Source organism: Ruegeria sp. HKCCA5426, from assembly GCF_013034585.1.
Classification (GTDB): Bacteria; Pseudomonadota; Alphaproteobacteria; order Rhodobacterales; family Rhodobacteraceae; genus Ruegeria.
This window is the reverse complement of sequence record NZ_WQGH01000010.1, coordinates 1-57,671: the sequence shown is the minus strand read 5'-3', so window position 1 is coordinate 57,671 and position 57,671 is coordinate 1. Positions and strand designations below refer to the sequence as shown.

At 58.8% G+C, this 57,671-nt stretch carries 44 protein-coding genes (1 of these 44 running past the window's edge); 10 read left to right on the top strand and 34 right to left on the bottom strand.

What is annotated here, in order from left to right; translation table 11 throughout:
- Positions 1–1,440 carry the 5' portion of a transglycosylase domain-containing protein gene (locus GOV87_RS16090; protein WP_171212454.1) on the bottom strand. It extends 747 nt beyond the left edge of the window, so only the first 1,440 of its 2,187 coding nucleotides appear in the window; it begins with the start codon at positions 1,438–1,440; the stop codon falls past the left edge of the window.
- Between the two features lie 258 nt (positions 1,441–1,698).
- Here GOV87_RS16090 and GOV87_RS16080 point away from each other — a divergent pair, with 258 nt between their 5' ends.
- A complete protein-coding gene (locus GOV87_RS16080; RefSeq protein WP_171125856.1) occupies positions 1,699–2,037 on the top strand; it encodes a P-II family nitrogen regulator in 339 nt (112 codons plus the stop codon).
- A gap of 33 nt (positions 2,038–2,070) precedes the next feature.
- Entirely contained in the window at positions 2,071–3,381 is a 1,311-nt protein-coding gene (locus GOV87_RS16075) for an ammonium transporter (protein ID WP_171212453.1), read from the top strand.
- Between the two features lie 116 nt (positions 3,382–3,497).
- On the opposite strand, the gene GOV87_RS16070 is transcribed toward GOV87_RS16075, so the two are convergent.
- The 3 genes from GOV87_RS16070 to GOV87_RS16060 all read right to left on the bottom strand — a co-directional run bounded on the left by GOV87_RS16070 (position 3,498) and on the right by GOV87_RS16060 (position 6,164).
- Positions 3,498–4,682 (bottom strand): amino acid aminotransferase, encoded by a 1,185-nt coding sequence (locus GOV87_RS16070; RefSeq protein WP_171212452.1) that lies wholly within the window; start codon positions 4,680–4,682, stop codon positions 3,498–3,500.
- Positions 4,682–5,536 carry a 3-mercaptopyruvate sulfurtransferase gene (gene sseA, locus GOV87_RS16065; protein ID WP_171212451.1) on the bottom strand — a complete coding sequence of 285 codons (855 nt, stop codon included), beginning with the start codon at positions 5,534–5,536 and terminating at the stop codon, positions 4,682–4,684. Before sseA ends, GOV87_RS16070 begins: the two co-directional genes overlap by 1 nt.
- 82 nt (positions 5,537–5,618) lie before the next feature.
- A complete protein-coding gene (locus tag GOV87_RS16060; protein WP_171125850.1) occupies positions 5,619–6,164 on the bottom strand; it encodes a helix-turn-helix domain-containing protein in 546 nt (181 codons plus the stop codon).
- 106 nt (positions 6,165–6,270) lie between these two features.
- Here GOV87_RS16060 and ilvD point away from each other — a divergent pair, with 106 nt between their 5' ends.
- Positions 6,271–8,103: a dihydroxy-acid dehydratase gene (gene ilvD / locus GOV87_RS16055; RefSeq protein ID WP_171126640.1), complete on the top strand. Its 1,833-nt coding sequence runs from the start codon at positions 6,271–6,273 to the stop codon at positions 8,101–8,103.
- Between the two features lie 199 nt (positions 8,104–8,302).
- Here ilvD and GOV87_RS16050 read toward each other — a convergent pair whose 3' ends face one another.
- Positions 8,303–9,121 (bottom strand): sulfotransferase family protein, encoded by an 819-nt coding sequence (locus tag GOV87_RS16050; protein WP_171125846.1) that lies wholly within the window; start codon positions 9,119–9,121, stop codon positions 8,303–8,305.
- Positions 9,122–9,263: 142 nt separating this feature from the next.
- On the opposite strand from GOV87_RS16050, the gene GOV87_RS16045 reads away from it, so the two are divergent.
- Entirely contained in the window at positions 9,264–10,841 is a 1,578-nt protein-coding gene (locus tag GOV87_RS16045; RefSeq protein WP_171212450.1) for a DUF5928 domain-containing protein, read from the top strand.
- A 38-nt stretch (positions 10,842–10,879) separates the two neighbouring features.
- On the opposite strand, the gene GOV87_RS16040 is transcribed toward GOV87_RS16045, so the two are convergent.
- Both GOV87_RS16040 and GOV87_RS16035 read right to left on the bottom strand, forming a co-directional pair.
- Complete coding sequence (locus tag GOV87_RS16040) at positions 10,880–12,376, bottom strand: aldehyde dehydrogenase family protein (RefSeq protein WP_171212449.1); 1,497 nt, start codon at positions 12,374–12,376, stop codon at positions 10,880–10,882.
- Positions 12,377–12,394: 18 nt separating this feature from the next.
- A complete protein-coding gene (locus tag GOV87_RS16035; protein ID WP_171212448.1) occupies positions 12,395–13,501 on the bottom strand; it encodes a saccharopine dehydrogenase family protein in 1,107 nt (368 codons plus the stop codon).
- A gap of 430 nt (positions 13,502–13,931) precedes the next feature.
- On the opposite strand from GOV87_RS16035, the gene GOV87_RS16030 reads away from it, so the two are divergent.
- On the top strand, positions 13,932–17,561 hold the full coding sequence (locus tag GOV87_RS16030; RefSeq protein ID WP_171212447.1) for a flavoprotein: 3,630 nt from the start codon (positions 13,932–13,934) through the stop codon (positions 17,559–17,561).
- On the opposite strand, the gene GOV87_RS16025 is transcribed toward GOV87_RS16030, so the two are convergent.
- The 8 genes from GOV87_RS16025 to GOV87_RS15990 form a co-directional block, all read right to left on the bottom strand.
- Positions 17,558–18,721, bottom strand: a complete 1,164-nt coding sequence (locus tag GOV87_RS16025) for a hypothetical protein (protein ID WP_171126634.1) — start codon at positions 18,719–18,721, stop codon at positions 17,558–17,560. The two genes, GOV87_RS16030 and GOV87_RS16025, sit on opposite strands and share 4 nt — an antisense overlap.
- Before the next feature lie 10 nt (positions 18,722–18,731).
- On the bottom strand, positions 18,732–22,001 hold the full coding sequence (locus GOV87_RS16020) for an adenylate/guanylate cyclase domain-containing protein (protein ID WP_171212446.1): 3,270 nt from the start codon (positions 21,999–22,001) through the stop codon (positions 18,732–18,734).
- A gap of 123 nt (positions 22,002–22,124) precedes the next feature.
- On the bottom strand, positions 22,125–23,834 hold the full coding sequence (locus GOV87_RS16015) for an ABC transporter ATP-binding protein (RefSeq protein ID WP_171126632.1): 1,710 nt from the start codon (positions 23,832–23,834) through the stop codon (positions 22,125–22,127).
- A 4-nt stretch (positions 23,835–23,838) separates the two neighbouring features.
- Positions 23,839–24,789 carry an ABC transporter permease gene (locus GOV87_RS16010; RefSeq protein ID WP_171125819.1) on the bottom strand — a complete coding sequence of 317 codons (951 nt, stop codon included), beginning with the start codon at positions 24,787–24,789 and terminating at the stop codon, positions 23,839–23,841.
- Positions 24,786–25,766 (bottom strand): ABC transporter permease, encoded by a 981-nt coding sequence (locus GOV87_RS16005; RefSeq protein ID WP_171125816.1) that lies wholly within the window; start codon positions 25,764–25,766, stop codon positions 24,786–24,788. Before GOV87_RS16005 ends, GOV87_RS16010 begins: the two co-directional genes overlap by 4 nt.
- Positions 25,767–25,814: 48 nt before the next feature.
- Positions 25,815–26,762: a glutathione S-transferase family protein gene (locus GOV87_RS16000; protein WP_171212445.1), complete on the bottom strand. Its 948-nt coding sequence runs from the start codon at positions 26,760–26,762 to the stop codon at positions 25,815–25,817.
- A 4-nt stretch (positions 26,763–26,766) separates the two neighbouring features.
- Positions 26,767–28,332, bottom strand: coding sequence for an ABC transporter substrate-binding protein (locus tag GOV87_RS15995; protein ID WP_171212444.1), 1,566 nt, complete (start codon positions 28,330–28,332; stop codon positions 26,767–26,769).
- A gap of 128 nt (positions 28,333–28,460) precedes the next feature.
- Entirely contained in the window at positions 28,461–30,041 is a 1,581-nt protein-coding gene (locus GOV87_RS15990) for an ABC transporter substrate-binding protein (protein WP_171126629.1), read from the bottom strand.
- A 354-nt stretch (positions 30,042–30,395) separates the two neighbouring features.
- Here GOV87_RS15990 and GOV87_RS15985 point away from each other — a divergent pair, with 354 nt between their 5' ends.
- From GOV87_RS15985 to GOV87_RS15965, 5 genes are read left to right on the top strand one after another with little or no spacing between them, the layout of a single operon-like run.
- Positions 30,396–31,388: an alpha/beta fold hydrolase gene (locus GOV87_RS15985; RefSeq protein WP_171212443.1), complete on the top strand. Its 993-nt coding sequence runs from the start codon at positions 30,396–30,398 to the stop codon at positions 31,386–31,388.
- Entirely contained in the window at positions 31,385–32,872 is a 1,488-nt protein-coding gene (locus tag GOV87_RS15980) for an FAD-binding oxidoreductase (protein ID WP_171212442.1), read from the top strand. The genes GOV87_RS15985 and GOV87_RS15980 overlap by 4 nt, the downstream gene beginning before the upstream one ends.
- Positions 32,869–33,279: a DUF4383 domain-containing protein gene (locus GOV87_RS15975; RefSeq protein ID WP_170567454.1), complete on the top strand. Its 411-nt coding sequence runs from the start codon at positions 32,869–32,871 to the stop codon at positions 33,277–33,279. The genes GOV87_RS15980 and GOV87_RS15975 overlap by 4 nt, the downstream gene beginning before the upstream one ends.
- Complete coding sequence (locus GOV87_RS15970; protein ID WP_171212441.1) at positions 33,276–34,322, top strand: hypothetical protein; 1,047 nt, start codon at positions 33,276–33,278, stop codon at positions 34,320–34,322. Before GOV87_RS15975 ends, GOV87_RS15970 begins: the two co-directional genes overlap by 4 nt.
- The gene (locus tag GOV87_RS15965; protein WP_171212440.1) at positions 34,312–34,602 is read left to right on the top strand and encodes a hypothetical protein; all 291 of its coding nucleotides are present in this window, start codon (positions 34,312–34,314) and stop codon (positions 34,600–34,602) included. Before GOV87_RS15970 ends, GOV87_RS15965 begins: the two co-directional genes overlap by 11 nt.
- A 3-nt stretch (positions 34,603–34,605) precedes the next feature.
- On the opposite strand, the gene GOV87_RS15960 is transcribed toward GOV87_RS15965, so the two are convergent.
- From GOV87_RS15960 to GOV87_RS15870, 19 genes are all read right to left on the bottom strand, one after another.
- Positions 34,606–35,892, bottom strand: coding sequence for an amidohydrolase family protein (locus tag GOV87_RS15960; RefSeq protein ID WP_171212439.1), 1,287 nt, complete (start codon positions 35,890–35,892; stop codon positions 34,606–34,608).
- A 1-nt stretch (position 35,893) separates the two neighbouring features.
- Complete coding sequence (locus GOV87_RS15955; RefSeq protein WP_171125998.1) at positions 35,894–36,835, bottom strand: ABC transporter permease; 942 nt, start codon at positions 36,833–36,835, stop codon at positions 35,894–35,896.
- Complete coding sequence (locus GOV87_RS15950; protein ID WP_371813529.1) at positions 36,835–37,905, bottom strand: ABC transporter permease; 1,071 nt, start codon at positions 37,903–37,905, stop codon at positions 36,835–36,837. The genes GOV87_RS15955 and GOV87_RS15950 overlap by 1 nt, the downstream gene beginning before the upstream one ends.
- Entirely contained in the window at positions 37,905–39,422 is a 1,518-nt protein-coding gene (locus GOV87_RS15945; protein WP_171212437.1) for an ABC transporter ATP-binding protein, read from the bottom strand. The genes GOV87_RS15950 and GOV87_RS15945 overlap by 1 nt, the downstream gene beginning before the upstream one ends.
- A gap of 39 nt (positions 39,423–39,461) precedes the next feature.
- Positions 39,462–40,451, bottom strand: a complete 990-nt coding sequence (locus tag GOV87_RS15940; protein WP_171212436.1) for a BMP family protein — start codon at positions 40,449–40,451, stop codon at positions 39,462–39,464.
- A gap of 191 nt (positions 40,452–40,642) precedes the next feature.
- Positions 40,643–41,575 carry a sugar kinase gene (locus GOV87_RS15935; protein WP_254447398.1) on the bottom strand — a complete coding sequence of 311 codons (933 nt, stop codon included), beginning with the start codon at positions 41,573–41,575 and terminating at the stop codon, positions 40,643–40,645.
- The gene (locus GOV87_RS15930) at positions 41,569–43,653 is read right to left on the bottom strand and encodes an FAD-binding protein (protein WP_171212435.1); all 2,085 of its coding nucleotides are present in this window, start codon (positions 43,651–43,653) and stop codon (positions 41,569–41,571) included. Before GOV87_RS15930 ends, GOV87_RS15935 begins: the two co-directional genes overlap by 7 nt.
- Before the next feature lie 22 nt (positions 43,654–43,675).
- The gene (locus tag GOV87_RS15925; protein ID WP_171212434.1) at positions 43,676–44,839 is read right to left on the bottom strand and encodes a Gfo/Idh/MocA family protein; all 1,164 of its coding nucleotides are present in this window, start codon (positions 44,837–44,839) and stop codon (positions 43,676–43,678) included.
- 35 nt (positions 44,840–44,874) lie between these two features.
- Positions 44,875–45,852 (bottom strand): LacI family DNA-binding transcriptional regulator, encoded by a 978-nt coding sequence (locus GOV87_RS15920; protein WP_371813526.1) that lies wholly within the window; start codon positions 45,850–45,852, stop codon positions 44,875–44,877.
- A gap of 66 nt (positions 45,853–45,918) precedes the next feature.
- Positions 45,919–46,227: a Dabb family protein gene (locus tag GOV87_RS15915; RefSeq protein WP_171126618.1), complete on the bottom strand. Its 309-nt coding sequence runs from the start codon at positions 46,225–46,227 to the stop codon at positions 45,919–45,921.
- Positions 46,224–47,825 (bottom strand): GMC family oxidoreductase, encoded by a 1,602-nt coding sequence (locus tag GOV87_RS15910; protein ID WP_254447397.1) that lies wholly within the window; start codon positions 47,823–47,825, stop codon positions 46,224–46,226. Before GOV87_RS15910 ends, GOV87_RS15915 begins: the two co-directional genes overlap by 4 nt.
- The gene (locus tag GOV87_RS15905) at positions 47,813–49,309 is read right to left on the bottom strand and encodes an FAD-dependent oxidoreductase (protein ID WP_171212432.1); all 1,497 of its coding nucleotides are present in this window, start codon (positions 49,307–49,309) and stop codon (positions 47,813–47,815) included. Before GOV87_RS15905 ends, GOV87_RS15910 begins: the two co-directional genes overlap by 13 nt.
- Complete coding sequence (locus GOV87_RS15900; protein WP_171125778.1) at positions 49,309–50,421, bottom strand: ABC transporter ATP-binding protein; 1,113 nt, start codon at positions 50,419–50,421, stop codon at positions 49,309–49,311. The genes GOV87_RS15905 and GOV87_RS15900 overlap by 1 nt, the downstream gene beginning before the upstream one ends.
- A gap of 6 nt (positions 50,422–50,427) precedes the next feature.
- Complete coding sequence (locus tag GOV87_RS15895; protein WP_171125776.1) at positions 50,428–51,309, bottom strand: carbohydrate ABC transporter permease; 882 nt, start codon at positions 51,307–51,309, stop codon at positions 50,428–50,430.
- A complete protein-coding gene (locus tag GOV87_RS15890) occupies positions 51,309–52,202 on the bottom strand; it encodes a carbohydrate ABC transporter permease (protein ID WP_171125774.1) in 894 nt (297 codons plus the stop codon). The genes GOV87_RS15895 and GOV87_RS15890 overlap by 1 nt, the downstream gene beginning before the upstream one ends.
- A 91-nt stretch (positions 52,203–52,293) precedes the next feature.
- The gene (locus tag GOV87_RS15885; RefSeq protein WP_171125772.1) at positions 52,294–53,544 is read right to left on the bottom strand and encodes an ABC transporter substrate-binding protein; all 1,251 of its coding nucleotides are present in this window, start codon (positions 53,542–53,544) and stop codon (positions 52,294–52,296) included.
- Positions 53,545–53,603: 59 nt separating this feature from the next.
- Positions 53,604–55,175 (bottom strand): aldehyde dehydrogenase family protein, encoded by a 1,572-nt coding sequence (locus tag GOV87_RS15880; RefSeq protein ID WP_254447396.1) that lies wholly within the window; start codon positions 55,173–55,175, stop codon positions 53,604–53,606.
- A complete protein-coding gene (locus tag GOV87_RS15875) occupies positions 55,132–55,899 on the bottom strand; it encodes an enoyl-CoA hydratase/isomerase family protein (RefSeq protein ID WP_171212431.1) in 768 nt (255 codons plus the stop codon). Before GOV87_RS15875 ends, GOV87_RS15880 begins: the two co-directional genes overlap by 44 nt.
- Complete coding sequence (locus tag GOV87_RS15870) at positions 55,896–57,467, bottom strand: acyl CoA:acetate/3-ketoacid CoA transferase (RefSeq protein ID WP_171212430.1); 1,572 nt, start codon at positions 57,465–57,467, stop codon at positions 55,896–55,898. The genes GOV87_RS15875 and GOV87_RS15870 overlap by 4 nt, the downstream gene beginning before the upstream one ends.
- Positions 57,468–57,671 lie beyond the last annotated feature (204 nt).

The window sequence follows — 57,671 nt, the reverse complement described above, 5'->3', positions numbered from 1 at the left end:
CCACTGACCCGAACCGGGAATATTGATGCAATAGGGCTCGTCCACCACCGTATCCAGCGGGGAATACCCAAGCTCCAACGCTGTCGCGTAGACGAAGGGTTTGAAGGATGATCCGGTCTGGCGCAACGCCTGTGTCGCGCGATTGAACGCACCTGATACACGCGTCTTGCGACCGCCGACCATGGCGCGCACAGCCCCATCTGCGGACATCACGACAATCGCGGCCTGCGCCTTGGACCCTTCGCGAACCTTTTCTTGAAAGATATATTGCAGCGCCTCTTCAGCCGATTTTTGCAGGCGCTGATCCAGAGTCGTCCGGATCACCACATCCTCGGTCGTGTTGCGGGTGAAGAACTCGGGCCCGCTGGCCATGACCCAATCGGCGAAATATCCGCCTGCACGCGCGGCGGCGGCTTCGGACAATTCTGCGGGGCGGGTGCGGGCTTCGCTGGCCTGCGCAGGGGAAAGATATCCCTGATCCTCCATCAAACCGACCACCATACGCGCCCGATCCTGCGAGCGTTGTAGGTTGTTCGTCGGCGCATACCGGGTCGGCGCGACCAGAAGACCCGCCAGCATCGCGGCCTCGGACGGAGATACTTCGGCGGCTGAAATCCCGAAATACCGCTGGCTGGCCGCCTCGAACCCTCGCGCGCCTGCGCCAAGGAACGCCCTGTTCAGATAGATGGTAAGGATTTCGTCCTTGGAGTATTTGACCTCCATCGCCATCGCGTAAACGGCTTCCTTGGCCTTGCGCCACAACGACCCCTTACGGCAATCAGCTTCATAGGCCGCCTCGGACTCCCATTCAGCCGGATCGTATGGAACGCCCAGACATAGCAACTTGGCCGTCTGCTGCGTGATGGTCGAACCGCCATGGCCCGACAGCGGCCCTCGGCCTTCGCTCAGGTTGATGCGCACGGCGCTGGCAACCCCGCGCGGGCTGACACCGAAATGGCGATAGAACCGCTTGTCCTCGGTCGCGATGACCGCGTGTTTAAGGTGCGGGGACACCGTATCAGCCGTAATGACACCGCCAAACTGATCACCGCGCCATGCAAACACCTTACCGTCGCGGTCCAGCATCGTGACCGACCCGCGCGCGCGGCCGTCCAAAAGCGAATCGACATCGGGCAGCGAGTTGTAGACAACGCCAATCGCCAGCGCCAGCAACAGCGCGCAAACGGCCCCCACGCGCCATGTCACACCCCAGATCATCCGCCACAGCCAGCGGAACATCCGGCGGAATATCCCTCCGCCGCCACCGGCCGATTTCTTGCGTGTTTTCTTGCGGGTGGGCTTTCGTGTGGTGGTTTTACGTGCGACAGCCTTCTTTCCCGCAGGTTTCGCGGTGCGTTTGGTCGCCTTGGGTTTACGGCCCTTGGACGGGTATCTTTTATCCGCCACCAAAGGAGTTTTGCGGCGCTTGGAATCTGTCATTTCCGAACTCTGCCCGGTTATCGTTTTGAGGCACCATACCCTGCAACACCTGTGAAGTTGAGGTCCGAATTTCCGGTAAATCCCTTCCTCACTTTGCACATTTTTTGGGCATTTATCTCAATCTGTGCAAAAATTGTGCACCTAGCTGCAAATTTCCCCAGCGTTCGGTCGCACTCAGCGTTCCTTAAAACCGTCAGCCGCGCTTTTTTGCTGCGAGTGCAAACAAGCCGGACAGACCGGGAAGCAGAGGGGATCAACGTGAAACTGATCATTGCGACAATCAAGCCGTTCAAGCTGGAGGAGGTGCGCGAGGCACTGACCGAAGCTGGCGTGCGCGGCATGATGGTGACCGAAATCAAGGGCTTCGGCTCGCAATCGGGTCACACAGAAATCTATCGCGGTGCGGAATATGCCGTGAACTTCGTACCCAAGATCAAGCTGGAAATCGTGGTGCCCGCTGCGATGGCCGACCAGATCGTCGAGACCATCACCAAAACCGCCAAGACCGGCAAGATCGGTGACGGCAAGATTTTCGTCCTCGATGTCGAGCAGGCCCTGCGCGTGCGGACCGGGGAAACCAACGAAGAGGCGCTGTAAGCGCCCCCACTCACAATCATTCGAGGACTGACAATGAACCTGATGAAATCTCTCATCCCTGCTGCCGCGATCGTCGCGCTGCCGCAGATGGGTCTGGCGCAAGAGGCCGCCGACGGCGAAGCCGCGCTCCATACCCAGTATATCTTCACCACGCTGCTGTTCCTGATGGCAGGGTTCCTGGTCTTCTTCATGGCGGCAGGTTTTGCCATGCTTGAAGGCGGTCTGGTGCGCTCCAAGAACGTGGCCATGCAGATGATCAAGAACGTGGCGCTGTTTTCCATTGCCGCGATCATGTACTGGCTGGTTGGCTTCAAAACGATGTATCCGGGCGACTTCAATGGTTTCTTTGCCATTGGCGGCCCAACCGTGCTTGACCCGGTCGGCGTCGACCCTGCCGAGGCTGCTTTGGACTATGCCTCGATCGGATCGGACTTCTTCTTCCAGTTGGTCTTTGTGGCTGCAACCGCCTCCATCGTGTCAGGTGCCGTTGCCGAACGGATCAAGCTGTTCCCCTTCCTGATCTTCGTCGTTGTACTGACCGGTATCATGTACCCGATCTCAGGTTCCTGGCAGTGGGGCGGCGGCTGGCTGTCTGAAGCTGGCTTCTCGGATTTCGCTGGCTCGACCGTCGTACACTCGGTCGGTGGCTGGGCAGCGCTGGCAGGCGCGATCATCCTTGGTCCGCGGATCGGCAAATACAAGGACGGCAAGGTCCACCCGATGCCCGGTTCGAACCTGGCACTGGCAACCCTGGGTACGTTCATCCTGTGGCTGGGTTGGTTCGGCTTCAACGGCGGCTCGCAGCTTGCGATGGGCACTGTGGGCGACGTAACAGACGTCTCGCGTATCTTCGCCAACACCAACATGGCCGCCGCTTCAGGCGCTGTTACAGCCCTGATCCTGACACAACTGCTGTACAAAAAGCCTGACCTGACCATGGTGCTGAACGGTGCGCTGGCCGGTCTGGTTTCGATCACAGCCGAACCTCTGGCCCCGACCCTGTTCGGCGCGCTGTGGATCGGTGCCGTCGGTGGTATCATCGTGGTCTTCGCGGTTCCGATGCTGGACAAGTTCAAGATCGACGACGTTGTCGGCGCGATCCCGGTTCACCTGTTCGCAGGCATCTGGGGCACCATCGCCGTGATCTTCTACGGCGAAGCATCCTTGGGCACCCAGCTTCTCGGTATCGCAGCCTACGGCGTGTTCACCTTTGTCGGCGCGCTGATCCTGTGGAGCATCCTGAAAGCCGTTGTCGGCATTCGCGTCAGCGAAGAGGACGAGATCAACGGCCTCGACATGGCAGAGCTGGGGATGGAAGCATACCCCGAATTCTCCAAAGGCTAAGACCTGAGTTCACCACTCAAAGGCCGGGCGTTCGCGCCCGGCCTTTTCTTTTGGAATTGGCCAAAAACAAAAAAGCCGCGCAATCCTGCGCGGCTTTAACGGTTGTGATGGATAACTCAAACGCCGACGTCGACAATCGCCTGTGCCAGAATCGGCACCGTGTTGGCGTTCAGACCCGCAATGTTCAAACGGCTGTCGCCGACCATATAGATGCCGTGATCAGCACGCAGCTTCTCGACCAGTTCCGGGGCTGCGCCAAGGCGCGAGAACATGCCGCGATGCTGGGCGACAAAGCCAAACCGGTCGGACCCGCTCAGTCTTTGCAGCTCGTCGGCCAGTTGTTGGCGCAGACCCAGCATAGACAGGCGAACCTCTTCCAGCTCGGCCGCCCAATCCGCGCGCAAGGCGTCGTCATTCAGGATCGTCGTCACAACCCGCGCCCCGTGATCGGGCGGGAAGGAATAGTTCTGGCGGTTCAGAAAGGCCAGCGTCGACTGGTTCAGCGCCGTCTGCGCCGCATCATCGCTGATTGCCATCAACAGCCCGGTGCGTTCGCGATATACGCCGAAGTTCTTGGAACAAGACGCCGCGATCAGGCAACGCTTGACCGACGAGGCAACAAGGCGGGTAGCCTGCGCATCTTCCTCAAGACCATCACCAAAGCCCTGATAGGCGATGTCGATCATCGCGACGAGGCCAAGCTCGTTGATGATGTTAACGACCTCTTGCCACTGAACCATGTTCAGATTGGCTCCGGTCGGGTTGTGGCAGCAGCCATGCAGCAGAACCACGTCGCCCGCCTTGGCCGTTTTCAGGTCTTCGACCATGCCATCGAAATCAACGCCTCGGGTCTCACCATCGAAATAGCGGTACGGGACGGTCTCCATCCCCAGATAGTTCAGGATCGACAGGTGGTTCGGCCATGTTGGATTCGACACAAAGACGCGCGCCGAAGGGTTGGCCATGCGGATCATCTCGAACGCTTGCCGACACGCGCCAGTGCCGCCAGGCGTCGCCACAGCCGCGATGTTGCCACGCGGAACCGAGGTGCCAAGGATCAGGCCGATCATCGCATCCGCAAAAGCCGGATCGCCCGCCAGACCGGTATAGGCCTTGCTCTCCTGCTCTTCCAGAATGCGCTTTTCAGCCGCTTTCACCGCGCGCATGACCGGGGTCACGCCTTCAGCATTCTTGTAGACGCCAACACCTAGGTCGATCTTTTGATCGCGCGGGTCTTCGCGGTACATCTGCATCAGCGCCAGGATCTTATCGGCGGGCTGCGGTTTGAGGTTTTCGAACATCAGGTCTCTCCGGTTGCGACGGGCAGGGTGGGGAACGCACCCCATTCAGCCCAGGAGCCGTCATAAAGCGAATGGTCTTTTTTGCCCAAGCGTTCCAACGCAAGGCTGAGGATCGCGGCAGTTACACCCGACCCGCATGAGGTAATGGCGGGTTTCGACAGGTCCACGCCAGCGGCCTCGAACACGGTGCGGCATTCATCGGGCGACTTCATCGTGCCGTTCTTGTTCAGCAGCGTATCAAACGGCACATTGCGCGAGCCTGGAATATGACCCGAACGCAAGCCTTCACGCGGCTCGGCGCTTGTCCCTGCAAATCGGGCGGCAGAGCGTGCATCAATGATCTCGTGATCGGCCAACTTCGCCGCAGCAGACACTTGGGTAACATCTCGCACCAAATGGTTTTGCACGCGCACCGTCATGTGGCGGTCACGAATGACCGGAGGAAGGTCTTCGATCTCGCGCCCTTCAGCCTGCCATTTGGGGAAACCGCCATCCAGAACAGCGATGTTTTCCTGACCCATCAGACGGAACAGCCACCAGACCCGCGCGGCGGACATCAACCCGGCGCCATCATAGACCACCACCTGATGACCATCCCCAACCCCCATCGCCCGCAGGCGCGACATGAACTTTTCAACCGGGGGCGCCATGTGCGGCAGATCCGAGCGACGATCCGAGATCTCGTCAATGTCAAAGAACCGCGCGCCGGGAATATGGGCCGCGTCGTACTCGGCCTTTGCATCCCGCCCTTGCTGCGGCAAATACCATGAACCGTCCAGAACCCGCAGGTCCGGGTCCTTGAGATGGGCTGCAAGCCATTCGGTTGAAACGAGGGTTTTCGGATCGTCCTGCATCAAAGCCTCCCCAAAGCGAGCTTGGGTTTTCCCTATACGCGCAGGGTTGCGGGTTCAAGGCTGGATAAGGTCGCGGGTCCGCTTATCCGGCCTGACCATAGTGGTGCATGTTCAGAAATGCGGCACCCTCATCACCCGCCCGATAACCATGGGGAATGTCTGCAGCAAAGCGCAGGCCCTGTCCGGCTTGCAACGGCACCCATTCCGCGTCGCGCAAGATTTCCAATGCACCTTTCAGCACGAACACTTCCTCGGTCACGCCGGCGGCATGGGCGGCGGATTCGTGGCTCTGGTTCGGTGCAAGATCGACATGGAAGGTTTCCGCGCCAAGTGCGGGGTCATAGGGGAAGACGATCTTGACCTCGATGCTGCCAGGAAAGGTCACTGTGCGGAACAGGCTGGAATCGGCAGGGTCGCGCAGCGCCGACGACCCGATCAAAGCACTAAGTGGCAGTTGGAATCCTTTGGCGATCTTCCACAGGGTCGCGATGGTCGGGCTGGATTCGCCCCGCTCGATCTGGCCCAGCATGGCCTTGCTGACGCCTGTCATCTCGGCCACCTTGGACAGGCTCAGCCCCGAGGCCGCGCGCACATCCCGCAGTTTCAGCGTTATATCATCCGGTGCCATATCGTTCGTCTTTCGAATCCTCTTGTGCGTTATAGCGCACATGTGTTACGTGCGCTATAACGCACACACCCCGCCATCGCAACCGGGGCATAAGGGAAACAGCATCATGCCAATGTACCGATCCAGAACCTCTACCCATGGCCGCAACATGGCCGGTGCCCGCGGTCTGTGGCGCGCCACCGGGATGCAGGATGACGATTTCGGCAAGCCGATCATCGCAATCGTCAACTCGTTCACGCAGTTTGTGCCGGGCCACGTTCACCTGAAGGACCTCGGCCAGATGGTTGCCCGCGAGGTCGAGGCCGCCGGTGGTGTCGCCAAAGAGTTCAACACCATCGCCGTGGATGACGGGATCGCCATGGGCCATGACGGCATGCTGTATTCGCTTCCCTCACGAGAGGTGATCGCAGATTCGGTCGAATACATGGTCAACGCGCATTGTGCCGATGCGATGGTATGCATCTCGAATTGCGACAAGATCACGCCGGGTATGCTGATGGCTGCCATGCGCCTGAACATCCCCGCGATCTTTGTCTCGGGCGGGCCGATGGAGGCCGGAAAGATCGACATCGCCGATCTGGATGTGAAAAAGATCGACCTTGTGGACGCGATGGTCGCCGCGGCCGACGACAAGTACACCGACGAACAGGTCCAGCATATCGAGGAAAACGCCTGCCCGACCTGTGGGTCGTGCTCGGGCATGTTCACCGCGAACTCGATGAACTGTCTGGCCGAGGCGCTGGGTCTGGCCCTGCCGGGCAATGGGTCCACGCTGGCCACGCACTCAGACCGCAAAGAGCTGTTCCTTGAGGCCGGTCGCCGCATCGTCGAGATCACCAAGCGCCACTATGATCTGGATGAAAAGGGCTTCCTGCCCCGCGAAATCGCCACATTTGATGCGTTCGAGAACGCCATGTCGCTGGACATCGCCATGGGCGGGTCCACCAACACCGTGCTGCACCTGCTGGCCATCGCGCATGAGGGCGAGGTGCACTTCACCATGTCCGATATGGACCGACTCAGCCGCGAAGTACCCTGTTTGTGCAAGGTCGCGCCGAACACAGAGAACGTGCATATGGAAGACGTTCACCGCGCGGGCGGCATCTTCTCGATCCTCGGCGAACTCAGCCGCGCCGGTCTGCTGCACGATGATTGTAGCACCGTGCATTCGGCAACGATGGGTGAAGCAATTGCCAATTGGGATATTAAGGTCGCCAACAACCCCAAGGCGCAGGATTTGTTCAAGGCCGCGCCGGGTGGCGTCCGCACCACGCAGGCGTTCAGCCAGTCGAACCGCTACAAAGAGCTGGACACCGACCGCGAAGGCGGCGTGATCCGGTCCAAGGAACACGCGTTCAGTCAGGATGGAGGTCTGGCGGTGCTGTTCGGCAACATCGCGCGCGACGGCTGTATCGTGAAAACCGCCGGTGTGGACCCTGCCAGCCTGACCTTCACCGGCTCGGCCTATGTCTGCGAAAGCCAGGATCAGGCGGTGAACGACATCCTGACCGGCAAAGTGAAAGAGGGCGACGTGGTCGTTATCCGGTACGAAGGCCCGCGCGGTGGCCCGGGGATGCAGGAAATGCTGTACCCGACCTCGTATCTGAAATCCAAGGGGCTGGGCAAAGCTTGCGCGCTGCTGACCGACGGGCGGTTTTCGGGTGGCACCTCGGGCCTTTCGATCGGCCACGTCTCGCCCGAAGCGGCCGAAGGTGGCGTCATCGGTCTGGTGCATCAGGGCGACAAGATCGAGATCGACATCCCCAACCGCTCGATCCATCTGGCGGTGTCCGACGAAGAACTGGCCGCGCGCCGGGAAGAACAGGACGAAAAAGGCTGGGAACCTGCCGCCGCACGCAAACGCAAGGTGTCCACGGCACTGAAGGCCTATGCCAAACTGACGACAAGTGCGGCTAAGGGAGCTGTGCGCCAGTTGTGACTGTGTTAACCCGGCGCGCGATTATGACGGGCCGGGTTTTCCAACCACCCAAACCCTCCCGCGCCCGAACTACGCCATCGGCTGCGCCGATACCCCGTTCAGTCTTGGGCCCGGCGCCGCGCGGTGCGCGGCGCCGGGCCCAACCAGAGGAGATGTCTTGTCAGAGACATTGATGATGGGCGGGAGAACCTGCCCTTACTCAGTCGCCAAGTTTGGCATGAACCTCATCCAGATCAATTTCACCAATTGGCATCTTGTTAGCCGGGTTCTCAAAATCATACCGGAACAGCTCGAAATCCTGCTTGTAGATTTCGTAGACCAAGTGCATCGAGAGGTCGTCAAAATAGTCTGCAACCGGATGCGCGCGCTTTGGGCCATGCCCCTCAGATTCGTTGAAGCGCGGGATTGTGGACAGCTCCACATTATGCGGCGTATCCAGATGGTTCAGGACATCCTGCATTCCGTCGTTGAACGCTTCGGTCCAGAAAATCTTGTCATACCGTCCGCCATTCACGATGAAGGTTGAGACATGGCCCGACATGGCGGACCAATGAATGTCGGGGTCCATCGGCCTGCGCCACCGGATCGTGTCGCGCGCGAACAAAAGAAACCGACGGAAGCTGGCGATCTGATCGAACTCACCCTTGCCGTCATCGCCGCCAACCTCGATCCCGTAATTGTAGATCAGCGTCGGCACCAGATTGCCCCGGTACCGTTTGCCGTTTCGCTGAATGCCGCAGATCTTGTCAAAAAAGGAGCTGAGGATACGCGTGTAAGGATTGCGGACACAGGTGAAGGTATAAGACGAGTGGTTTCGGATATTTTGGGAAATCACATCCTGACTGTTCTCGAACGCCCATTTGTGCATTCCGTCATCTGCGTCGTGAATATCACCATCAAAGAACCGACCATGATCCGAATAATACATGATCTGTCCAATGGTTGAGCAGGCGCATTTCGGCACAACCCGATACACCATGCTTTCGCTCTCGGTCATCCATGTGCCGGGAAAACCCATCTGCTTTGCCTCCTCCGCGTGTCAGAACCTAAAATTTCTGCCCGCTTTTGAGATCAAAAAACCAAAAATATTATGTTTATTCAATCGCTCATCCTCAGTATCACGGTTGGAAACGGGCAGAAACGGAATTCACAGAACTGAAATGGCCAGGATTGCCTATATATTGCTGTGCCACAAAGACCCCGAGGCCATCATTGCACAAGCCGAGCAATTGACCGCCGCTGGGGATTGCATGGCCATTCACTTCGACGCACGCGCCAGCGCCGCGGCCTATGCCCAAATTCGGGACGCTCTTGCGCACAACGCAAACGTCACTTTCGCAACCAAGCGGATCAGATGTGGCTGGGGAGAGTGGTCTTTGGTTCAGGCCACCCTGCACGCCATCGAAGCGGCGGTGGATGCATTTCCTCGTGCAACGCATTTCTACATGCTGTCGGGCGACTGCATGGCAATCAAGACGGCGGAATACGCACATCGTTTTCTGGACGAGCGCGACATGGATTTCATCGAAAGCCATGACTTCTTTGAAAGCAAGTGGATCAAGACCGGGATGAAAGAAGACCGGCTGATCTATCGGCATTACTTCAACGAAAGAACACAAAGCCGGTGGTTCTATGCCGCTTACGAACTGCAAAAGCGGTTTGGTTTGACACGCGACGTTCCCGACGACATTCAGGTCATGATCGGCAGCCAGTGGTGGTGCCTGCGCCGCCGGACGATCGAGATGATTCTGGAATTCCTGAAGAAGCGCCCGGATGTGATCCGCTTTTTCTCAACCACCTGGATTCCGGATGAGACTTTCTTTCAGACCCTGGTTCGCCATCTTGTTTCGAAAGAAGAAATCGAGAACCGCACGCCCACATTCCTGATGTTCTCGGACTATGGAATGCCGGTTACGTTTTACAACGACCATTATGATATGTTGCTGGGGCAGGATTATCTGTTTGCCCGCAAGATCAGCTCTGAAGCTCATGATCTGAAAGACAGGTTGGGCAAACTCTATGCCACCGAAGGCGTCACGTTCCGGATAACGGATGAAGGGCGAAACCTGCACAGGTTCCTGACCGGGCGCGGCCGCGTTGGACGCCGGTATGGTCAACGGTTCTGGGAGGCGGGCAATACCCTTGGACCAAACCGCGAAGTTTATCTGATCGTCTGTAAGAAATGGCATGTCGCCAAACGGCTCGTCGATCAGATCATGTCCGAGACAGACATCCCCTGTATCGAATACCTGTTTAATGAAGAAGACACGGCCCTGCCCGATCTGGGCGGCATAGAAACCACGCTGGGAAAACGGTCTCGGCACCGGCGCGCGGTCGTGCGTTTGCTGTTCGACAATTTCGAAACGGACAAGCTGGTTATTTGCGTCGATCCCGCCAACCTTGAGATCATTGAGGATTTTTATGCCGACCAGTCCCATGCGCATGTGTTGGAGATTGATTGCGCGTATTCAGATGCTTACTTGATCGGCCACGCCCGACGCATAGGTCTGGCTGGTGAGAACAGCCCCGACGAGACCGTAGCCGAACTTGTGCCAACCCTACGCAACGCGCTTGCCTACGAATCCGAGTTGATACAGGGGGCCGGTCTTGGCAGTTACCAGCGTATTCGGGAAACCGATACTCCTGCAGAAAAGGAAGCGGCAATTACAGCGTTTTTGGGTGTCTCACCAGACAAGGCCCGGGCAATCTTGCAGTTGGACTACCTGTTCGCCGATTGAAAAACCGGCGACGCTTGGGGCATCGCCGGTCTGGATGTTCAGATGTCGAACTTGACGCCCTGCGCCAGCGGCAATTCAGCCGAGTAGTTAATCGTATTGGTCTGGCGCCGCATATAGGCCTTCCACGCGTCAGAGCCGCTTTCGCGCCCGCCTCCTGTTTCTTTCTCACCGCCAAAGGCACCGCCGATCTCGGCCCCCGACGGCCCGATATTGACGTTGGCGATTCCGCAATCCGATCCGGCTGCGGTCAGGAATTGCTCGGCCTCGCGCATGTTTAGGGTGAACACGCAGGACGACAGGCCTTGCGGCACGTCGTTCTGGATGTCGATGGCGTCGTCGAAATCGTCATAGCCCATCACATAAAGGATCGGCGCAAAAGTCTCGGTTTTCACGGTCGCCGTCTGGCCGGGCATCTCAACGATGGCGGGTTGCATATAGACGCCATCCGGCACACCGTCGGTCACACGCTGGCCTCCGAATACCGCACCGCCCTCAGCTTTGGCCGATTCCAAAGCAGCGATCATGGCCGCGCCGGATGCCTCATCGACCAGTGGGCCGATCAAAGTGCCCTCGGTCAGCGGGTTGCCGATAGGCAGACCGGCATAGGCCCTTTTCAGGCGGCCCACCAGCTCCTCACGGATCGAGTTATGCACGATCAGGCGGCGCAGCGTGGTGCAGCGCTGACCAGCCGTACCCACAGCCGAGAACACAATCGCGCGCACCGCCATTTCCAGATCGGCCGAGGGGCCAACGATCATCGCGTTGTTGCCGCCCAGTTCCAGAATGCACTTACCAAAGCGGGATGCCACCACGGGAGCAACCGCGCGGCCCATGCGGGTGGAACCGGTGGCCGAAATCACCGGCACATCCTCGCTGGCCACCAGCGCCTCGCCCAGCGCGGCACCGCCGATCAGGGTTTGCAGCAGGTGGTCGGGCGCATCGCCGAAACGGGCCAGTGCGCGTTCAAAGATCTTCTGGCAGGCCATCGCGGTCAGCGGCGTCTTTTCGGACGGTTTCCAGATCACCGTATCGCCGCAGACCAGTGCAATCGCCGCGTTCCACGACCAGACCGCAACCGGGAAGTTGAAGGCCGAGATCACGCCGACCGGCCCCGCCGGGTGCCATGTCTCCATCATCCGGTGGCCGGGGCGTTCAGAAGCGATGGTCAGGCCATAAAGCTGCCGCGACAGACCTACGGCAAAGTCGCAGATGTCGATCATCTCTTGCACCTCGCCCAGCCCTTCGGAGGTGATCTTGCCCGCCTCCCAACTGACCAGCGCGCCCAGATCTTCTTTGGCGGCACGTAGTTCCTCGCCCAGCAGGCGGATCAACTCGCCCCGGCGCGGGGCGGGTACAGTACGCCAGGCTTTGAATGCAGTTTTGGCATTGGCAAACACCGTCTCCATGTCGCCCGCCGGGGTTTCATGCACCTCAGCCAGCAGGCTGCCGTCGATGGGGGAATGCACCGGCAGAGTGCCGCCGGTCAGCTCAGCCGCTGTCAGGTCCAGATTGGCAAGGGTTGTTTGCGCAGTCATCACGATGTCTTTCATATCTCAGGCCGCCTTGTTCTGTGGGGTTGCGTCGCCAGCGCGGTAAAGCTGGCCAAATTCGGTGTTCAGGAAATCAGACAGGGCCACCTGTTCCTGCCGGACAAAGCCCTTGGCAGGCAGCGCGCCCGTGCGCATCAGATCGACCACACCCAGCACACCTGCGGCGGTGGTGACTTGAATGGCGCTCCAGACCTGTCCGTTGATCTTGCGGGCATAGCTTTTGTTGATCAGGGACTTCTCGCGCAAGCTTCCGTCGATCATGCCTTTTGCGGTGCAATAGACCAGCACCACGTCTTGATCCGTGCGCGGAAGGGCGGTCTCGAAAATATCCTTGAGCAGATCGCGGCGACGCTCAAGCCCCAGATCCTTGAGCAGCAGCTTCAGAATATCGCAATGGCCGGGATACCGGATCGAGCGATAGGATACTGCCCGCGCCTTGCCGTCCAGCGTTTCGGGTAATGTGCCCAAGCCACCCGAGGTGTTGAAACACTCATATTCCACCCCGTCATGGCCCAGCACCTCGTAATCTTCTAGCGGCGCAGTCTTGACCCGGTCGCCGTTCACGATGGCATCGCAGGGGTTGCAGTATTCGTTGATCAGCCCGTCGGTGGACCATGTCAGATTGTATTTCAGCGCATTGGTCGGATAAAGCGGTAAAGCACCAACCCGCATGTGCAAACTGTCCAACTCATCAAACTCTGACGCCAGCGCTGCCCCGGCGATTCCGACAAACCCGGGTGCCAGACCACATTGCGGCATGAATGCTGTTGCGCTGTCTTTGGCCAATTCGCGCACGGCATTGGTGGCCGCAACATCCTCGGTCAGGTCAAAGTAATGTGCGCCTGCAGCCTTGGCGGCATTGGCGATTTGCGGGGTCAGAAAAAACGGAGCGGCCGAGATGACGGCATCAAAGCCGGTCAGCGCCTTGGCCAATTGCGCCGCGTTGCTGACGTCGATCTGCCGGGTCGCAATGCCTTGGCGGTTCAGAACCGACAGGGCTGACAGATCACGATCCGCAACCGTGACCGAGTAATTGGACGAAGATTTTAGCAGGGTCGCGATCATCTGACCGATCTTGCCTGCTCCGATAACACAGATATTCCAGCTCAAAACGCGCCTCCTCTTTCGTTTTCTGAAAGTATGACGGGCCGCTTGTCCGGCTCGCAGGGGTTATCTTGTCGGAAACACGGAATGATCCGTCATAGTGTCGGAGTTTTCATCATGGTGACGAAATCTTGGCGCCATCCGCCGCGACCGACCCCTATTGCGTGTTGTGACCTGAGCGCAATCAACCATTGGCCCCCGTGCCGCTGGCAGGGGGCGCCACCCCAACTGGATCAGTGATTTTCGTCAACAAATACGATAATGTGCGCTCTATTGGGCCGGTATTGCGCACTAATTCCTTGCAAACTCCAGCCCATCCAGCGCCGGGCGCTATGAGGGGCGGTTTCGTTTCCAGCTAACCGATTTGGGCCCCGTTACCAGCCAAGAGCCGGTGTTGGTCAGTGATAGTTTCAAGACGAGTTCAGGGGGAATAAGCGTGCCAAAAGATCCGATTGACAATTCAAAACCATTCGAGCCGACGGATGGGGATTGGAAACTGATTCATTCCATTCTTTCATCCAGCGACAGCGCGGCAATTAACGCGCATTTCGAATTCTTCGACATTGCAGAAAAAACGGTTCTGCCTCCGCAGGGCATGTATGTCGTTCTTTCCGGCATCGTCCAGTTACGGCAGGACGGAACAACTTTGACCACCGCCGATACCGGCGACTATTTCTACGAAGAGCATCTTGAAATCTTTGACATTCCCGTCAGCCTCGAGGCCGTGGCCACGCCCGGCACCAAGCTGGCTTACCTGTCCAGCAACCAATGGTTCGAAATCCCGGTCAAAATCCGCGAAGCCTGTTACGCAACCCTGTTCGGCGATCTGGTCAGCGTGCATTTGCAGAACTTCCAGCAACCGATCAACTGTTGCAGTGTCACGGCGGCCGCGCTCAGCATGTCGGCATTGGGCTTCAGTTGCGAGGTCAACGACATCTTCCGCGAATGCGCTTTGCCCACATCCTTTGTTGTGAATGACGGGATTTCATTGGGCGAACTTTATGACGTCGCCTGCACATTCATCCACACGCAGGGCCTGCGCAAGAAGATACAAGTGCAGGCCTATTTCATGGACGAGGCCACGACCTCGGTCGATCTGCTGCTTGCGGCGATTGACGAATCCAACCGGGTGGGCGGCGACAACGACATTCTTGTGGCGAATTTTCAAGTCGGCGTGGCGCATGGCAAACAGAACATGCCCGGCGGTCACTTTGCGATCATCGCGAAATGCAACCCCAGCACCGGGTTGGTGCATATGATGGATGTCCACCCCGAGAAATACGGCAAGCTGTGGGTGACGACAATTGACCGGCTATGGGCAGGTATGTCGGACCGCGACGGAACCTCGATGCGGTCGCGGGGGATTTTGCGATTCTCGGCATTGGATGCGGTGAAGACCACGCTGCAAACGCTGCAACAGGATTGCAACTACGTAGACAGCACCGAATATCTGGCAAAAGACCCCAAGAAACGCCGCAACCTGTTCCGGCGGGCCAGCCCTAACATGAACTCGATGGGGGTTTTGGCCGAAAGCCTGAACATTCTGGGCGACCAGCAGGTCGACGAAGACAAGCTGCTGATCGCGACACAGGCCAATCTGACGGACGCGCTCAGCCGTGTGTCCACGGCCAAGGAGATGCACGCGCTGGCGCAGCGCTATCTCAGCCAGACACCTGACGTGCATCTGGGCAGCACATTCCGAAGCTATGCAGAACGCCCCGACAAGGACGACAAATCGCCCGAGGACTGGTTCCGCGATCAGTTGCACAGCCTGAATGCGCACGACGATCGCCATCTGATGATCAATATTGATTTCAACCGCGTGCTGGGGTTCGAAGTCATCCGCCCCCCCGCAAATGTCTTTCGCGAGACAGCCCTGCTGGAAGAGTTCTGGTGCCTTTGCATCGCCTATGACGAAAAGACCGATCTGGTTACGGTCGTGGATATGAGCCCGGCAACCTCGCAAGTCTGGCAGGCCCCGCGCGGGCATATCTTCCGCGGTCTGCGCGACCTCGGAAACCCGGCAATGTTGGTGATCGAGGAACATGAACCGCCCGAAGACCCCACGGATGTCGAACGCATCGTCAACACCAACCCGATTGTGCTGTTCTACGCGGATGAGGACCCCTGGTCCTATATGCTGCGCAGTATGTTGGCCAATATCGGCATCACCAGTGCCCGGCTGATTGACGTCGAAGGCCACGGGGCCAACGTAATGAAAATGCGGCGGCAATTGACGATAATGACTGGGAAGGAAAACCCACCCTACCTGTTCTTCAAGGGCGAATGCCTGGGTCGCAGAAAAGATATTGTCGATGTGGTGCTGGATGGCAGCTTTCAGAAAAGCGTCAAAGAAGCCGGGCTGCCGGTGCTGCTGCGCCATGAATCGCCCAGTCTGGACAAGAACATCTTTGGCTACCCCAAGGGCGGGTTGACCGATGCGCCCAGCGAAAAGCGCAATGTGCTGCTGTGTGCCTGCGGGTCGTCGGCGGCAGACAAGGTTCCCGATCTGGTCAAGCGGATCAAGGATGCGGGGCATAACGTCAAGCTGATCCCGTCCGTGTCAGCCGAGAAGTTTTTCCGCGATATCGAGGTCGAAGAGGAAACCGGCAATATCAAGAAAGCCAAACCAAAGACGATCGAGGATTACATCTCGCATCACGACTATTACCGCGACGATGACGAATGGAATTTCCGCTATACCGAGTTCGGGATGCCCCTGCGCGCCTCGCATCTGGCGCTGTGTGACTGGGCCGACTGCGTGATCGTGGCGCCGGTGACCTGCAACACGATGGGCAAGATCGCCAACGGGATCGCCGACAACCTGCTGACCTCGGTCTTTGTGGCATGGCAATACCGGAACAAGCCGGTGATCCTCTGCCCGGCTTGCAACACAAACATGTGGAACAATGTCACCACCCAGAACAATGTCGAAAAACTGCGCGATCTGGGGGTCGATATCGTTGGCCCGCGCAAGGGTCGATTGTCCAACGGCATGATGGGGATCGGCATGATGGCCACCCCGGATCAGATCATGGAGGTGTTGGACGAGGCGTTCGAAGAACTGGCCGATCAGGAACACAATATCTGCAAATGGGCGCAGGAGGCTGCAGCCTCGGACGAGTTCGCGCAATGGACTCGTGTTTTTGACGCTATCGACAAGGGCATGGCCGGGATCGACATCGTGGATGACAGCAACGGCGATACCCTTCTGCACTATGCGGCGGGGGGCGAAGGCGAGCTGCATGAAAACGGCCAGAACCTTGGCAAGCCCGATCTTGAGGCGGCGCAGGAGTTGATTAACCGCGGCATCGACGTCAACGCCACCAACGATCACGGGTTTACCAGCCTGCATGTGGCGGTGATGAACAACTCGGCCAAAATGGTCGAAGTGCTTCTAGGCGCGCCAGGTATCGACGCCAGCAACTGCATCAACTTCCTGCGGGACCCGAAGAATGCCAAAGACGTAAAGCAGGTCAAACCCAAGATCAGGGCCATGCTGGATGACTGGGCCAATGCCCATACCGTCATCGCGCCCGAGGAAGACCACGACAATGATCTGATCGACGACCGCGAGCGGACCTATCTGTATTTCACCTACGGGTCGCTCAAGAAAGGGTTCCCCAACCACGACGCCCATGCAGACGTGCTGGACGATTTCGTGGGTGAGGCCGTTACCCGGCAACGCATGCCCCTGATCGTCCCGCACGAGCCGCATTGCGACAATCCCAATTGCGGCTACCTGCACCGGATGGCCACGCTGGTCGATCAGAAAGGGCGTGGCGAACCCATCCGGGGTGAGGTCTATCGCGTCTCATCCTCGGGGCTGAAGGAGTTGGACAAGCTCGAAGGCTATCACGGCCCCGGCTCGCCCGAGAATGTCTATGTCCGCAAGCGGATCAACGTGCTGATGGACGGGGTCAAGAAGCCTGCCTATGTCTACGTCATCGCCCACCCGACCAAATATCTGGACCAATGGGCCGACGGCACGTCCGGCGTCGTGGCGGAATACACGCTGGACATGGCCACGGGCACGCCGAAACCGGGGTTCCAGCCAACGCCCTAGTTAAGCATCTCAATCACGGCTTCATCCTCGGGGTCGGCCTTGAGACTAAGGTTATAGGCCGTGATCGCCACCGTGCAAATCAACACAAAGGGCCAGAACGCGGCCTTTGGGATCAGGTTGTCCCGGTAGTGGATGAACCGCAGGGACGGCACGGCCTCGGACGCGAACAGGTAGGTGTTCACCGAAACGGCCAGCAACAGGAAATACATCAGGAAAAAGAACGATTCCATATAGATCACCGGCGATCCGGCAAAGCCTTCACGCAGTTGCACATGCGCCAGCAGGATCACGAAGAACAGAACCGAACAGGTGCCAATCACGCTAGAGGTGCTGAAATCGTGCCGCTCGATCAACTCGGGCCGGCGGGTCACGGTCATGACTGCGCCAAACAGCAGCATCGTAACGACGATCAGGGGGATCATGTGAACGACGAAGGCGTTGCCGAAGTTGCGCTTGATGACAAAGTTATAGTGCAACTCGGGCAGGTTGGTCTGGAATTCGGCATCACTGATGCCCAGCGTGGTGCCCAGATCGGACAGGCGATAGTCGAAATAGGTATTCTCGCGCTCCCACGTGCCCATGACGATGCGGCTGTCGATCCCGAATATGTCATCGGGGCCCGTGGCTGGATAGGCCGCGAAATCGGGGATCAGGGCCACGGCGGTGTCGAAACTGGCGGGCCAGAACCGGACCCATACGGTTTTATGGTCGAAGGGATAGCTGGTGTAGTCGAAATTCTGCCGTAGGGTCTGTTCAAAATACCAGCCGATCAGTTCTTCGCCGTCCTGATCCATGCGATAGGCTTCTTCGATCATCCCGCTGGCGGCGTCCGAGGCATCGGGCAGCACGAACCCGACAGCATCGCCGGTCGGTTTGATCGCGTCATGCACACCGTCTTCGTAATGCTGCCAGACATATCCGGTGACATGGACATCGCTGGCATCGGTGAAAACAAACGACTTGATGAAAATTCCGGTCCTGACCTGATACTCCGGCACGTTTTCCAGGTCTTGCAGATAGCCGTCGACCGATGCCTGATCAGGCAGTTGCGTCGGGTCGCCTTCGAAATGGTTCAGCGCCACCAACAGCCTGAACAACAACACAAGCAGTCCAAGCGTCAGGGCACCGGAAATCAACCAAACCTTCTTTTCGATACTCATTCAGTCCCTTTCAAACTTGGTCCAGACGTCCGACCAGGGACTGTGTGATACCCATCTCAGAGAAACCAGCGCCCAGCGCTTCGAACTCTTCATGTGCGCTTAACGGGATGCCCCAACCACCGCACGCGGCCAGAACCTTGGTGTGCTGGATCGAAAGATCGACCATTGGCAAAGGCTCATCGGCGGTAAAACGGGCCAATGCGTCGGCATATCCGGTGGCCTTGTCCCATTCCTGCCGCGCCAGCATGACGGCGCTTGCATCGGGGTAGAAATGCAAATGGCTGTGCCCGACGCAGCCCTCGGCAATGATCTGTGCGCCCAGTTTCAAGTGTTGATCCTGTTTGTCAGGGTCTGTTTCAGCCAAGGCCAGCGCCGACAGCGCCTTTGGCCCCACAAAGTTGCGCCCATGTTCCAACGCAATGTCCACGGCCCGCCGACCTGTTTCGCGCGCCTGATCCTTCTGCCCGGCATAGACCTGTGTACGTGCCAGATGCTCCAGCGCCTGCGCCTCCAGCCGCTTGGCCCCAACTCGGGCGGCAATTTCGGCCGAGAGGGTAAAGGACTCCAGCGCGCCGTCCATTTCACCCAAAAAGGTCTGCGCCACACCAAGACATGTTTGGGCCACACATTCCGGCACAAAGGCAAAGTACTTCTGCGAAATCTCTATGGCTTCCTGCGCGTCCACCTTGCCTTGCGCCACGTCGCCGGAATAGCTGCGCGCAACGCTGAGATTGTGCAGGTTCGCAGCCATATCCCGCACCAATCCTTCTTCGCGCGCGCGCTCGACGGCCTGCGTGTAAAACCCGGTCGCCGACCGCATGGTGGCATTCATGAAATTGGCGTCACCAAAGCCGCTAAGAGCGCCCACCTCCAACCGCGCCGATTGTAACTTGCGCGCCAAAGTCAGCGCTTTTTCATTGCTGGCCAGTGCCTTTTCGACCTGACCCAGCGGGAAATAGATATTGCCGCGCACATAGTTGATCTGCGCGATGTCTCTTTCCGATCCGCAGCGTTCAGCGGCGGCCTCGGCAATTTCAAGGCTATCCAGCGCCTCTTGGTACAGGCTTGCCTGCCGGTCGGTTTGCGCCAACCCGATATAGGCGCGGCAGGTCTGCTCATCGGTCTCGGCAAGCCTGGCTGCCTCTTTGAACTCGCGCAGCGCGTCTTCTGAATATCCCTGCAACCGGTGCGTTTCCCCGCGTGCGCACAACAGATCGAACCGAACACCATCCGGGGCCGGTAATTCCAAAGCGCGCTCGATCAGGGGGCTGGCTTCATCATATTGGAAGCCCAGAATCAGGTTCTCGGCGGCTTCAAGATAGGCTTGCGCCGCGTTGCTGGCCCCGGCGCGATCCAAATGCTGTGCGCGCAGGGTCGCGTCCCGCTCTTCAAACCATTTGGCAGCCTCGCGGTGCAGCCGTGTACGCTCGGACTTTACCAGCGTGGCATAGGACCCGTCCCGGATCAGGGCGTGCGCAAACATCAGATCTGTCCCTGCCTCGCGGATCAGGGCCGAGCGGATCAGTGTCGAGGTATCCAGATGCCCTTTTCCCAGAATAAAGTTCAAAACCTCAGGCCAGAAACGCTGCCCCAGAACCGAGGCCGCCTGAATCGCGGATCGGCTGGACGGATCCAATGCATCCAGCCGTGACTGAACAATGCCTTGGATGCTGCCGGGAACCGAGTCTCGCTTGAGCACGTCGATATTGCGCAGCAACTGCTCAAGAAACAGCGGGTTGCCACCTGCCCGACGCACACAGGCGTCCAGAAGTTCGGGGTCTATGCCGGTGAACTCTTCGACCAGTTGCCGGGCCTGATCATCCCCCATAGGTGCCAGTTCCAGTTTCGAAACCAGCGCGCCCTCGGTGCCAAGCTGCCAATCGCGATCAATCGGGTCGCCTTCGACACGGCTGGTCATCAGCAACACACAAGGCAGGTCACGCGTAGCGGCCGCGATATGGGCGCAAGCCGTCAGGATGTCGGGCGTCGCCCAGTGGATATCCTCGATCTGGATCAAGAGCGGGCTGTCCTGACTGCAGGCGGCAATCAACTCGTCAATCACCTGACGCCGCCCGCGCAGGCGGGTGGCATTGTCCATGACTGCATAGACTTCGGCCAGTCCGGGGTCCTGTTCAAGCTCAAGCAGCGCGTTCAGATGCGTGGCATTGGACGGCGACACCCAACCCTTGCCGATTGCGCTTTTGGCCACCTCAGCGCAGGTTTCGGCGTTATCGGTTGCCTCAAGCCCCAACATGCTGCGGGCCACGGATTGAATGGCTGAATGCCCCTCGCGCGCACCGAAATCCATGACGACGCCGGTATGCACGGCGTAAGACAAGCTGTCGGCAAGTTCGGCAACCTGTTCGGACAGATGCGTCTTGCCGATGCCCGGCTCACCCAGAACGATATGAACCTCGCCCTTGCCGTGCCGCTGGCATCGGTCGAACGTGGCCGAGAACAACGACATCTCGCGCTCGCGACCCACAAAACGGTGACGGCGCGAACGGATGTTCCGCGCCATCCGATCCAGCCGCCAAAGCTCGATGGGTTCGTTCAGGCCCTTGATGGCCTTGGCCCCCATAGACTCGCCCACGAAAAGCGGTCCCAACGCGCGCTGAATGTCGTGTGACACAAGCGTTTCACCCGGCGCAGCCATGTCTGTCACTCGCGAAGCAAGGTTCACCCCGTCGCCGGTGACGGTGTATTCGGTATGGGCCTCGCTGCCGGTTGTGCTGGCGATGACCTGCCCCGATGCGATTCCGATATGGCAGGACAGGGGCCGCGTCAGGGTGGGCAGAGCCGCATGAATCTCCAACGCAGCCCGCGCTGCGCGTTCGGTATCGTTGGTGTGTGAAATCGGCGCGCCGAATACAGCCATCACCGCGTCGCCGATATGCTTGTCGATCCGTCCGCCGAATTTTTCGACGACGTGATCCACCTTGTGAAAGAACTCGTTCAGCAGCGCGTGCATGTCCTCGGCGTCCAACTCGCTGGACAGCCGGGTAAACCCTGTGAGGTCCGCGAACATGACCGTGACTTGTCGCTTTGCGGGCTCAAGCGGGGTTTGCGGTTCATAAGGTTGAACAAGGTCGACTGGTTCAAGTTCGGAAATCGCACGCAAAAGACGCCGGCGGTCACCGACGGCGGTCACTCCGATTTCGATCAGGTCTTCGCCCGTCAGATCGGGCAAAATTGCGAAATCAATTTTGTTATCCAAAAAGGCCTGCGCATAGTCAGACAAACCAAGTGCGCTTAGCCAGTCCCTAAGGTCCTGAGACATATCGCCCCTCTGAAGCCCCCAACTTCAGACATAGGCGTAGCACAGCAGACCCGTCCGAGTCTGCAATCGTTAATTAATTTTATTTTTTGGTATAGCCCAAAGCCCGAAAATCGGGCGTTGGGTTCAAGTTTCAGCTTCTAATCCCTCGGTCGACAGATCGTCGAGTTTGGGCATCAGGCGCAGCAATTCGCTTGCGTATTCAGTTTGCGGGTTGGCAAACAGATCGTTGGTCTCTTGCAGTTCGACCACCTTGCCCTGTTTCATAACCGCGACCCGGTCGCACATCTGGCGCACCACCGGAAGGTCATGGCTGATGAACAGCAAGGTCAGACCCAGATGTTCCTGCAAATCCTTCAGGATGTTCAGGATTTGAGCCTGAATCGACACGTCCAGCGCACTGGTCGGTTCGTCACAGATCAGGAAACGCGGCTGCGTGGCAAGGGCGCGCGCAATCGAAATCCGCTGACGCTGACCGCCCGAGAATTCATGCGGGTATTTCAACCCGGCCTCGTGACCCAGCCCCACCTGATCCAACAGCTCATCCACGCGGCGCTTGATGTCGGTTCCGTCCATCAACCTGTGATGACGGATCGGTTCGGCCACGATCTCATCCACGCGCATCCGTGGGTTCAACGAGGAATACGGGTCCTGAAAGATCATCTGGATGTTCTTGCGATAGGCATCCAGCGCGGCTTTGTCGGTCAGGTCGCTGACCACCTTGCCTTCAAAAGTGATCGACCCGCCGTCAACCGGATACAGCCCTGCGATCATCCGCGCGACCGTGGACTTGCCCGAGCCGGACTCGCCCACCACGCCAAACACCTCGCCCGCGCGAATATCAAAGCTGACATCGTCAACTGCGGTGAAATAGGTGCGGTCCCATGGCAAAAGCCCACGCTTTTGCAGGAACTTCTTGGTCAAGTTGCGAATTTCGAACACAGGCTTGCTGGTGTCATTGTCGACCTTGGGCCAGTGGCGGGCCATATCCTCGATCGCAAAGCGGGTTTCGCGCCCGCCATAGCTGATCTGGGGAAAGCGATGCAGTTTCAGCGTCGGGCGCGGCACGGCGGCGATCAGTGATTTGGTATATTCGTGGGTCGGCTGGCCCATGACTTGCGATGTCGGGCCACTTTCGACGACCTTACCCGCATACATCACCGTCACCTTGTCGGTGGTGTCCGCAATCACACCCATGTCGTGCGTGATCAGAATGACGCCCACCTGCCGTTCGGTCGCGAGTTCCTTGATCAGGTCCAGAATCTGCGCCTGAACAGACACATCCAGCGCGGTCGTCGGTTCATCCGCAATGATCACGTCGGGTTCTGTGCAAAGCGCCAGAGCGATCACAACACGCTGCCGCATCCCGCCCGAGAACTGGTGCGGGTATTGATCCAGCCGCGTATCAGGGTCAGGGATACCCACCCGGTCAATCAGATCGCGGGCCCGTTTGTTGGCCTCGGCATCCGAGCCACCCAGATGCGCCTGAATAGTCTCGACCAGTTGCTCGCGCACGGTGAACAGCGGGTTGAGCGAAGTCAGCGGATCTTGAAAGATCATCGAGATCTTCTTGCCGCGCAGCCCACGCATCGCCTCGGCGTCGATACCGCTGATCTGGTCGCCGCTCAGCTTGATCGTACCGCTTGCGATACGACCGGGGCGGTCCAGCAGCCCCATGATGGCGGCGCCGATCGTGGATTTACCGGCACCGGATTCGCCCACCAGCCCATGGATTTCACCCGGTTCAACCGACAGATCCACATGGTCCACGGCGGTAAACAATTGGCGGCGGGTCGGGAATTCGACCGTCAGGTCATTGATTGTCAGAAGGCTCATGAAATCACCGCAGCTTGGGGTTCAGCGCGTCGCGCAGCCAGTCGCCCAGCAGGTTTACGGACAAGGCCAGCGCCAGAAGGGTGCAGGCCGGGAAGAACAGAATCCACCACTCACCCGAGAACAGGAAGCCCTGCCCAATGCGGATCAGCGTGCCCAGCGACGGCTGAGTCGGAGGCGCGCCAACACCAAGGAAACTCAGCGTCGCCTCGGCAATGATCGCCAGCGCCAATGAGATCGTGGCAATCACCAGAACCGGGCTGAGGACGTTGGGCAAGATATGGCGGAACATGATCGGGAAAGACCCGCGACCGATCAGGCGCGCGGCCTGAACGTATTCCTTGTTTTTCTCAACCAGCGCCGCGCCACGCACCACGCGCGCGAATTGCACCCAGTCAGACAAGGCAATCGCGACGATCAGAACATAGATCGCCATCTCATCCCTGTATTCCGGTGGGGTAACACCCTTTGCGATACCAAAGATCAGCATGGCGACCAGAATGGCCGGGAAGGTTAGCTGTACGTCGGCAATCCGCATGATCAGAGTCTCGATCCAGCCACCGAAATAGGCCGCGACCAGACCCAGAACAACGCCGATAATCAAAGCCAGAAGCACCGCTGAGGCCCCCACGAACAGGGAAATCCGCATCCCGTAAAGGATGGTCGAGAACACGTCCCGCCCCTGATCGTCGGTGCCCAGCAGAAATGTCTCCTGTGTGAACGCGTTGGGTGTGCCAGGCGGCGTAAACCCGTTCATCAGGTTCAGCGACGAAGGATCGAACGGGTTATACGGTGCAATCAGCGGCGCAAAGATCGCCGACAGCACCAGAACAACGACAACCAGCGTGGCAATAATCGCCACAGGCGAATGCCGGAAGGACCAGGCGAAATCGCTGTCCCAGAACTTGGCAAACCGCGTCTTTTCCGGGGCTTTGGGGGTATCGAGAGTATCGGTCATGTGGCCCTCGCGTCGACACGCAGGCGCGGGTCAATGGCATAGTAAAGAAGATCGACAATCAGGTTGATCGTCACGAACATGACCGAAATCAGCATCAGATAGGCGGCCATGACGGGAATATCGACGAACTGGATCGCGTTGATGAACAACAGGCCGACACCCGGCCACTGGAACACAGTCTCGGTGATGATGGCGAAAGCGATGATCGACCCAAGCTGCAATCCGGTAATGGTAATCACCGGCACCAGAGTGTTCTTCAGCGCATGGCGGAAGTTGATCACCCGGTCCGACAATCCACGGGCACGGGCAAAGCGGACATAGTCAGCGCGCATCACCTCAAGCATTTCAGACCGCACCAACCGCATGATCAACGTCATCTGATACAGGCCCAGCGTGATCGCCGGGAGGATCAGCGCCTTGAGCCCCGAGGTCGTCAGAAAACCTGTGGACCACCAGTCTCCAATCATAACGGTCTCGCCCCTCCCGAAGCTGGGCAGAAGGTCAAGTTCAACCGAGAAGATATAGATCAGCAATATACCGATTAGAAACGTGGGCAACGAAACCCCGATCAGACTGACAGTCATGATCACGTTCGCAGCGAGCCCTTGTCGTCGTATCGCCGTAAATACGCCCAGAGCGATGCCCAGCGTGATTGCAAGGAAACCGGACACAAAGGCAAGCTCCAAAGTCGCAGGCGCGCGCTCGGCTATGATCGTCGACACCGGGCGGCCTTGGCGGTATGAAACGCCGAAATTGCCCTGCACGGCACCTTGCAAGAACTTGAAGTATTGAACCGGAAATGGTTGATCCAAACCAAGCTCGGTGCGAAGGCGGTCGATGTCAGCCTGAGTGCGCTCTTGCCCCAGCATGTTGTCGATCGGATCGCCAACAAACCGGAACATTGAAAACGCGACCAGACCCACGACCAGCAACACGATCACGGATTGGAACATCCTTCGGACGATATATGCGAACATTCACTTTCCCCATTGATCTTCGTGTCTACGCACGCCCTGACCGAATGGTCAAGATGTCGCGGGTGACAGCGACCGTCTATCCTGCGGAGCCGTCCAGTCGACCTCTGGCCCCAACGGGACAATACCCAGAGGATTTCTCAGCTCGGATGGTGAGAAATACCCTGCCTTATAGATGTCTGGTTTGACTGTCCGCCCGATCTCGGGTCGTGCATAGAGATCGCGCGCATATCCCCACAGGTTCGGGTAGTCAACCAGCCGCCGCAAATTGCAGCGGAATGCGTAGTGATACGCCACATCAAAGCGCGCAAGCGTCGGAAACAGGCGCAGATCAGCTTCGGTCAGGACGTCACCGCAAAGATAGCGGTTGGTGTCCAGATGCGATTCGATTTCGTCCAGCATGGCGAAGACGTCCTGAAACCCGGCTTCATACGCCTCTTGCGTGCGGGCAAACCCGGCGCGATAGACGCCATTGTTCAGGTGCGGGTAAATCTTTGCGTTCCAGTAGTCGATCTGCTCCAGCTTATCCGGCGGGGCAAGGTTCGGGCCATATCCTTCAAGCGTACCCAGCATCCGCACCAGATCGGCGGATTCATTGGACACAGCACAGTTTTCGACACGATCCCACAGCAAGGGAACCGTGACACGCCCGGTATAGGCGGGATCAACCCTTGCATAGACCTGATGCAGCGCGGTGACGTTGAACAGGGAATCGGAATACTCACCCTCGAAGTCATAGACCCAACCATCGGGCGTTCGACGCGGGCGGGCATAAGCAACCGTGATCACGTCTTCCAAACCCTTGACCGCGCGGGTCAGCAAAACCCGATGCGCCCAAGGGCAGTTCCACGCGGCGTAAAGGTGGAACCGACCCGCTTCAACAGGATCACCCGGCAAAGCGTTGCGGATGGTCGACGCCTGACGGCGGTATGCGCCGTCAAGCTTTGAGTCCGGGGCGGGGTCTTCCAAATGGTAGACCCCGGCGATCATTACACCCATGCGGTCAGTTCACCGTCACCCAGCGTAGTATGAAGAAATTGTCCGGGCGTTGTGTCAGGTCGATATTGCTGCCGGTCCCCCAGACTAGGGGCTGCACGTACATCGGCACGTACACATGGTCGTCTTGATAAATTGCCGTCACCTCATCCAGCATGGCCTGACGTTTTTCGGCGTCCAGCTCCGACTGAATCATCGGCAAAAGCTCATCTACCCGCTCGTTCGAGTAGCCGCCGAAATTCCAACTGCCCAGTTTCTTTTCCTCGTTCGGCGTGGCGACAAGGAAGCGCACGGGATGTTCGGCATCAAAGGTTCCGGGGCTCCAGCCCAGCAGATACATGTCGTAATTGTCTTCACGCAGTTCCGGCCAATAGTTGCGGACAGGCATGGCATCCAGTTCCGCCGTCACTCCGATCTGAGCCAACATGCTGACAATCGCCTGACAGACCGCTTCGTCATTCAGATATCGGTCATTCGGGCATTTCAGACCGAACGAGAACCCATCGGCATAACCGGCCTCGGCCAGCAACGCCTTGGCCCCTTCGACATCAAAGGCGGGGCGTTCGGCATTGGCCTCGGAATAACCACTCATGGCTGGGCTGACCAATTGCGAGGCGGCCTCGGCATTGCCACGCATGGTCGTGGCGAGAATGGCATCGACATTCACCGCGTTCGCGATGGCCTGACGGACCCGCACGTCACGGAACGGGTTCGGATTGCCTGCGTCATCGGTGTATTTCAACGCTTCGGCTTCGTGGTCAAAGCCCAGCATGATCACGCGCGCCTCGATCCCCTGAATGACGTCGACATCGCCATTTTCCTTCAGGCGCGCAACGTCCTGAATGGGGACAGGGTTGATCATGTCCACATCGCCCGACAGCAGCGCCGCCACAGCGGTCGCCGGGTTTTGGATCGGGTTGAACTCGGCGCGGGTAATGTTGTGCTCGACCTCACCCCACCAGTCGCCATGCGGCTCTAACACAGTCTTTAACCCCGGTTCTCGCTCTGTCACCTTGAAGGCCCCAGTGCCATTTGCGTTGATCGTGGCGTAGTTGCCAGATTCCTTGTCGGGCGCAGCGGCATCATTGGCTTCGGTCCATCCCTGATCCATGATCATCCAGTTGGCGATCGAGGACGGAAACAGCGGGTTGGGTGCTGTGGTCATGATGTCGACGGTGTAATCGTCTACCACAATCACCTCACTGACCGGGGCGAACCAACTGCGGGTATCGGCGGCCTCACCCGAGGCGCGCTGATAGCTGAACAGCACGTCCTGCGCATCAAAACTGCTGCCATCATGAAAGGTCACGCCCTCACGCAGCTTGAATCGCCAGCCGTCGCCCTCTCCGATGGGCTCCCAGCTTACGGCCAGTGCGGGTTCGACCGTCATGTCTTTGCCGCGACGCACCAGCCCTTCGTAGACATTGTTGAGAAAGCCCAGGACCGGGGCTGAGTTGACGGCGTGCGGATCCATGGTCTGCGGATCAGTGGTCGAGGCCCATTTGAACTCGGCCGCCTGAACACTGGTCGCAGCTAAAAGGGCCAGGCCAATGGCGCTGTTTCTGAGGATCATTGTGATGTCTCCCTGTTTTCTGCTGCCGAGTGTTCTTGGTTTTTTGTGCGCACGCAAGGAATTCTCAGGCCGACACAAAAAAACAGGGCGCGAAACTCGCGCCCTGCCTGATACTTGTTGGAACCGATTTAGTTCATGGTAAAGTATTTGACCTTGGGCTGGTCTTCGGCATCCACTTCGATGCCTACACCGTCGGCCATACCCCAGTTCAGGACCTGGTGGTGAATGGGGATATAAAGTGCTTCATCCTGAACCACGCGCCAGATGTCGGCGATGTCGGCATTCCGTGCGTCAAGATCAGTGTTGGACGCCAGCGACTTGATCTTCGCGTCCAGCGCATCGTCCTGATAGCCGGTACCATTCCACGTGCCGATATCGTCTTCGCGACCATGTACAAGGAAGTTGAAGATGTATTCCGAGTCATATGTCGGCACACCCCAACCCAGCATGTAGAAGTCGGTCTTGCTGTCGGTGATCAGCGGGAAGTGCTGCGCTTTGGGCTTGGCGTCCAGATTCACGGTCACGCCAATCTGACCCAGCATCCCAACGGCCGCCTGACAGATCGCCTCATCGTTGATGTAGCGGTCATTCGGGCAGTCCAGCCGCAGCGAGAAACCGTCAGGATAGCCCGCCTCGGCCATAAGTGCCTTGGCTTTTTCCAGATCGGTTGAGGATTCACCGTCCATTTCGGCGGTCCAGCCGTTGACGAATGGCGGTGCGATCATACCCGCAGGCTGCGACTGACCGCGCATCACGACCTGCTTGATCGCATCGCGGTTGATCGCCATCGACATCGCCTGACGCACCCGCACATCGGCCAGAGGATTCTTGCCATCGACGTTATCCGCTTCGATGTCGTCCGAACCCTGGTTCATACCAAAGAAGATGACGCGGTTCTGCGGGGCTTGCTTGACCATCAGGCCATCGGCGCCGTTTACGCGCTCAATATCCTGCACCGGCATGTCCTGCAGGAAGTTCACCTCGCCCGACAGCATCGCCGCCACACGGGTCGCAGCGTTCTGGATGGGGGTATAGACGATTTCGGTCACTTCCATCGGGAACTGGTCGATGCCCCAATAGTCGTCGTTGCGCACCATCACGGTTTTCACGTCAGGCTCGCGGCTTTGCAGTTTATATGGCCCCGTGCCATTGGCGTTGGTGGTCGCATAAGTGATCTCGCCACCTTCGAAATCCTGCACGTTGACGGTGTTGTTCGCTTCTGCCCAACCCTTGTCCAAAATGAACAGGTTGGTCAGGTTCGACGGCAGGATCGGGTTCGGGCCATCGGTGACAATCTCGACGGTATAGTCATCAACCGCGCGCACTTCAGTGATAGAGCCGATCAGCTCTTTCATGTCCGAGTTCGGCTGCTTGGCGCGCTCAAAGCTGAACACCACGTCTTCGGCGTTGAAGTCAGCGCCGTCATGGAATTTCACACCCTCGCGCAGCTTGAAGACCCAGACATTCGGGTCATCTGCCTTGGGCCCCCACTCGGTCGCAAGCGCGGGTTCAAACGCACCGGTCACATCGCGGATGATCAGCGGCTCGTACATCTGGTGGCGAATGGTGTGTGACGGACCTTCGTTTTGCGAGTGCGGGTCAAGCGTCAGCGCATCGCCAGCACGCGCCCAGCGCAAGGTTTCAGCCGATGCGCCTGCCGCCATCAATGCAGTCGCACTGGCAGCAATCATCAGGTTTCTTAGGATCATTTTAGTCTCCCCGGGTTTTCGTTAATGCCGCCTTTCAACGGCCGACCGTTTTTTCGGTCCTGGTGGCCATGATCATCCAGATCATTTTGACAGTTGCAACACCTGATTGTGACCAAACCGAATTGATGCAGTCACAAATTCCGTTTTGCCCAAAAAACAAATCTGCTTCCCAACCCCGAAGGATTTGTCAAATGCTCAATCGAAGAGGAATTTGAAAGTTTTCTAGGCTCTAACTATGGGAAAATCGCTGCAAACATCAAGTGAGTCACCCAGTATGGCCTGAGGGTCGCGCTATTCCGCAGTAGGGTTTTCCAGCGGTTGTTTTATTTTCGCAGGCGCACAACTATCACCTCAATGAAGATATTTATCAGGGTTTTTGTTTCAGGCTTATTGCTTGTTGCCGTGTTGCTAATCGGTTTTCGACTGGCAGCCGGCGCGCGGGAAACACTTGCCTTCGGTCATGATTTACCAAATGGGGGACGGCTGATTGGCACGTCCGAGGGCGCTGTTTTCGTACTGGAACGCGGGCAGCCACAGAATACCCCTGTCGTATTTGCGCATGGTACGGCCGCCTGGTCAGGGTTGTGGCAGCCCACTCTTGACGCGGTGTCAGAGGCCGGATTTCACGCAATCGCCTTTGATATGCCCCCCTTCGGTTGGTCGGAATATCCGCAAACGCCCGAGTATGACCGTGTAAAACAGGCAGAGCGTGTCGGTGCCCTGCTCAAGGCGCTGGATCAACCGCCGATAATTGTGGCTCATTCGATTGGCGCGGGTCCGGTGGTAGAAACCGTCATGCGCCGACCTGACCTTGTGTCCGGAATGATCGTCGTAAACGGTGCCATTGGTCTGGGCACTCATGAATCCGCAACGGAAACACCCGTGTTTCTGATGAATCAGACCCTAAATAGGTACATTGTCGCCGCAACCATATCCAACCCTATGCTGACCCGGACATTCCTCCGCGGGTTTATCCACAACAAGTCCGCGGCAACGCCTGAACGCGTGGCCCTGTTGCAAGCCCCAATGCAGCGCGAAGGTTATACCGCAGCCGTGGCGCAATGGTTGCCTCATCTTATGGTTCCGCCTCAGGATGCACTCAGCACCCGGCCAGATAACTGGCGGGCGCTCGATCTGCCTGTTGGGATCATTTGGGGTGTCGAGGATACAGTAACACCACTGGATCAAGCCGCAGACTTGCGTGCTTTGATTCCAGACGCCCAATATGATGCCCTCTCGGGGGTAGGGCACATTCCGCAAATCGAAAGCCCTTTGGAATTTCAGGATACATTGATCAAAATGCTGACAAATATTGCCAACTCGCAGGGACATGAGGCCGAGTTATGACGAATTTCACCAGACGGGCCACCCTGTTTGCCGCAGGGGGCGTTGCAGGATGGGGGCTTTCACGTTGGTTAGGCTCGGATCTGCCGGTCTATGACGGGACCGACCGAACCTTTGCCCCGACGTCCGATACCATCATGAATGACGCCAGCGGGCTGTCACCGACACCGATCAACAAGCATCTGGTTCTGACCGAAGACGCAGGGGACAGGCTGATCACAGCGCTTCGCAACGAACTAGCCGAAGCCACCGCCGAAGGTCGCCCTGTCAACGTGGGCGCAGCGCGTCATTCAATGGGCGGGCAGGCCATTCCACGCGACGGGACGGCAATAACCTTTGACAATGGCGCTTTGCAGATCGACAGCGCAGCCAAAACCTATCGCGCGCATGCGGGTGCGCGCTGGTCACAGGTAATTGCCGCGCTGGACCCGGCGGGGTGGTCGCCCAAGGTAATGCAATCGAACCATGATTTCGGCGTTGCGGCCACTTATTCGGTGAACGCCCATGGTTGGCCCGTGCCGTTTGGACCGATGGGCTCGACGGTTCGGTCGCTGCGGATGCTTCTACCAACCGGAGAGCTGGTGACATGCTCACCCACCGAGAAAACCGACCTGTTCAATCTTGGCATGGGTGGGTACGGCCTGATTGGGATCATCGTCGATATGGACGTGGAAATGGTCCCAAACACCCGCCTGTCCCCATCATTCGAAGTGATGGAGGCACAGGGCTTTGCGGCCGCCTTTCAATCCGCGATCGACGACCCGGCCGTCACGATGGCTTATGGGCGGCTCAACGTGGAACGCGACACGTTTTTCGAAAAAGCGCTGCTGATCACCTATCGCGAGACAGATGACCAGACCGAATTACCGCCAGCCACAGGATCGGGGTGGATGTCGCACGCGGCCAGCCGCCTGTATCGGGCGCAATTGGGAAGCGAAGCGTTCAAAAGCTTCCGCTGGTGGAACGAAACGACGCTTGGGCCCGCACTGGGCGGCGGCGACGCAACCCGCAATTCCCTGATCAACGAACCGGTCGTCACACTGGACGACCGCAACCCGGACCGCACCGATATCCTGCACGAATACTTCGTGGGTTTCGATGCGTTCGACAATTTCCTGACCGCCTGCCGCGAGGTGATCCCCGCCTCGTATCAGGAGTTTCTAAACGTCACCCTGCGCTATGTCGCGCAGGATAATCAGGCGGTTTTGTCCTTCGCGTCCGAGCCCCGGATCGCCGCCGTAATGTCGTTCAGTCAGGAAATGACCCAACGCGCCGAGGCGGACATGGCTCGGATGACGCAGGCTTTGATAGACCGGATCGTCGAGATCGGGGGCGCATATTACCTGCCCTACCGTCCGCATGCGCGGCTGGATCAATTGACCTCGGCCTATGCGCGGGCAGCGGAATTTGCGCAGGCCAAACGCCAACTGGACCCCCGGCTTGTGCTTCGGAACAACCTTTGGGACAGCTATCTGGGGCAACTATGACCAATCTGCAAAAACTCTGCCTTGTATATTTCGTCGCGCTGATGATCGCGGCATCGCTGAATTATGTCCCCGGCCTGACGGATGAAAACGGACTGGCGTTCGGGATCTTTGCACTCGATATCTACGACGACGCGCTACACGTCGCCTCGGCGGTCTGGGCGCTGGTGGCCGGACTGTGGTCACACCGAGCCGCGCGCACCTTTTTGATCCTGTTCGGGCTGGCCTATCTGGGGGATGGCGTTTTCGGGTTTTTCACAGGCTATGGCTATCTGGATCTTGGCATCTTCACCAACGCGTCCGCAGGAATTGACCTGTCGATGGGACGTATTTTTGCAAACCTTCCACATCTGGCCTTGGGCGGTATCGCGGCTTGGGCGGGTCTGCGTGATATCAGGAGAACGGCATGAGATTTCTACTGCGCTGGATGCGCCGACTGGTTCTGCTGATTGTGGTCGTCGCGATCTGCCTTGTTGCCCCGATCGTCTATGTCGAGACAAGCTGCAAGGGAACGGCGCAGTTTCAACCCTATGACGCCCTGCTGCCTCCCGAACACCACCGGCCTGAGACCCGGACGCTGATGACCTATCCGGAATGGCACATCGTGCACGCCTATGAGGATTACGCCGAGGTTCTGCGGCAGGGCGATCCGCATGACTATGGTTTCTGGCAGGGAATCACCGGGTTCTGGAGCTCGCTCTGCGCCCTGTCGCAAAGCGCATCGGCCCATGGCGAGGTCGATGCTGCGACCAAGCAGATGGTCTATGTCATCGGCACCAGCTTCACGGCCGAGCTTGCTCTGAAGGCCGCCTATGAAGAGACACTGGGGCGCTTGTTCACAGCTCTGCGTGGGCCGCAACGTGCGCCGCTGGATGACCTGTCGGCGCAGCAGGCCGCAGAATACGCCCAGTTTCTGCAACAGGTGCCTTGGTACAAATGGCCCTTCGCAGAGAATGCGCATGACCTGTTGAGCCAATCCAGCGGGTCATTGCGTGACAGCGAACGCGCAATCGCCTTGGGGTTCGAAAACACGGTCAAAGACGGTTACGCCGGCCTTATCGAACAGGCAGTCGCTCAGGTGGGCGCGGATGAGCTTACCCTACGTATGATCGTTACCGGGCTCGAAACGCTTCCGACTTATCCGGATGTGCAGGTCATCGGCTCCAGACCCGAAGGGATTGAGATTGAAACGCCCCGGTATCGCGAATTGACAAACCTTATGGTCGATATGGCGCGCGATAGCGTTGATCTGGTCGAAATCGCGGGGAATGATGACATCATGTTTACGGCCCTGTCCGATCAGCCAACCGAAGAGGGAGCGGTTTTCAGCGCGCCGCGCCAGGGATTTGACGATTACCGTCACCTGATCGTGGTCAAGGTCCCGCAGCTTGCCGAACGGCTGCGTCAGTTGGACGGCTCTGGCCTGACGCTGGAACACATCCATGACTATTAGGTCCGTTCTGATCGCCCTGCCCCTTTTGGTGCTGGGCTGGCTATCGACATTGGTGGTCGTGGCGTTGCTAACGGGCGAAGCGCCAGCCTATGTGGTCGTGCTGCCGCAAGACCGGATGCTGGATAGGTTGCCGGGTGACACGGCAGTTCTGGCCGCGTCGCGGTTTAGCGTGACGGTGGCGTCAGACGCGCCGGGCTTTGCCAAGGCGCTCTATTCCAGCGGCGCACGGTTGGTTCTGCCTGCGGGCCTGCCGGGGTGCCTGCCCTTGCCAAAGGTATGAGGCTTACCCTTCGAACGGCACGCGCGCCTCGTCCAAAGTTCGCTGGACAGATGGCAGGTTCAGCGCATGTGTCACCGGGGCCGAGCGCGAGATCACCCGCCCCTTGCGCACCACGGCCAGACGATGGGCGCGCAGGCGGATCGCCTCGATCGGGTCGGCGGCCTGCAACAGCACGAAATTCGCGTCACACCCCTTGGCGACGCCATAGCCCTCAAGCCCCATGATCCGGGCAGAATTCTGCGTCACCGCGTCAAAGCACCATGTCATATCGGCACGGCTGGACAGTTGACCCACGTGCAGCCCCATGAAGGCCACATCCAGCATGTCGGCCTTGCCCAAAGAATACCAAGGGTCCATCACACAATCGGACCCAAAGCCAACCGTGATCCCCGCATCGCGCAGCTCGCGCACACGGGTTTGACCCCGGCGCTTTGGATAGGTGTCGTGGCGGCCTTGCAGCATGATGTTGATCAATGGGTTCGGGATCGCATGAACCCCTGCCTCGACCATCAGCGGAATCAGTTTCGAGACATAGTAATTGTCCATCGAATGCATCGAGGTCAGATGTGATCCCGCAACCCGCCCATTTAGACCCAAACGCTGGGTTTCAAAGGCCAGCGTTTCGATATGACGGCTGTGGGGATCGTCGCTTTCGTCGCAATGCATATCGACCATCAAGCCGCGCTCGGCCGCGATTTCGCACAGCAGACGCACGGATTCCGCCCCGTCCGCCATGGTCCGTTCGAAATGCGGGATGCCGCCCACCACGTCCACGCCCATATCCAGCGCACGGATAGTGTTTTGCATCGCGGTTGGGTCGCGCAGCACACCGTCCTGCGGGAAGGCCACCAGTTGCAGGTCAAGGTAATCCTTCACCTGTTCACGCACCTGCAACAGCGCCTGCACGCCTTTCAGTTCATCATCGCAGGTATCCACATGGCTGCGGATCGCACCGATCCCCTTGGCCACCGCCAACTCGCAATAGCGCAACGCGCGGGCGACGATGTCATCAACGGATTGCAACGGCTTCAACTCGCCCCACAGCGCGATGCCCTCAAGCAAAGTGCCTGAGACATTCATGCGCGGATTGCCCAGTGATAGGGTCGCATCCATGTGGAAATGCGGGTCGACGAAGGGGGGTGAAACTAACTGACCTTCGGCATCTATGACCTCGGCGGCGTCTGCGGTGATCCCGGCCTCGACCGCTGTGATCCTGCCGTCGGCGCAGGCGATGTCCACTCCGGTCTGACCGTCCGTCAGGGTGGCGTTTTTGATAAGCAGATCGACCATTTCAGCGTTGACCTTTGAACCAAGGGGTAAGCAATGCACGCGGATAATCGGCCGAGCGCGCTGCGATCACAAGGGCGATGATCGACAGAACATAGGGTACCATCAGGAAGACCTGACCGGGGACCAGCGCGCCGACCTCGGTCTGTAATCGTACCTGAAGCGCATCGAACGCGCCAAACAGCAGCGCCCCCAGCAACGCCTTGCCCGGACGCCAACTGGCGAAAATGACCAACGCGATACAGACCCAGCCGCGCCCATTGACCATACCGAAGAAAAAAGCGTCAAAGGCGCTCATGGTCAGGAAAGCGCCCCCCAGCGCCATAAGCGCCGACCCGACCACGATAGCCCCGATCCGCAGGCCGTAAACCGACAGACCCTGCGCATCAACGCTGTCAGGGTTGTCCCCAACAGCCTTGATCGCCACGCCCAGCGCTGTGCGGTTCAGCACGTACCAGACCACCGCCACCAGCAGCAGCGCCAGCCAAGTCAGCGCCGTTTGCTGAAACAAAACAGACCCTAAAAAGGGTAAATCTGACAGAACCGGCAGGTCCAGCGGCTGAAATGGCTCGATCCGAGGCGGTGACGACACATTCGGCAGCGCCGTGCGATAGGTGTAATAACTGACCGAGGTTGCAAACAACGTGATCCCCAACCCCGAAACGTGTTGTGACAATCCCAAAGGCACTGTGAGGATCGCATGAAGCAAGCCAAAGAACGCCCCTGCCGTTGCCGCGACCAGCACGCCACCCCACAGACCCGCGCCCAGCCAGACGGCCATCCAGCCGCACATGGCGCCGACGACAAAGATGCCCTCGATCCCAAGATTCAGCACGCCTGCACGTTCGCAGATCAGCGCGCCCAGCACGCCAAAGATCAACGGTGTCGCGATGCGCAGAGAGGCCGCCCAGAAGCTTTCAGAGAGCAGAATATTAAGAATATCCATCATGATGCAGCCCTCGCGGTGCTGGCTCGGACAATGCGATATCGGGCGACAAACCCGCCGACCAGAACGCAAAGCAGCGAAACCGAGACCACCAGATCCGCCAGGAAAGACGACACGCCCATCGCGCGGCTCATGCTGTCAGCCCCCACAAAGACCGAGGCGATGAACAGCGCGGCGATCACCACGCCCACCGGCGACAACCCCGCCAGCATCGCCACGACAATGCCGGTATAGCCAAAGCCGGGCGACAAGTCGGCGGTCAGGTATCCCTTCAGGCCCGCGACCTCGCTCACGCCCGCAAGCCCGGCCAGACCACCCGACAGGATGGCCACGCCGAACAGCGAGCGGTTGACGTTGATCCCCGCATGGCGCGCGGCGGCGGGGTTCTCACCCACAGCGCGTAGCTTGAAGCCCCAGACGGAACGCGCCAGCATGAATTGGGCCAATCCCGCCAGTATTAGAGCCAAAACAAACCCCGAATGCACCCGCATCCGTTCCATCAGTGGCGGCAGCATTCCTTGATCCAGAACCGGTGCTGATTGTGGCCAGCCCAGCCCCATCGGGTCCTGCAGCGGCCCTTCCAACATCATCTGCACAAAGATCAGGATGATGAAATTCAACAGCAGCGTCGTCACCACCTCATCCGCGCCAAAGCGGGTTTTCAGATAGGTTGGGGCGACCATCCCCGCCGCCCCTGCAGCAGCACCCATCAGGACAATCAGCGGCAACAGCAAGATGCCTGAGATATCCAGCACCCCCGACCCGATGGCCACCGCAGCCATCGCGCCCAGATACAACTGTCCCTCGGCCCCGATATTCCAAAGCTTTGCGCGAAAGGCCAAAGCGGCGGCCAGCCCGGTGAATATCAGTGGCGTGGCGCGTGTCAGCACCTCGGAGAACGCAAAGACCGAACCGAAGACGCCGCGAAACATCTCGGCATAGGCGACGATCGGGTTTGCACCGGCCGCCAACAGCGGGATCGCGGCAAAGCCCAGTGCGATCACGGCCGATAGGATGGGAACGCCCAACGTGAAAGCCCGCGATTGGGTCTGACGTGGTTCAATACGGATCATGCCGGTTCTCCTGCCATCATCAACCCGATCTGTTCACGGTCGCGCCCCGGTGCCTCGTGCAGTTCTCCGTCGCGGATCACCACGATGCGGTCGGCGAGGCTCAGCAATTCGTCGAGGTCCTCGGAAATCAGTACCACACCCGCCCCACGCGCCCTTGCATTCAGCAGGCGCTTGCTCACCTCGGCCGCGGCACCCATGTCCAGACCGCGTGTCGGCTGGTTCGCAAGGATGAGGCGGGGCGAAAGATCGAAGACACGTGCCAGAATAAGTTTCTGGATATTGCCCCCGGACAACAGACGCGCAGGCGCATCCACGCCCGGCCCGCGCACGTCATAGGCTTTGGACAAACGCTCGGCATTGTCCTGGATGTCTTCGCGGCGCAACAACCCGTATGATTGAACCTCGGGATCGTTCAACCGTTCGATAACCATGTTTTCCGCCACGGTCATGGCACCGACGATGCCTTCATGGTGGCGATCTTCAGGGATGCGGCCAACCCCCGCACGCACCATCTTGGCCGGGGTGGGTGAGGTAACCTCGACTCCATCAACCTTGATTAGACCCTGTTCTGGGCGCACAAGACCTGCGATGACATTGGCCAACCCACTCTGACCGTTACCAGAAACCCCGGCGATCCCCAGAATTTCATGCGCGTGTACCGTCAGGTCGACCGCCGTCAGCGTGTCGCGTTTGGACCGCCCTGCGACCGATACGCCCGATATGGTCAGGACCGGATCACCGGGCGTCAGGTAAGAGCCGGCAAGCTCGGGTGTCTCAGCGCCAACCATCATCTGCGCGATCGACTTTTCGTCCGCGTCGGATGTGGCCATCTCTCCGACTTTCCGACCATGTCTAAGAACGGCAATGCGATCCGAAAAGGCCAGAACTTCGCGCAGCTTGTGACTGATGAAGATTACCGACAGACCTTCATCGGTCATCAGGCGGATGTTTTCGAACAATGTATCCGCTTCTTGCGGGGTCAGAACAGCGGTTGGTTCGTCTAGCACTAGTATGCGGGCATTGCGGTACAGCGCCTTGAGGATTTCCACTCTTTGCCTTTCGCCTACCGACAGTCGGCCAACCGGCGTATCAAGAGGCGCGGACAGACCGCTTTGCGCCATGATGCCTTCGATCCTGCGCCGCGCTGCACGTCGGTTGCGGCGCAGAGAAATCAGGGGTTCCGATCCCAAGGTTATATTGTCGAGGGCCGAAATGTTCTCGGCCAATGTGAAATGCTGGTGCACCATCCCCACGCCTGAGGCCAGCGCCACCTGCGGGTGGCCCAGCGGCAGAGGGCGCAACACCCCGCCTTCATCCGCAACCTCGATTGAGCCGGCATCGGGCAGGTAATGCCCGAACAGCATATTCATCAGCGTGGTCTTGCCCGCGCCGTTTTCGCCCAGCAGCGCCAGAACCTCGCCTTTGTTCAGGGTCAGGCTGACATTGTCATTGGCGATGACCGGGCCGAAATGCTTGCTCAACCCGTTGAGTTTCAGAACTGTGGAATCTGTCATTGGAAAAACGGGCCGGTTTGTGGACCGGCCCGAACAAGATCAGTTGTCGGAAACGGGTCGGTCGTCGTTCACGTTGACGCGGAACAGCCCGTCCATAATCTCGTCCTGTCGCGCGTTGACCGCTTCGACCACATCGGAGGGCACCAGTTCCTCATCCAGAACCATGGAACCGCCGCCATATCCCATAAAGCTGTACTGGCCGTAATCCGCAGCCTCAAACGAGCCGCTGGCTACATTGGCAATAGCCTTGTCGATGGTGGGCTCCATGTGCCATAGGGCCGACGCCATGATCGTACCGGGATAATCACCCGACGTGTCGATCACGTTGCCAACGGCTTTGACGCCACGCTCCACCGCAGCATCCGACACACCAAAACGCTCGGCATACATGATGTCCGCGCCTGCATCCATCATCGCAATCGCACTTTCCTTGGCCTTGGGCGGGTCATACCAGCTGTCGATGAAGGTCACGAGGAATTTGACATCCGGGTTCACCTCGCGCGCGCCATCCATGAAGGCGTTCATCAGGCGGTTCACCTCGGGGATGGCATATCCGCCGACCATACCAATGACATTCGATTCCGTGGCCGCACCAGCAACCATGCCGGTCAGGTAGGACGGCTCGTGAATCCAGTTGTCAAAGACCGAGAAGTTCGGACCGACAGGCCCAAAGGACGATCCCATCAGGAAGGCCGTGTCCGGGTAATCCTTGGCCACCTTGCGCGCGGCGCGCTCCAGCCCGAACACCTCGCCTACGATCAGTTGCGAGCCCTGTTCGGCATATTCACGCATCACGCGCTCATAGTCGGTGTTGGCCACATTCTCGGAAAAGACGTATTCGATGTCGCCCCTCTCAGCCGCCGCGTTAAGCGCCTTGTGGATACGGCTGATCCATTGCTGTTCCACGGGCAGCGTATAGATCGCTGCAACCTTGACCGTTTCGGCCGCAGCCACACCGACAGAGTATATCGTTGACGCCGCCGCAACAGCGGCAAGAAACAGTCTTCTTGTCATGTTATTTTTTGCCATCACACTCTCCTGTTTTCAGGGATGGCAGCATTTTTTTACTGTTCAGTCAAATTTTTTCCGGTCAACAGCGGTGTATGAAACAGCAGGATGAGCAATTTTTAGGCACTGAAATCGGGACGTTTGTTCTGCGCAAAACCAGCGTGTCCCGGACCTGATCGTGGCCGTTCGGGTGGCCCGATCCAATACATTGGTCAGTTCTCAAAACGAGGCATCGCGGCCTTGGGAATGCGCGCGCCATAGTGCCGAATAACTTCACCCGACAGCTTTTGACCCCACGCGATTGCCGCCGCCTGAGGCTTTCCGCTCAAGCGTGCCGAAAGATAACCCGCATTGAATGCATCGCCAGCCCCGGAAGTGTCACGAATTCCTTCGACCTTGGGGGTCTCAGACGTCGTTATCTGACTGTCCGCCAACGCTAACATAGGGGCTGGACCGTTCTTGACGACAACTTCCGAAATGCCCGCTGCCCCAAGCCGTTCAACGGTATGCGCCGGGGACGCATCGCCCCATAGACCTTGTTCATCATCAAAGCTGGGGAATGCGATGTCGGTGATCTGGTTGAATCTGGCGATCGTCTCACGCGTTTCATCGGCAGACGACCAAAGCCGGGGGCGTATATTCGGATCGAAAGAAACCAAGGCCTTGGCCGAGCGCGCTTCGGCCAGCACATCCCACAAAACCGCGCGGGCTTGGGCCGACAGAATGGCCAGCGTAATCCCGGACAGGTGGATCAGACCCGCACCTTCGACCACCTGCTGCAACCAATCGCGATCCTCCGCAAGCAGACGCGCCGCCGAAGCCTCGCGCCAGTATTGAAAACTGCGTTCGACGCCATCCAGTTCGATCATGTACAAGCCCATGGTGCGACCGGTGACCCGGCCTATCCCATCCGTTACCAGACTGTCCTCGTCCAACTGCTTAAGAAACGCGGACGAGACCTTGTCGGTCCCGACCTTCGTGACAAAACCAATCGACGCCTTTTCGCCAAGGATCTGCGCCATATGCCAGGCGGTGTTGAACGTATCCCCGGCAAAGCCGCGCTTGTACGAACCGTCGCCCAAATCGGCCATTTCGATCATGGCTTCACCAATCGCGACGGCCTTGTTTGACGTGAAACTCAGCAAGGCACCGTATCCCCATCGTTTTGATCGTAGATGGCCCCGGTTAACCACGCGGGCCAGTCACGTTCGAAAAAAGTACGGGCATCTTGATCAAACCTGCGGATTTTTCGGTGCGACACAACCATATCCTCGCCGTCCATATGAACGAGAAGTTGTTCGCGCATGTCTGCTTCTCGTTCGGATCGAAACCTAACCTCCGGTATCGGTCCATGCGCCGCTTGGGGCAGAGCATCCCCGTTGGGATCGCAAATTGCGCGGGCCCCGCGGCTGCCGCCGCCCTTGGCGATATAATGATCCAACGCCGCCAATACAGCTTCGGAGGCCAGCGACATCTGCTGCCATTGCAATACGCGCCCGACCTCGCCGCTGCGCTTAAACGAGATCCCGTTGCGCCGGATTTGCGCGTTCAGGTCGCTGGCCGCCTTATGCGCGGCCGATACGTCCTTGGGCGTGCACAGGATGCCGGCGTGATCGCTCATGCGGGCCTGGACTTCGGAACGAATATCGGCAGCGTCGCGGGAGCTGTTGGTATTCAGAGTTGCCTCAATCCGGGTCAACGCGTGTTCTGCCAAGGAGGTGATTTCCAGTTTCGACGCCTCATGCGCCATCCGGCTTGCCGCGATATGTTCCGCGACGCGGGTGCCAAAAACCTGTCCGGCGTTCAAAGCCGATCCACCGGGTCGCGTGACGCCATGGGTGCCCGCGGCTTCTCCAACTGCATAGATCCCGGCGACGTTGGTGCGGCCCCAGATATCCACGGCAATACCGCCATTCATATGCTGGTTATTCACCGCGAATTCCAACGGGTCGATAGTGATGTCCACCTTGTAGCGCTTATACAGCTCAATCGAGAGCGGGTTCATATGGCGCAGCCGGTCGATTGGCAGATCGTGAACGGCCCCGGCATGTCGCAGATAGCTGCGCACATCGTCATCCAAATGGTCCAGACTGAACGGCTGATCACCCGGCACAGGCAGAAGGTTGCGGTTGAAATCCATGAACACCCGCCGACCTTTTTGGTTTTCCCGCACGATTGCCAGATCGACAAGGCTGGACTGAAAGTCCAGCATCCGTGTGGCATGGAACGGCCATTGATAGCCCTTGCGAAAGATGTTCGAGGCCATCTCTTGCGTGCTGCGATAATAGTCAGCCAGAAAGTGATGCTCGGCCCCGCTGTCATCCACCGAATAAATATGCGGGATCACTTGCACATAAGTGCCCGACAGGTTCCACGGAAACCCCTCGCGCCGCGTGCCGATGCCAAACTGACTTTCGGTGATATTGACCAATTCTAGACCGGCCTCAAGCGCAAGCCCCAACGTGCCGAAACAGCCATTGGGGAACACGCTGTCGCGGTACAGCTCTCCGGGCCCTCCGGCCGCGAAGACCAGTGCATTGCAGGTGAACAGCGTCAGCCCATAGGGGTTTGCATCCGAACTGGCCTTGGGGCGGATTGCCAACAGGCCAACCACGCGGTCATCTTCGGTCAGAACGTTTACAGCCGTCGTATGGTTAAAGAAGGGGATGTCCAGCCGGATCGCCTCTTGCGCCAGCACCTGCACCATCAATCGCGAGGTGCGGGGACCGCAGCTTGTAGCACGCCCGACCTCGTCATGATCCGTCTGGTAACGCAATGTGCCGCCCAGCGCATCCTGCGGCAAGGGCAGCCCCAGATATTGCAGGGATGCCATCGCGCGGATCGAGCCGACCGCCTCGATATATGCCGTGTCCTCGTCCATTGCGCCGCCTGCCCCAATTGCCGCTGCCATGTCCTGAAAGTCATCGCCATGATCTTTCGTATTTGCCGTGTGCAGAGTCTGTTTGTCCGAACCGGAACAGGCCGAGGTCCCGCCCCACGCGCTCTGGCTGATGATGGTCACGTCCACGTCGCGCCTTTTCATCTCGACGGCTGCGCGCAACCCGGCGGCTCCGCTGCCGATCACAAGACCTCCGCAGGCATGGACTGGAATGTCATACCCGCCGATCCGGACGGTTCTCGACAATTCCGGTTCCTGCCGCAGGCGCGGCATGGCCACATCGGTCAGTGCATCGAGAATATCCTGAGGGACAGTGGTGCTCATGAAGATCGGTCCTTATGGCGTATCAGTCGATATCGACCCAGCGCTTCAGGCGCGATGATGACATGCAGGCGTCGACGATCTGGCAAATGCGATGGCCCGCATCGAAAGTGGGCCACATCGGTTCGCCTGTGGTGATGGATTTAATGACTTCGGCGGCTTCGATGATTTTGCTTTCGTTATAGCCCAGCCCAAAATTGGGCAGCGGCAGAAACGCGCCATAGGTGTCATGCTCGGGACCAACATCAATCTCACGATAGCCGCGCCGACCGGTCGGATCATCATTAGTGTAAAATCTCAGGCGGCTCAATTCGTCGTAATTGTAGGCCAGACTGCCCTTGGTGCCGTAAACCTCATAGCTTTGCATAAATTTTCGGCCCGTCGCTGTGCGGCTGAAATCGACCATCCCGCGCGCTCCGTTGGCGAAATGGCACAGGACATTCGCGCCGTCCGGATTGGTGATGGGTTTCCATTTTTCCTTGCCGGTTAGTTCGGGAACTTCACCAAGGCCGAGACCTTCCACCACCGGGCGTTTGTCGGTCACGACATAAGTGTCCGCGATCAAGGATGTTACCCGCCCGACCAGAAAATCCATAAAGCTGAAGACATGTGAGCCCGTGTCCCCAACAATGCCGGTGGGGGCAAGATCCCCGTCGGCGCGCCACATATAGGGCGTCTGCGGATTCCCGTACATGTCGACATGCTGACAGCCCTTGAACAGGGTAATCTCACCAATCTCACCCGCCTCGATAATCTCTTTCGCGCGGTCATGCACCGGGTTGCGGGGAAAGGCGTGGCCAACGCGGGTGATCACGCCCTTTTCCCGCGCGATCTGGGCCAGCTCCAGCGCTTCGGCCGCGGTGTCGGCAAGGGGCTTTTCACAAAACACGTGCTTGCCCGCCAAAAGCGCAGCCTTGGCCACCTCGTAATGTAGATTGTCAGGCAGGCAGATGTCGATCAGGTCGATCTCAGGGTCGGCCACGGCCTCTTGCCAAGTCTTCAGAATCTTGGCGTCAGGGGCGCGAAACGCAAGCTCTTGCACGGCGTTGGGATTCGAGGAAACCAGCGCCGTGACCCGCGCAGTACCAAAGCTGTTGCCAAAAAAATGCGGAAAGGTCTGGAACGCCATCGTGTGAACGCGGCCCATCCAGCCCGATGCGCCCAGAACAGCAACTCTTACCTCAGACATGATCTTCTCCTTTTTCTTCAGCAAGTCTCGCCTGACTAAAGATCGCTTGAGGCGCGCGCGATCAGGCGCACCGGGCTGCGATTCAGGCTGCTGGGTTTCGTTCCGGTCTTGACCCAATTCAGGATCTGTTCCGCCGTAGACTTGGCAAAGTCGGGAATGTCACAACAAACTGACGACAAGGGGGGGTGGCTGTCCTTGCTGTCTTCGATATCGTCAAACCCCACCACACGCAGGTCGGTGCCAATCTCGACCCCCAACTGATGCGACGCTGACATAACACCCAAAGCCACCAGATCGTTGAAACAGATCGCGGCATCCACATCCGGATGGTCGCGCCGCAACTGTCCCACAATGGACTTCCCGAAAGAGCGTGTGGCCTCGCCGGTCAAAACCAGTGGCGGCAAACCCTTTTCGTTCAGAATTTCCAGATAGCCGCTCATGCGCTCCTGCGTGACAGGGCGCCCTTCCAAACCACCCAGAAAGGCGACGCGTTTGCACCCTTTCTCCAACAGATGTTCGGTCGCCATACGACTGCCAAGATGATAATCCGGCGCAAAAAACGGCAGGCTTTGCGCCTGCGCATCAAGGGTTCTGAACACTTGCAATGTCGGTGTACCGGACGCGGCCAACAGGGCCAGCGTGTCCTCGACATCGCCATACGCCGGAGAGATCACGAACCCTGAAACCCCATGCTCGGTCAGGGTCGAGATCATGCTTTTTTGCAGTTCTGGATCTTCATCCGTGTTGGCCATGACCGTGGCAAAGCCGTTTCGCGCCAATTCCATCTGAAACAGGGCCGCAAACTCGGTGAAAAAGGGGTTGCGCAGATCATTGATCACCAATCCGATCAAACCGGATGAGGATGACCGAAGCGTTGCGGCAGAACGGTTGTACACATAGCCGATCTCAGCCATCGCCTTGCGGACCGCGTCGCGCGTTTCAGCCTTGACCGAGTCGCTTCCCTGCAAAACAAGGCTGACAGTCGATTTTGAAACGCCTGCGTGCTTTGCCACGTCTAAGATCGTTGGTCTCTGGCCCATATTCTATGTCGCCCTGTTCTGTTTACCCCGAATATTTGCCTACACGTTCAAATCCAGCACCAGAATGCCGTCAATCCCTCCGACCGCGTTTTCAACAAGCTGACGGCCCAATGCCTTATGCTCGGAATTGTCGGTGTAATTTTGCAGCGCATCCCAGTTGTCAAAGTCGATGACAAAGCCGTGCATATAGCCGCGCTCAATCTGCTCGGGGCTTTCCGAGCGACCACCTGTGAAACTCCGCGCACCGGGCAATTTTTCGGTCACGGCGGCCAGCCCGGCATAAATGCTCTGGATAGTGTCTTCCGGTACGTCGGGTTTGAATTTGGTCAGTACGATATGTCGGATCATGTCGCGTATCCGTTGTCCTGTTTGATCATGTCTGCCGCTTTTTCGCCGATCATGATCGACGGCGCGTTTGTGTTGGACGAGTTCACCGTCGGCATCACCGAGGCATCGGCGACCCGTAACCGCTCGATCCCGTTGAACCGCAGGCGCGGGTCCAGAACCGCCTGATCGTCGCTCCCCATACGGCAGGTTCCGGCGCAGTGATGCGAGGTTTTGGAGTGGACGCAGATGAAGTTGAAATAATCTTCGTCGGTGCGCACATCCGGCCCCGGCAAACGCTCGGCCAGAACATAGGGTTTCAGCGCGTCCTGAGCCAAAATCTGCTGCACCAGTTTCAAGCCACGAATGGACATCTCACGGTCATAGGGGTCCGACAGGTAATTGGGGTCGATCAAGGGCATATCTGCCGGGTTGTCGCTGCGCAGCCGGACCGAACCTCGGGACCGTGGCCGCAGGTGGCACGCGTTCAGCGTCACCCCTCCATTGGGCATCGCCTCGACCCCGGCCTCGATCCCCGTGCCGAGACCCAGATGCATCTGAATATCGGGCGAACGGGCATTTTCGTCTGCGTACCAGAACCCCCCAGTCTCAAACAAGCTCGAGGCGACAGGCCCTTTACGTGTAAGCAGATATTGCAGACCCGCAAGCGCCGACAGGTGCAGCTTGGCATAACGGTCATAGGTGTGCGGGCCCGTGACTTCGCAAATCGCATACAGGTCCAGATGATCCTGAAGGTTCGCGCCTACATTGGGCTGGTCGAACACGACGTCGATCCCCAGCGCCCTTAACCCGTCCGCCGGGCCAATCCCCGACAGTTGCAGCAGACGCGGCGAACCGATGGCGCCCGAGGACAGGATCACCTCTTGGTCCACTGTGATCTTACTGCCATCGGCCATCTCGACCCCTGTGGCCCGACCACCTTCGACGGTGATCCGGCGCACCTGCGCATTGGTCTGGATCGTCAGGTTCGACCGCGACCGCGCGGGCGCAAGAAACGCCATGGCCGAGGATGATCGGCGCGCGTTGCGCTGGGTGAGCTGATAATAGCCTGCCCCGTCCTGCTTTTCCCCGTTTACATCGGTGGTTTTCGGAATGCCCACCTGCCCCGCGGCCTCGATAAACGCGTCACAGATCGGCAGCGGCGCGGCGGGCATGGAAACGCCCAACGGACCGCCCTGACCGTGGAATTCCCCGCTATAGGTATCGTTGTCTTCGGACTTCTTGAAATAGGGCAGAACGTCGTCATACCCCCATCCTTCGCAACCCATTTGACGCCATTCATCATAATCCTGCGCCGCGCCCCGCGTATAGATCTGCGCATTGATGGCCGAGCCGCCGCCGATCACCTTGGCCTGCGTGTAGGTGAAAACCTTGTCCTGCATCGAGCGTTGCGGAACCGTGCTCCATCCCCACGACCCGATGCCTTTGGTCATCTTGGCAAACCCTGCAGGAAGGTGGAACAGGGGGTTGCGGTCGCCACCACCGGCCTCGAGCAGCAGAACGCGCGCGCTGGGGTTTTCCGATAGGCGGGCGGCGATGGCTGATCCGGCGGAACCGCCTCCGATAACAATAAAGTCGTAACCAGCGGTCATGCGGCCCATTCTCTTTCCTGGATGTGGCGTCCGGCGCGAAAGGCCAGCGCCGCGATGGTCAATGCGGGGTTTACAGCGGCCGAGGTCGGCAGGACCGAGGCGTCGACAATGAACAAGTTCGGGTGGTCGTGGCTGCGGCAGAACGTGTCCACCACACTTGCGGTCGGGTCCGCGCCCATCCGTGCGGTGCCGCATTGATGCGACGGGGTGCGGCGGTCAAAGGGCCTGGACAAAACAACGGGAAAACCTGCCTTGCGAAGCTTGCGCTTCAGCACGCGCACCAGCTCCAAATGCGCGTCCCAGTTCGAACGCTGCCAGTCCAGCCTGATCTGCCCGTCCTTCAGCGTCACGCGGCTGTCGGGGTTAGGCAGATCCTCGGACATGGCGTAGAAATCGAAACTGCGGTCTGCAATCAACGAAGCAACCCAACTAGGCATTGGCGTCGTTGCCGCGAGGATCGGACCGGTGATCTTGCCCAACATCTGGATATTACCCAGCGGAGCCCCACCCTGACCGTCTGTCAGGTAGAAATCGTTCACCATCAGGGTTTTCTGATAGACCGACCTGTTGCGGCGTAGTGGGTGCAGCGCCAGCACAGCCGAGCAGTTGTGGTTCATGAAGTTCCGTCCCACCTGATCCGACCGATTGGCCAGACCCGAAGGGCGCGCCGCATCCGCAGAAGTCAGAAGCAAAGCCGCAGATTGAACCGCGCCCGCTGCCAGCACCACAATCGGCGCGGTCAGTGTCTCCTGACGGCCGTCCACTTCAACTTCAACACCGCTCACCCGACCATTCGCGTCTGCAACAAGCCGCTGCGCACGCGCGTTGGTCTTGAGTGTCACGTTTTCATGTTTCAGCGCCTCGGCCAGTCCACAGGTTTCGGCATCCATCTTGCCGCCGCAGGTGTTGGGAAAAGCGTCCCACGTGGTATCGCCAGCGGCCAGCCACCTGTCCAGATCCAGCCCAAGCGGGATGGTTGACGGCGACATGCCAACGGACCGGAGCCGTGCAAACAGATCCTGCATGTCCGGCTCATGCGTCACCGGACCAAACGGGTAAGCACCGGAATGCGGTGGCTCGGTCGGGTCTTGGCTGGGATCGCCGCGTACGCAATACAGGTCTTCGGCGGCCTGATAATCGGGTTCCAGATCATCATACGTAACCGGCCAGCCCGGTGTTGTGCCGTCACGGTGCAGCATTGGGGCAAAATCTTCGGCCCGATACCGGATCAGAGCCGCGCCGTAGAATTTCGAATTGCCGCCAACAAAGTAATAGTTTCCGGGATTGAACGGCTGATCATGTCCGTCCAACCACGTTTCATCAGGACGAAACACGCCATCGCCAAAGATCGCTTTAGCATCCCGGTCCTGCGCAGACGGTTCCAACCTGACGCCGCGCTCAAGGATCAGGATGCGACGACCGGACGGGGCCAACGCTGCCGCAAGGGTCGCGCCGCCCATGCCGGACCCGATTATGAGGATGTCGGGTTGCATTACCCCTGAATGCGGTTCTCGGTTTCAGGATCGAAGGCCACAGCCTTTTCCATGTTCACGGCAAAGGTGAAATCCTGCCCCGGCGCAACCTCTGCATCCGAGCGCATCCGCGCAATCACATCGCGCCCGCCCAATTGCATTGATACAAACGTGTCTGACCCGGCGGGCTCGGTCACCACGATCCGGTTGGTCATCGTCGCAATGTTCGAGGATTTTCGATCCGCGCCATCCATATCCGTGATGGTCTCGGGCCGAATGCCCAACAGGATGTCACGCCCGTCCCAATGGGACAGGTTGTCCTGACTGAAGGGCAGTTGTGCCATCGACCCGTCAAACAAGGCGACTTCGGCGTGGGGCCGCCCGTTCAACATCACCACCTTTGCAGGCAGCACGTTCATCGCGGGCGAGCCCATGAAGGTCGCCACAAAGATATTGGCGGGGGTGTCATAGATCTCTTGCGGGGTGCCCAGTTGCTGCACGTAGCCGCCATTCATCACGGCGATGCGGCTGGACAGCGTCATAGCCTCAATCTGGTCGTGGGTCACGTAGACGATGGTGGTGCCGAGGTTCTGGTGCAGCTTCTTGATCTCGGTCCGCATGTCCACGCGCAGCTTGGCGTCAAGGTTGGACAAGGGTTCGTCGAACAGGAACACATCCGGCTCACGCACCAGGGCCCGCCCCATGGCCACCCGCTGCCGCTGACCGCCCGAAAGCTGCCCCGGCTTGCGGTCCAGCAACTGTTCGATCTGCAACAGCTTGGCGACCTCGGCCATGGCCTTTTCACGCTCGGGCTTGGGGACACCGTGCATCTCAAGTCCAAAGGTGATGTTCTGGCCCACGGTCATGTTGGGGTACAGCGCGTAGCTTTGGAACACCATGGCGATGTTGCGGTTCGACGGGTGCACCCCGTTCATCACCTGATCCTTGATGCGGATCTCGCCGCTGGTGATCTCTTCCAACCCTGCAATCATGTTCAGCAAGGTGGACTTGCCACAACCCGAGGGCCCGACCAGAACGAGAAACTCTCCTTCCTGCACCGAGATGTCGACCTTGTGCAGCACTTCAACCGAGCCGTAAGACTTGGTCGCGTTGTCGATATCGAGAAAGCCCATGACGCCTTATCCTTTCACGGAACCCGCCATCAGGCCGCGGACGAAGTAACGACCGGCCACGATATAGACGAGCAGAGTTGGCATGGCGGCCAGAATGGCGCCAGCAAAATGTACGTTGTATTCCTTAACACCCGTCGATGACTGCACCAGATTGTTGAGTGCTACAGTCATCGGCTGGCTATTGGCATCGGCAAACGACGCGCCGAACAAGAAGTCATTCCAGATGTTCGTGAACTGCCAGATGATCGACACCACCGCGATCGGGCCCGAGCTAGGCAGCAGGATGCGCCAGAAGATCTGAAAGAATCCCGCCCCGTCAATCTGCGCCGCGCGGATCAGCTCGGTCGGGAACACGGCATAGTAGTTGCGGAAATACAGCGTGGTGAACCCGATCCCATAGACCACATGCACCAGCGCCAGACCCCAAGTCGTGCCCGCCAGTCCGATGATGCCCAGCATCCGCGCCATCGGGATCAGCACAATCTGGAACGGGATGAAACAGGCAAACAGCATCAGCCCGAACAGGATGGTGTCGTATTTAAACCGCCACTTGGTCAGCACATAACCGTTCAGCGCGCCAAGGACGGTCGACACGATAACAGCCGGAACCACCATCTTGATCGAGTTCCAAAAGTAAGGCTTCAATCCCGTAGGATCGACCCCGATCTGGGCCGAGGACCACGCCTTGAACCACGGCTCAAGCGTGAACACCTGCGGCAGGTTCATCATGCCGCCGCCGGTGATTTCCTCTAGCGGTTTGACCGAGTTCACCAGCATCACGTAAAGCGGCAGCAGGTAGAACAGCGCAAACAGCAGCAGCACCAGATAGATCAGCGTGCGGGCAACGCGGCCCGTGCGGATCGCGGTATCTTGCGAGGCCTGAGACATCAGCGTTTCTCCCGCAATTCAGCGTATAGGTAGGGGATCATGATCGCCGCGATGGTCATCAGCATGATCGTGGCCGAGGCCGCGCCGATCCCCATTTGGTTCCGCGTGAAGGTGTAGGAATACATGAAGGTTGCGGGCAGTTCGGTCGCCCGTCCCGGTCCGCCACCCGTCAGCGCGATTACAAGGTCAAAAGTCTTGATCGCAAGGTGGCTGAGGATCACGAAGGCTGACAGAAATGCCGGACGCAGTTGCGGGATGATGATCCGGCGATAGAGGTTCCAGTTCGACGCCCCATCCATTTGCGCCGCGCGCAGGATTTCATTGTCGATGCCGCGCAGACCGGCCAGAAACATCGCCATGACAAACCCGCTGGTTTGCCAGACAGCAGCCAGGACGACCGTGTAGATCGCGTAATCGCGGTTCTTGATCCAGTCGAATTCGAAACTGGTCCACCCCCATGTGTGCATGACGTTTTCCAGCCCGATGCCCGGGTCTAGAAACCATTTCCACGCCGTGCCGGTAACGATGAAACTCAGCGCCATCGGGTACAGGTAGATCGGGCGCAACAGCCCTTCGCCGCGGATTTTCTGATCAAGGAAGATCGCCAGTCCCAGCCCGATACAGGTGCAGATCACGATATAGAGCCCTGCGAAAATCCCCATGTTGATCAGCGAGGTTTCCCAATGGCTCAGACGCCACAGCTTGTCGTAGTTTTCCCATCCGACCCAGCCAAAGGTCGGCAGGATGCGGCTGTCGGTAAACGACAGGTAGACCGAGAACAGGATGAACCCGTACACAAAGACCAGCATCATCGCCAGCGACGGTGACAGGACCAGCTTGGGTATCCAATTCTGAAGGCGAGTCTTGAAATCCGCGTCGGCTGAAGCAGCCATGGCGCGCCCTCCTGCGAGTTGTGTTTTAAGGCGTTGAGCGCCCTCTTTGGACAGGGCGGCTAAACCGCCGCCCCTTCACGAGGATCACTGATCACTTGGCAATCGACACCGCGTCGACCAGTTCGGCCACTGCGGTTTCGCTGTCATATTCGCCGTTGAAATGCGCCGTTACGACGTCATAAACGGCGTTCTTGACCGATGCGGGCGCCGCGTGGCCATGCGCCATCGAGCCGAACAGGTTGCCCGAAGCCGCAGCCGCAGCCAGATCTTTCATGCCCTGCTTGCCGCAGTCGTCGAAATCCGCGTCGCTGACATCGGTCCGCGCCGGAACCGAACCTTTGACCACGTTGAACGCCGACTGGAACGAGGGTGACAGGATCGCGCTGGCAAGCGCCGCCTGCTCTGCCGAAACCGATCCACCCTGATCGAACATCATGAACTGGTCGGCGTTGAAGGTCACCTGATCTGCGGTACCGGGGAAGCGGAAGCACAAGAAATCCTGACCCGGCACTTTACCTGCGTTCAGGAACTCGCCCTTGGCCCAATCACCCATCATCTGGAAACCAGCTTCGCCATTGATGACCATCGCCGTCGCCAGGTTCCAGTCGCGACCCGAGAAGTTCTCGTCAACATTGTCGCGGATAAAGGCCATGCGATCGAACGCCTCTTTCATGGCGTCCCCACCCAAAGTGCCTTCGTCCAGATCAATAAAGGCGGCTTTGTACCCGTCCGGGCCAAGCGTGGACATTGCCACGGCGTCGAAAACGGTCGCGTCCTGCCATGCCTGACCACCATGCGCGATGGGTGTCACACCCGCCGCTTTCAGCGCCTCAACAGCGGCCACGAACTCGTCCCAGTTGGTCGGCTGGGCGATACCGTTTGCGTCCAGCACTGACTTGTTCGCCCAAACCCAGTTGGTCGAATGCACGTTGACCGGAGCCGAAACCCACTTGCCGTCAAACTTTGCAAATGCCTTGAGCGCGTCCGGAACCACATCGTCCCAGCCTTCCTTGGCCGCCACGTCGTTCAGATCAGCCAGCGCACCCTGCGCGGCCCAGTCCTGAATATCGAACCCCAGACCCTGAACGGCTGTGGGTGCGTTGCCTGCAGTGACACGCGCGCGCAGAACAGTCATTGCCTGCTCACCGCCGCCCCCGGCAACTGGCATGTCCGTCCAGCCAACGCCCTGACCCGAAAGGTCGTCTTTCAAAACATTCAGCGCCGCGGCTTCACCGCCCGAGGTCCACCAGTGCAGAACCTCAACCTCTTCGGCGTGCGCCAGGCTGGTGGTACACAGCAGCCCTGCCACAATTACCGATTTCGTTTTCAAAAGTTTACGCATTGTTGTTTCCTCCCTAAATGCGATCTTTTTCTGGCGCTTATTGATGTTTGATGCGCCGTTCAGTCTTGCGACACCCATGGCGCACGGCTGTCGCCGATGCGCATAACCACAGATTTCACTTCGAAGAATTCCTCGAACCCATATCGTCCGATTTCCCGCCCCTGCCCGGATTGCTTGACCCCACCGAACGCAACCTCGGGGAATCCGTCCATCCAGGTATTGGTCCAGACCGTTCCCGCTTCTGCGCGGCGGGCGAATTCAAGGCAGGTGTGGACATTGGTACTCCAGACCCCAGCCGACAGACCGTAAACGCTATCATTGGTCAGCACGACGGCTTCGTCCAGTGTTTTGAATGTCAGGACCGTCAGAACCGGGCCAAACACCTCATCCCGCGCAATCGGCATGTCCGGCTGAACATTGGTGACGATGGTAGGCTGGTAGAACTGATCGCCAAGCCCCTCGACCTGCAGACGGTCACCGCCCATGGCAATCTCGGCACCGGCGGCCTGAGCGTCTTTGACGTAGGCGTCGATCTTGGCGTTGTGTTCCGGCGTGACGATGGCACCGACCTGGGTAGTCGGATCCATCGGATCACCGAATTTCACCTTACGGGACAAATCAACCACCCGCTTGGTGAAGGCTTCGGCAATGTCCTCATGCACGATTATGCGACTGCTCGAGTTACAGCATTGGCCGACATTGAAATAGACCCCAAACACGACCGCATCCGCCGCCGATTCCAGATCCGCGTCCGGGAAGATCACCTGCGGATTCTTGCCGCCCAGTTCCAGCGCCACTTTCTTGAGCGTATCCGAGGCCACCGCACTGATTGTCTTGCCGACTGCGGTCGAGCCGGTGAAGCTCACCATGTCTACCGCCTGATGCGTGGACAATACGCTGCCGACCGGTACGCCATGGCCCAGAACAATGTTGCACACGCCTGCCGGCAGCCCGGCCTTGATCAGCAACTCGCCCAGCATCAGGGTGGTGGAGGGGGTCATTTCCGAGGGTTTCACGACAACCGTGCATCCCGCCGCCAATGCAAAGGGCAGTTTCTGGCTGAGAATCCAGAACGGGAAGTTCCAAGGGGTGATGATCGACACCACACCAATAGGCTCTTTCAGAACCACACCCATCATGTCGGCGCCCAGCGTGTTGTGGCTGTCGCCATGGGTGCTGCGCGCCAAGGACGCGGCATATCGCCAGAGGTCGGCCGCTCCACCGACCTCACCTCTGGACTGACTGATCGGCTTGCCGCTTTCCAGCGTTTCGATGACGGCGATCCGATCTACGTTCTGTTCAATCAGGTCAGCGACCTTCAAAAGAACCGTGGCACGCTCTTTGCCCGACGCGCGGCTCCAAGCCCCACTGTCGAACGCTGTGCGGGCGGCTTGAATGGCCGCCTCAGCTTCGGCCTCGCCCCCCAAGGCGGACCGGCTGACGATATGCCCGTGCGAGGGCGAGCGACGCTCGAACGTCTCGCCCGATGCGGTGTCCTGCCAGATCCCGTTGATCATATGCCGACCCTCGAACAGCGGCGGCAGGTCGAACGGGATGGCTGGGTTGATCGTCATATCTTTCATTACGTCACAGGCCCGAATATTGAGGGTTACGTTTTTCCAAAAAGGCATTCACACCTTCGTCACGGTCGGCGGAGGCGGCTATGGCCGCGCTTCCAAGCGCTTCGACGGCCGCGTCCCGGTCTTCGCCTACGGCCGCGTGGATCATGTTCTTGGCGATTTCAGTGGCGCGGGGGGACAGGTCCGCCAGATCAGCAGCCAGTTCCAGCGCGCGGCCCAATACGTCTTCGGCCACTTCAGCCGCAAAACCCAGCGACACCGCGCGGTCTGCCCCGATCCTGCGTCCAAACAGGGCCATTTCCTTGACGGCCCCTTCAGGGATGAGCCGGGTCAGGCGTTGCGTGCCGGACCAGCCGGGAACAATACCGACCCGCGCTTCGGGAAGGGCGAGGGTTGCACGTGGGGCCAGCAGGCGCAGATCACAACAGCTTGCCAGTTCCAGCCCACCGCCAAAGGCATGCCCGTTCATGGCAGCGATGGTGGGTTTGCCCAACCGCGCCAACCGGTCAAAGATACGATGTCCATCCCGCACCCAATGACGCGCGAACACGGCGGGGCTGAGTCCACCCCACGCGCCGATATCGGCCCCGCAACAGAACGCCTTTTCGCCAGCTCCGGTCAAGATCAGACAGCGGATTGCTGCATCCCGTTCAACCTCGCGCACGCGGGCCTCCAACGCGTCAAGCATTGGGATCGTCAGGGCGTTCAACTTGGCGACATTGTCCAAAGTGACAATCGCCGCGTGGCCCCGGATATCAAAGGCGATATTGCTCACAACTGCAGTCCCATCGGTCCTTCAAGGAACAGAGAGGCCGGCATCAGCGTTGCGTTTTCTGCCACTGTCACGCGCCCGCCCGAGGCGACAATAATATCGCGCTGCGCGTCGATCCCCGGCATGATTTCAGTCGCAACCAACCCCTCATCCGTCAAGCGAATCACGCAGCGTTCCGTCACATAGATCACCTCTTGCCCGGTTTCCCGTGCACGACGACCCGAGAAGGTGACATGTTCAACCTTGTCCACCATCTTGGTGAACTTGCCCGGCGCGGTAACCCGGATGCCGTCGCTTCCCAGATCAATCTTCGCCCCAGCCTCAAACCAGCCCGAGAACACGATCCGTTTGGCCCGCGCTGTAATATCCACAAAACCGCCGCACCCTGCGGTCAGATAGGGCTTTTTCCCAAGCTTCGACACGTTCACATTGCCGTCCACATCGACCTCAAGGAACGAGAGGAATGACATGTCGAACCCACCCCCTTGAAAATAGATGAACTGCTGCGGCGACGGCACAAAGGCATGAGCGTTCGAGGCACAGCCAAAGGCGAACCCGGTCAAGGGAACGCCGCCAACCGCGCCCTGCTCAATCGCCCAGGTCACGGCTTTGGGGTGTCCTTCCTCCAACAATATCCGGGGGACCATGGCGCTGATGCCGAACCCAAGATTTGCGCTCATGCCCGAGCGCAACTCCATGGCCGCGCGGCGTGCGATGACCTTTTCCACACCGTGCTCGGCAAGCGAGAAGCTGTCCCAGGGCCGCATGACCTGACCCGAAATCGCGGGATCATAGGGTGTTTCGGTGGTCTGCTTCTGGTCCGGATCTTCGACGATCAGGTCCACCAGATGCCCAGGTACGCGGACATCGTGGGGGCGCAGACTGCCTTCCGCAGTGATCCGCTGAACCTGAGCAATTACGATCCCGCCGTGATTGCGCACGCAAATCGCCTGCTCCAACCCACCCAGATAAGCGCCCTCATGCTCATAGGTCAGGTTGCCGAATTCATCTGCTGTGGTGGCTCGCAGAATACAGACATTGGGTATGATGTTTGGAAAGTGCAGCCATGGGTGGCCACCAAACTCAACGCGCGCGACAATCGGGGCCGCAGCCCCGCGCGCGTTCATCGCGCAACCTTCGCGGATCGGGTCGACAAAAGTATCCAGACCCACCTGCGTCAGCACGCCGGGTCGATGCGCCGCCGCCTCACGCTGCATGTCGAACATGATACCGGACGGCACGTTATAAGCCGCGACACGATCTTCGACGATCATTTTCCAGATTTCCGGCATCTCAAGGCTGGATGGCCCCGACGGATAAGACCCCGCCAATACCCGCGTCAGCAACCCGTCTTGCGCCAGATACTCCATCCCCTTAACACCATACATATCGCCAGCCGCGATAGGGTGAAGCGAAGTGATGTCGCGCGGATGGCCGTCCTGCTGAAACCGGTCGCCGATGGCTTTTAGAACAGCATCAGGACAACCCAAGGCCGACGACGACGAAACCGAGACAACAGCCCCATCAGGGACCACTTCGGCAGCTTGCCGGGCTGATACCAGTTTCTTCATGACGACCTCCCCGATTCCAGCGATTCACGGATTTACTGGAACGATCCAATCGTTACTGGAACGATCCAAAACTTGCAACAGGAAAAACCAACCCTGCGCTTGCACCAAGTCCAACACCATCTTCAACAAGGGGAAGTGCACTGCAATTTTGAGCAGCCTCATCTGACTGGTCCAAATTGATTGTTAGTGCATCGTCGGCCTGTA

What these genes read in the sequence shown, in the direction of transcription:
- GOV87_RS16075 (WP_171212453.1), top strand. Translation starts at nt 2,071, where the DNA reads ATGAACCTGATGAAATCTCTCATCCCTGCTGCCGCGATCGTCGCGCTG.
- GOV87_RS16070 (WP_171212452.1), bottom strand. Translation starts at nt 4,682, where the DNA reads ATGTTCGAAAACCTCAAACCGCAGCCCGCCGATAAGATCCTGGCGCTG.
- sseA (WP_171212451.1), bottom strand. Translation starts at nt 5,536, where the DNA reads ATGCAGGACGATCCGAAAACCCTCGTTTCAACCGAATGGCTTGCAGCC.
- GOV87_RS16060 (WP_171125850.1), bottom strand. Translation starts at nt 6,164, where the DNA reads ATGGCACCGGATGATATAACGCTGAAACTGCGGGATGTGCGCGCGGCC.
- ilvD (WP_171126640.1), top strand. Translation starts at nt 6,271, where the DNA reads ATGCCAATGTACCGATCCAGAACCTCTACCCATGGCCGCAACATGGCC.
- GOV87_RS16050 (WP_171125846.1), bottom strand. Translation starts at nt 9,121, where the DNA reads ATGGGTTTTCCCGGCACATGGATGACCGAGAGCGAAAGCATGGTGTAT.
- GOV87_RS16045 (WP_171212450.1), top strand. Translation starts at nt 9,264, where the DNA reads ATGGCCAGGATTGCCTATATATTGCTGTGCCACAAAGACCCCGAGGCC.
- GOV87_RS16040 (WP_171212449.1), bottom strand. Translation starts at nt 12,376, where the DNA reads ATGACTGCGCAAACAACCCTTGCCAATCTGGACCTGACAGCGGCTGAG.
- GOV87_RS16025 (WP_171126634.1), bottom strand. Translation starts at nt 18,721, where the DNA reads ATGAGTATCGAAAAGAAGGTTTGGTTGATTTCCGGTGCCCTGACGCTT.
- GOV87_RS16020 (WP_171212446.1), bottom strand. Translation starts at nt 22,001, where the DNA reads ATGTCTCAGGACCTTAGGGACTGGCTAAGCGCACTTGGTTTGTCTGAC.
- GOV87_RS16015 (WP_171126632.1), bottom strand. Translation starts at nt 23,834, where the DNA reads ATGAGCCTTCTGACAATCAATGACCTGACGGTCGAATTCCCGACCCGC.
- GOV87_RS16010 (WP_171125819.1), bottom strand. Translation starts at nt 24,789, where the DNA reads ATGACCGATACTCTCGATACCCCCAAAGCCCCGGAAAAGACGCGGTTT.
- GOV87_RS16005 (WP_171125816.1), bottom strand. Translation starts at nt 25,766, where the DNA reads ATGTTCGCATATATCGTCCGAAGGATGTTCCAATCCGTGATCGTGTTG.
- GOV87_RS16000 (WP_171212445.1), bottom strand. Translation starts at nt 26,762, where the DNA reads ATGGGTGTAATGATCGCCGGGGTCTACCATTTGGAAGACCCCGCCCCG.
- GOV87_RS15995 (WP_171212444.1), bottom strand. Translation starts at nt 28,332, where the DNA reads ATGATCCTCAGAAACAGCGCCATTGGCCTGGCCCTTTTAGCTGCGACC.
- GOV87_RS15990 (WP_171126629.1), bottom strand. Translation starts at nt 30,041, where the DNA reads ATGATCCTAAGAAACCTGATGATTGCTGCCAGTGCGACTGCATTGATG.
- GOV87_RS15985 (WP_171212443.1), top strand. Translation starts at nt 30,396, where the DNA reads ATGAAGATATTTATCAGGGTTTTTGTTTCAGGCTTATTGCTTGTTGCC.
- GOV87_RS15980 (WP_171212442.1), top strand. Translation starts at nt 31,385, where the DNA reads ATGACGAATTTCACCAGACGGGCCACCCTGTTTGCCGCAGGGGGCGTT.
- GOV87_RS15975 (WP_170567454.1), top strand. Translation starts at nt 32,869, where the DNA reads ATGACCAATCTGCAAAAACTCTGCCTTGTATATTTCGTCGCGCTGATG.
- GOV87_RS15970 (WP_171212441.1), top strand. Translation starts at nt 33,276, where the DNA reads ATGAGATTTCTACTGCGCTGGATGCGCCGACTGGTTCTGCTGATTGTG.
- GOV87_RS15965 (WP_171212440.1), top strand. Translation starts at nt 34,312, where the DNA reads ATGACTATTAGGTCCGTTCTGATCGCCCTGCCCCTTTTGGTGCTGGGC.
- GOV87_RS15960 (WP_171212439.1), bottom strand. Translation starts at nt 35,892, where the DNA reads ATGGTCGATCTGCTTATCAAAAACGCCACCCTGACGGACGGTCAGACC.
- GOV87_RS15955 (WP_171125998.1), bottom strand. Translation starts at nt 36,835, where the DNA reads ATGGATATTCTTAATATTCTGCTCTCTGAAAGCTTCTGGGCGGCCTCT.
- GOV87_RS15945 (WP_171212437.1), bottom strand. Translation starts at nt 39,422, where the DNA reads ATGACAGATTCCACAGTTCTGAAACTCAACGGGTTGAGCAAGCATTTC.
- GOV87_RS15940 (WP_171212436.1), bottom strand. Translation starts at nt 40,451, where the DNA reads ATGGCAAAAAATAACATGACAAGAAGACTGTTTCTTGCCGCTGTTGCG.
- GOV87_RS15930 (WP_171212435.1), bottom strand. Translation starts at nt 43,653, where the DNA reads ATGAGCACCACTGTCCCTCAGGATATTCTCGATGCACTGACCGATGTG.
- GOV87_RS15925 (WP_171212434.1), bottom strand. Translation starts at nt 44,839, where the DNA reads ATGTCTGAGGTAAGAGTTGCTGTTCTGGGCGCATCGGGCTGGATGGGC.
- GOV87_RS15915 (WP_171126618.1), bottom strand. Translation starts at nt 46,227, where the DNA reads ATGATCCGACATATCGTACTGACCAAATTCAAACCCGACGTACCGGAA.
- GOV87_RS15910 (WP_254447397.1), bottom strand. Translation starts at nt 47,825, where the DNA reads ATGGGCCGCATGACCGCTGGTTACGACTTTATTGTTATCGGAGGCGGT.
- GOV87_RS15905 (WP_171212432.1), bottom strand. Translation starts at nt 49,309, where the DNA reads ATGCAACCCGACATCCTCATAATCGGGTCCGGCATGGGCGGCGCGACC.
- GOV87_RS15900 (WP_171125778.1), bottom strand. Translation starts at nt 50,421, where the DNA reads ATGGGCTTTCTCGATATCGACAACGCGACCAAGTCTTACGGCTCGGTT.
- GOV87_RS15895 (WP_171125776.1), bottom strand. Translation starts at nt 51,309, where the DNA reads ATGTCTCAGGCCTCGCAAGATACCGCGATCCGCACGGGCCGCGTTGCC.
- GOV87_RS15890 (WP_171125774.1), bottom strand. Translation starts at nt 52,202, where the DNA reads ATGGCTGCTTCAGCCGACGCGGATTTCAAGACTCGCCTTCAGAATTGG.
- GOV87_RS15885 (WP_171125772.1), bottom strand. Translation starts at nt 53,544, where the DNA reads ATGCGTAAACTTTTGAAAACGAAATCGGTAATTGTGGCAGGGCTGCTG.
- GOV87_RS15880 (WP_254447396.1), bottom strand. Translation starts at nt 55,175, where the DNA reads ATGCCTTTTTGGAAAAACGTAACCCTCAATATTCGGGCCTGTGACGTA.
- GOV87_RS15870 (WP_171212430.1), bottom strand. Translation starts at nt 57,467, where the DNA reads ATGAAGAAACTGGTATCAGCCCGGCAAGCTGCCGAAGTGGTCCCTGAT.